Consider the following 57,081-nt stretch of genomic DNA (forward strand, 5'->3'; position numbering starts at 1 on the left):
CTTGACAGTTTCTAGTGGTCGCCCATTCATCGAACCACTATGGTCAAGAATTAAACATAAATTCAACGGTACATTACGGTCTTGAACCTCCGCGATCGCCGAAATCGCAATTGACAACTGACGTTGACTACTCGATTGTCGAGCGTCCAAATTAGCATCATTCAAGGTAGGCTGCAAATTAACCTTCATAAACCAAAGTTCTTAGTTAGGATATCTATATAAATAACTTCAAAATGCCACATCAGCACTACGGAAAAATTAGGGATAAAGGACTGGAGACTGGGGACTGGGGACTAATGAGCAATGACTAATAACTAAATTAGCGAGAAATCCGCACTTGATGTCAACTAGCATCGCGTTAGGATGTATTACAGTTAACGGCATAGTTTCAGGCGATTCAGTTGCTATGGACAATTCCCCCATCAAGGCTGTTCAAGCCCCCTATTACGGTGATAACTTCTACCGGACACCGCCACCAGATTTACCTTCCTTGTTAATGAAGGAACGAATTGTCTATCTGGGAATGCCATTGGTTCCTGCGGTTACAGAATTGATTATCGCCGAATTGCTGTATTTGCAGTCAGACGACCCAGAGAAGCCGATAAAAATTTATATCAACTCGACGGGAACCTCCGGTTACAGTGGCGAACCTATTGGCTTTGAAACCGAAGCCTTCGCCATTTATGACACCATGAAATATATTAAGCCTCCCATTCACACCATTTGTATTGGTTCGGCAATGGGTATGGCAGCAATGTTACTCAGTGCTGGCACAAAAGGCTGTCGCGCTAGTTTGCCCCACTCTTCTATTATCCTGCACCAACCTAAGAGCTACGCCCAAGGTCAAGCAACGGATATTCAAATTCGGGCAAAAGAAGTTCTGGTGAATAAAGTGTCGTTGGTTGATATTTTGTCGCAGACTACCGGACAAGCACCAGAAAAAATTACCAAAGATATGGATCGTCTCTTCTACATGACTCCCTATGAGGCTAAGGAATACGGTTTGATTGACCGAGTATTTGAAAAAGAAGAACTCGCCAATCCCCCATTACCCGCCAGTGTTCTTTAAAAGAATGCTGAGTAAAAAACTAGCCTCTAGTCCCTTTTAAAAGTGCTGAGTTGAGAACTGGCTCATATCCCCATTAAATTACAAGCGGAGTAACGAAAATGCCTATAGGCGTGCCTAAAGTTCCTTACCGGATGCCCGGCGGACAATATACAGATTGGATTAGCATCTACGATCGCCTTTACCGGGAAAGAATTATTTTCTTGGGGCGAGATGTCGATGATGAAATTGCTAACCAAATTATTGCTGTAATGCTGTATCTGGACTCAGATGATCCAGGTAAGGATATTTATTTATACATCAATTCTCCCGGTGGTATGGTTACCTCTGGTATGGCAATTTTTGACACCATGCAACACATCAAATCAGATGTGGTGACAATTTGTGTGGGTTTAGCCGCTTCTATGGGATCATTTCTGTTGGCAGCTGGCACCAAAGGTAAACGCATGGCATTGCCTCATTCCCGGATTATGATTCACCAGCCCTCCGGTGGTACCCGTGGACAAGCCAGTGACATCGAAATTGAAGCCAGAGAAATTTTGCGGATTCGTCACCAACTAAATGGCATTTATGCAGAAAAGACTGGTCAACCTTTAGCCAAGATTGAAAAAGACATGGATCGTGACTTTTTCATGTCTGCGGCTGAAGCCAAAGAATACGGGTTAATTGACCGTGTGATTGAAGAACGACCGTAGGAAGAGGGGAATGGGGAGTAGGGAGTAGGGAATAGGGTCATTTTCTCCCTTCCCTCATCTCCCTTTTGTTCTTTATTCCTAGAAGGAGTCCCTAGTTCCCCAATCCCCAGCCCCAAAAAAAACCGTCACTATTGAACCATCAATTATTCAATTAGTCTTTATAATTAAAACCTTAAGGCTGGAAGCTCATAGCCGAAAGCTAATTATTAGATAGCTGATAGATCAAAATGGATCTTGGAGATTGCTACCGTTTATTAGGTTTAAGGTCGGGCGCTTCGTTTGCTGACATAAAATCGTCGTACAGGCGATTGGCGCAGCAATATCATCCCGATATCAATCCCAGCGATATAAGAGCTAAAGATAAGTTTATTGCTTTGACAGAGGCTTACAGACTCCTTTTAACAGTAGTACCTTCCGAGGAGATAGCCCCACCTTCAAGTCAATCTTATGCGTCTGGGCATGACCAGACAAATGCTACCCGCCCAGAAAAAACACCAGCAGCCACTGTAACCGCTGAAAAACCACCACCACCCAAGCCGCCCAACATTGGAGAAATAGAACAGCGGCTCAAGTGGAAGACTTATGAGCAATTGCAACGGTTTTTAAAAGAAAGAAGATTTCCCCAAGCGATCGCTCTCGCGGAAGCTTTGGCTGCACGTTTACCCACAGATGCAGAAGTGCGCCAATGGCAAGCTGTTGCTTATCAGATTTGGGGACGGGCTTTAATTTCGGAAAATCAACTGTTAAAAGCCAGGATTTACCTCAAAAAAGCCCTCAAGACAGACCCTAACAATAAGGCTTTGTGGCTTGAGGTGCAGCGTGATTTCCAAAAATTAGAGCAGATTTTTTGAGATGCTCTCACCAGATTGGCTAATCTGAATGCCCTACATGGAGGAGTTTGTTACGTATTAAGTAGTTGCCTACTTGAGTTGAAGTATAAGCAGCATTGATTTTGGATTCATAATTCCCCAGACATAGATTTATGTCAATCTAGAAGTAGTCTCTGTTACATTTTTGAGAGCAATGACGCAGGGTGCAGCGCTAGAGGCGATGGCGCAAAGCGCCTACCGGAGGCGATAAGCCCGGAGGGCATGGCTAGAGCCTCCGGCACGCTACCGCGCTTATCGCATAGCATATCATTTGATTGCCCATTAACCTGTAAGGCTTTGAAAAAATGAAACAGCCCAGCTATGCTGAGTACAAAAGCTTTAAGCTATGAGTAATAGATTACAAGTTTCACTCTTGACTCTAGTCTAGGGTGTAAATCCCAGACTATTCTCATTTTTTTTATGTCCCAGTCTACAATTACAGTTACCGTCAAGTTGTTCGCAGCTTATCAAGAAGCCTATGGTGTGCCAGAACTGATACTGGAATTGCCCCAGGATACACCAGTCAGCGCAGTATGCGATCGCCTGATTGCTGAACACCCAGAACTGACTAAATGGCGCGATATCACTCGTTTTGGCATTAATTTAATATTTGTTGCACCAGATAGCCTGCTGCAAGATGGCGATGAAGTTGTACTAATTCCACCTGTGAGTGGGGGCTAATTTTTAATTCGTAATATTTCCTATGGCTCTAAGCGCAGCTATGCCGTTAGGCTTTACGCTACGCTGCGCTATCGGAAACGCTGCGCGTTAGCGAAGCTTTCGCTTTAGCGATACGTAATTAAGAAAGTCCAACTACATCTGAGTTTCTCGTTTGGTTTATTGGTATGGTGTGAGGCTTTTTACTTACAGCTTTACCAAGGCGAGTTAATCCTTGAGAACAATCAAATCTATCGAGGTGAATTTCAATAAAAGAAACACAGTCAGTATTAGCTTTAGCTTGGGATAAAGCTGCTTCTAATTCGCCTTCTGTGGTCACTTCACAACTCCAACTTTCGCCAAAAATTTGCGGCATTTGATGATATTTCCAAGGTTGGATATCATTATAAGGGCCATCTTGAATTACGCGCTCAATGGTATAACCATCATTATTAATGAGGAAAATAATCGGGTTGAGTTGATATCTAATAATCGTGGATAATTCTTGAGCCGTCATTTGAAAAGCTCCATCTCCCACAAAAACCATCGGGCGGCGATAAGGGTCTGCCATCGCTGCACCCAAACAGGCGGGAATAGAATAACCAATGGATAAATAAAAGGCTTGTCCAATAAAATCTGTTTTTTGAGGCATTAATAAATCCATTGTGGAGATAATTGCATCTCCCGTATCAGCAATTACAATAAAACCATCTTCTAGAAAATGATTGATGCGTTCATAAAAGCGCCGATTTGTCAGTTTGTTTTCAGGTTGGGAAATAAAACTTTTAAAAAGTACATCTGAAGCTGGAGTGATTTCCAAATTTACACTGTCTTTTTTCTGAAGCTTGGCAATTAAACCATCAATGAAATCTCCGAGATAAACAGGTTGATAAAAATGATGCTTAATTTTGACTTTCTCTGAATTGGCATTAATTAACTTACGCTCATCCAGGTTAGCTGTATATACTCCCAAATTCATATCAGACATAATCGCGCCTAGACACAATATACAGTCAGCCGTTTCGATACGTTGACTCACATCATCCCGACTTAAAGCTCCTACATAGTTACCAATAAATTGCGGATGCATTTCCGAAATGCAAGATTTACCCAGCATGGTGGTAGCGAGGGGATAACCAGTAGTTGCTAAAAGTTGCAGCAGTTTATTTTGTAACCGAAACCGATTAAATTCAACACCCGCTAAAATTACGGGACGCTGTGCTTTCTCTAATAAGTCAACTGCCTCTTCTACTGCTTCTTCTAAAGCTTCTGGTAATGTTTCAGGATTGTTTAACTTGAATAACGAGGGTGGTTGAGTTTCCGGTAGAGTGCAAGGTTGATGAACTAAATCTAAGGGAATTTCGATATAAACAGGTCGTTTGTAATGAAGACAAGCCGCCAGGGTTTGATCAATTTGACTCGCTGCTTGACTGGCTTTCGTAAGGTTGACGGCAGCAACTGTGATTTTTTCCATAATGGAAAGCTGGAGATTATAGTCTCCCGTGGTGTGATGCAAAAGCAAGTTACTTTTTTTCACTGAACTGTTAGGCGCACCACTAATTACTACCAGGGGAACTCGTTCCGCATAAGCACCAACTACGGCATTAACTAAACTAAAAACACCAACACCGTAGGTAACACAAACTGCACCTAAACCTCTGACTCGTGCATAGGCATCTGCGGCATAGCCAGCATTCAATTCATTACAATTACAAATTAAATTGATGGGAGTTTGATTCAAGACATCCATTAAATCTAGTACATAGTCTCCGGGTACACCAAATATATGTTGGACACCTAAGCTTTCTAATCGATGGAATAAATATTCGCTAACTGTAGTCATGACAGCAAGGGGTAAGTTAAGAAAATTTATCCATAATTTTAGCTACATTAAAAAGCAGTTGGTTCAATATGCCAACCGCTTTTTTACCAATTTACGAACGTCAGCAGAAATCAAAAGTTTAAGCTCGGACTTCTTCAGGCCAGAGTTCTCGCAAAGCCGGCGGCATCATATTAATCACATCTTCAATTTCGCCTTGAGTAACTCGCTCAGAAAGTAGCTGGAATACCGCACGCACAACCCGTTCAGCATCAACTTCGGGGTCAATGTTGCGGAAATAATCACGGATATGCTGTAAAAATGCTTCTTTATTCCTTTCTTTAGTGGGAGTTGCGCCAGGTCGCCAGTTTTCGTAATAAAATCCCCCTAAGAGAATGGGTAATTGCGCTCCTAAATGTGCTGCTTCTGCTACCGTCAGGCGATCGCGCAGAGCGTGTAATGTGGCACGCAACGCCTGAAAGACTTGGTGTTTACTTTCCCAGCCCAACTGATTACACAAGTCATTTACCCAAGGAATTGTCGTCTGAACTGTTGTATCGAAGATATCTAGTCCTGTCATTGTCATAGGGATGGCTCCTGTTTTGTGCCTTGATTACTCAGAGCGATCGCCTAGTCGAGATTAACAAAAATCAGTCTCTACTCTTAGTACTTCAAAGCTTTTGTGTTCTCCCGTCCATCCTAAAAAGTCAGAAGTCCCTTCTCCTCTGACTAATGGTGTGTCATCCCTGTTTGACTGCTCTATCTAAGGGTTTGAGTCAGTGTTACACCTGAGTGTGAGATTAACTACTTAACAATACCCGACTATTTTTGTCGGGTATGTTTGACGGGTATTTTTACTCGTGTTACTATCAGGCGACAGTTGACTGACAAACAGGGAAGGCTTCATTTATGACTCAGGCAATAACTAAAGACACCCAAACAACAAACGCCACTTTAAAAGCTTTGAAGTGTAAGGAATGTGGCGCGGAATACGAACTCCAAGCCAGTCATGTTTGTGAATTATGCTTTGGGCCACTGGAAGTCAAATACGACTACAGTGAGCTACGCCTGACCATCACCCGTGAAAAAATAGCCGCCGGGCCCAATTCAATTTGGCGTTACCGTCCCTTTTTGCCTGTTGCAACTGACAATGTGATTGATGTGGGAACAGGTATGACTCCCCTGGTACGTTCCCACCGTCTTGCTCGTCGCCTGGGTCTAAATAAGCTTTACATCAAAAATGATGCTGTGAATATGCCCACCCTTAGCTTTAAGGATCGGGTGGTGTCAGTGGCTCTGAGCCGCGCACGTGAATTAGGTTTTACTACTGTTTCCTGTGCTAGCACTGGTAACTTGGCAAATTCTACAGCTGCGATCGCCGCCCACGCCGGTTTAGATTGTTGTGTATTTATTCCCGCAGATTTAGAAGCTGGTAAAATCCTGGGGAGCTTAATTTATAGTCCCACACTCATGGCAGTGAAGGGTAATTATGACCAGGTAAATCGTCTGTGTTCGGAAGTTGCCAATACACATGGCTGGGGTTTTGTCAATATTAATCTACGTCCTTATTATTCTGAAGGTTCCAAAACCCTGGGCTTTGAAGTTGCAGAACAATTAGGTTGGGAACTACCAGATCATGTTGTTGCTCCTTTAGCATCTGGTTCACTATTTACCAAAATTTATAAAGGTTTCCAAGAATTTGTAGAAGTGGGTTTAGTAGACGCTAAAGATGTCCGCTTTAGTGGCGCGCAGGCTGAAGGTTGTTCACCCATCGCCCAAGCCTTCAAAGAAGGACGCGACTTTATTAAACCAGTGAAACCGAATACAATTGCTAAATCACTCGCCATTGGCAATCCCGCCGACGGTGTTTATGCTGTTGAGCTTGCCCAAAAAACTGGCGGTAACATTGAATCAGTCAATGATGCAGAAATTATTGAAGGAATCAAGCTGCTAGCAGAAACAGAAGGCATTTTCACAGAAACAGCAGGTGGTACAACTATTGCCGTGCTGAAAAAACTAGTAGAAGCTGGCAAAATTGACCCAGATGAAACTACCGTGGTTTATATCACTGGCAATGGTTTGAAAACCCAAGAAGCTGTCCAAGGCTACGTTGGCGAACCTTTGACAATTGATGCCAAACTCGATAGTTTTGAACGTGCCCTAGAGCGCTCTCGCACACTTGACCGCTTAGAATGGCAACAAGTCCTCGTTTAGTTATAACTTGTGAGTTAAGAGTTTCTTTCCTAACTTTCAACTATTAACTTGACTCTTAACTCCTGACTTTTCACTCCTAAATTTCTACTTCTATGGCTGTTACAGTTTTAGTTCCTACTGCTCTGCAAAAATTTACCAATAACCAAGCTACCCTAACCTGTAGTGGTACCAACATTGGCGAACTATTTGATTCCTTAGAGGAAAACTGCCCTGGTATCAAATCACGCTTGTGCGATGAAAAAGGACAGCCGCGACGCTTTTTAAATTTATATGTTAATAGCGAAGATATTCGCTTTTTAGAAGGGATAGATACACCCCTAAAAGATGGTGATGAAGTGAGTATTGTCCCGGCTGTGGCTGGTGGTTGATCAGTAATCTCAGTTTCGTTGCGCCCAGGCGATCGCATTCTTTGATATGAGGGTGCGATCGCTTAATATTAGTACACGTATTTATCTACCTACCTACCTACCTACCTACCTACCTAGCATTTGCAATCATCAATTGCACATCTTCAGGCATTTACAGCGATTATACAGGTTAGTTCGCCAACCCTTTTTAGACACCACAAGGGTAATTTTTAATCTTCAAAAACACTATCAAAAATTTCCCGTTTTACTCTAAAATTAACATCTATTATTTTTTTATACAGTATATCTAAATCAGGAATCATAATTTTATCTTCAATTTGTAATTTACGAATAACAGCTAGAGTACCTTTAACATTTAAGCCTAATCTTATTGCTTCTTTTCTAGCTGCAAAATCATCCAGAATTATATAATCAGTTTGTAATTCTACCCCTAAAGTAATTGCTTCCGATTCTCCTATTCCTAAACGTTCATGTAATCTATTAGCTAAAGATGCTAACTGTACTTTTTTAACTATTAATTTTTGATTGCTGATTAGGATATTAATAGATTCAGATGATTTATCCTGTTTAGAATTAATTTCTGCTTCAACAGTTTTTGGCAAGAAAAATTCTGATTCTGTGGAAAGAAATAAATGAAGAAAATCTAGCCTAGATAAAAATATCAATGGGGAAGAATTAAATACTATCTTCATTAAGCTTACCAGGTTTGCTCTCTAGAGATATCCTCAACAGTAAGATAAGAGAAATCTATACCCATTAATTCTAAAAGTTTCAAAAACATCTCTGTATCCATTTCCATGATTTCGGCGGCTTTATGCAAACTAATCAACCGAGATGTCAATGCACCAATGACAAAAATAAATCTTTCTTTTTGCTCAATTTTTTGGAATAACTGCACTTCAGATGCAATTTCTTTAAATGTAGCTTCGTAATTCATGATGGTTAGAGCAGGTATTAAGCCTACTTATACAAATATACCAACTAGTAAAGCGATCGCTTAAATTGACCTCTCCAATATGCTGAGTTTTGACAGGATGCGGAAAATACCAACAAAGATTCCTCACCCCGTCAGCACATTGTTTTTTATCTGTATAAACCAGGTTAAATGGACATTACCAAAGAAGCTAAAATCTGAAAAGTTTCTGTATTATTGACTAATTAACTAGTATCAATGATACACTCTCTATGCTAGAGATAATTCAGCATAGCTATCTCGGCAAAAAAATATTTCATAAACAATATTGAGTAGATGCAGCCGCAGTCTACAAAATCAATTGTAAATTACCCCAGATAGGCACGCCTGAAGATGAAAGTAAGACAAGCTAGCTCCAAAGCATTACAAGTTTTACAATCTCTGCCCTGCAAAGATTGATCGCACTTCGCCATTACGACGAACGATCGCTTCACCATTACTCACATCAACTAGCGTCCAACCACTGACACCAATGCTTTCTCCCATATTTACCCGGCGAGTTACACCTTCAATTTGAAATAAAGCCACGGATTTCTCACCTAATTCCATTAACCCCTCTAAGGTATGGTTAGCAACAGTTGCGGCAGAAATGGGTACATATGCCTGTTGCTGAGTAACTGCTGGTGCAGGTTGACTAGGTACTGCTGGACGTAGTGGGGCCACTGGCAATCCAGGTAAAGACGCGGGTTGCTGTCGCACGGTAATTGGTGCAGATTGTACAGTTACAGGTTTCAATTCTGGACGCACGGCCGAGGCTACCATATTCACATCCGCAGGCTTGGCTGGCGGTTGCGCTGTGTTCATGGCAGTTTTCACGGCATCAGATTGATTCTTTGCTACCTGTGACGTTTGTGTTGCCGCACCAGGAGTAGCTGGTGGCGCATAGCGCATGGGCGAAGGCGCTTGATAAACAGGAACGTAAATGCGCTCGACGACACTTGTAGAACGGTTTGTGGGTGATGCATTGTTAGCAGCTAGAGGTGGCGCTAAATCACCAATGGATTGATTGCTAGCTACAGCTAAGTTTGAAGGGTTGGAAATTCCGCGATTGTTGAATCTGGTGTTACCAAATTGGCGATTACTGGCTTCCCCTTGTTTCTCGATAATTGCCAGCGCTCCCAGCATATAGTTAACTAACTCTGCTTGGACATCTACCTTGGTAGTTACCTGTCTTTGGGTCTGCTGTAGATAAAGTTCTGGCTGGGTTAATTTGGAAGTAAACAGAATCAGCAATCCAGAGTTTACCAAGTAAATTGTCCCAGCGATGGCCACACCAATAGTTGTTCCAGCAATCAACAGTTTTTTCCAGGATTGCCTAGTTCTCAGGGGTCTACTAATTACCCCAGGCTTGTCAACTACAACTGTACTCACTTGCTTGTTCCTCACTTGAGGAACCGTTTTGCCTGTGCGAGTTAGGGAATTTGGTAAGACAATCTGCGGCACATTAATAGTTGACAGATGCTCATATTCTGAAGCTACTGCGGTAGCAGATTGACTTGATGGAGAAAACCAATGGCTTGCCGAGGTTTCTTCGATAATGCGTGGTGTACGACTGCCATGCCTTAAAGTTTGGGAAGGCAGATTCCCACTAACATCCAAAATTTCGTCAATATCGGCAAAAAGTTCATCCATCAAACCATCAGCATAGAATTCTATCGACCAAGGTTCGTTGGTGATCAAGTCCTCTGATGGTTCTGGAATAATGAGATGGGTTCTGGCTGCTTGTAACATAAGGCATTTTGGGTTGTGGCTGCCAGGACGGGGCAATGCCGCCCCTATTACCTGGAAATCAGGATTTTTGCAGAAGGTTTCAAGCTCTCTTGCAACTAGAAGAGTTAGTAGCTTGGTGTATTAAATTCAACTTCAATCTGGAGACCGCTGACGATGCCATTACTGAAGTCATGTCATCTATCATACTAACTCCTTCATATCTACTATACTCAACCTTGATGAAGTTTAAGTTAAGCTAACGCCCGAAACTCTGACTGGTTCTTGGTTTTACGCAATTCTAAATATATTAGCAAGGCGTTGATATCAGCCGGATTAACGCCACCAGTGCGTGCTGCTTGACCGAGAGTCAGCGGTTTGACCTTACTGAGTTTTTCCCGTGCTTCTTTAGATAAGGTATCAATTGTTGTGTAGTCTAAATCCGCAGGTAACTGGCGGTGTGCTTGACGGGCAATCTGGTCAATTTGATTTTGTTGTCTAGCTAGATAGCCAGAATATTTAATGTCAATTTCTGCTCCTTCTTTCTCGGCTTGCTGGAGGTGGGGGTTGCCTAATCCATGACTTTCGAGGTCAACATAATGAAATCCTGGACGGCGGAGTAAGTCAGCGAGGGTAATGGAACCTTTAATTGCTTGACCAGATGCAGAAGCGATCGCCTGGCCTATTTCTTCGTGTTCTTTGACTCTGGTAGCATATAAACGGGCTTTTTCTGTAGTAATCTGGGTTTGTTTTTGGGTAAATAAATTCCATCTGCGATCGTCAATTAAGCCAACTTCTCGTCCCAGGGGTGTCATGCGTTGGTCGGCATTGTCAGACCGCAGTAGTAGGCGATATTCAGACCTACTGGTGAGCATCCGGTAAGGTTCACGCAAGTCTTTAGTACACAAATCATCAACCAGTGTCCCTAGATAACTTTGCTCACGGGGGAAAATAATCATTTCTTGACCGCGAACCAACCGCGCAGCATTAATTCCCGCAACAATTCCTTGGGCTGCTGCTTCTTCGTAGCCAGTGGTGCCGTTAATTTGTCCTGCACAAAACAACCCGGAAATTTTCTTGGTCATCAGTGTGGGAAAACATTGAGTTGCTGGTAAATAGTCATACTCCACAGCATAAGCCGGACGAAGCATCGAACAGTTTTCTAAACCAGGGAGACTACGTAACATTTGCAGTTGCAAATTTTCGGGCAATCCTGTGGAAAACCCTTGAATATATAGTTCGGGTATATCCCGTCCTTCTGGTTCAATAAATATTTGGTGGCTTTCTTTATCGGCAAAGCGGACAATCTTATCTTCTATGCTAGGGCAGTAACGAGGCCCTTTTGCTTCCACCCATCCACCATAAACGGGAGATAGATGTAAATTCTCTCGAATCAGGCGATGAGTTTCGGCTGTGGTGCGGGTAATGTAACAAGGTATTTGTTCTCTTTCTACCCAAGCTTGGGGGTCAAAACTAAACCAGCGGACTTCTTCATCCCCTGGCTGGATGGTCATTTTACTGTAGTCAACTGAGCGCTTGTCTACCCTGGCTGGAGTACCAGTTTTTAGTCTGCCGGTTTCAAAACCTAAACGATTTAAAGTTTCAGTCAATCCCTCAGCCGCAAATTCCCCAGCCCGGCCTGCTGGCATGGATTTGTTCCCAACCCAAATTTTTCCGCCTAAGAAGGTGCCGGTTGTCAAGATTACGGCTTGGCATTGGAATGCTACACCAAAGTAAGTCTCAACGCCAATGATTTCATCATTAGCACCCAGCACCAAGTCTGTGGCCATGCCTTCGCGGATGGTTAAGTTTTCTTGGTTTTCGACAATGGTTTTCATGACTGCGGCATATTCGCGCTTGTCTGATTGAGCGCGTAATGCCCACACCGCAGGGCCTCGTGAAGAGTTGAGGATACGTTTTTGTAAATAAGTGCGGTCTGCCACTTTACCAATTTCCCCACCGAGTGCATCTACTTCGTGAGTTAACTGGGATTTAGCTGGGCCCCCTACAGCTGGGTTACAAGGTTGCCAAGCGATTTTATCCAAGTTGAGTGTCAGTAGCAGAGTCCGACAGCCGAGGCGGGCAGATGCCAGGGCGGCTTCGCAACCGGAGTGACCTGCACCGACGACAATGACATCAAAAGCGTCTTGGAATTCAACGGAATTGTGCATGGTCATACTTAACAGGATTAGCAGGCTGAGTGTGTATGAATAATTTTAACCGATCTAGTGGTTTTATTGAGGTATCTTGATGTTAAATAAGCTATCAAAATAGTTGAAAATTATAGACGACCCGCCAAGGTGCCAAGGAAGTTAATTTCAGTTTTTTTAAATATGATTATTTGGTAAATTAATGATATTTTTTTAATTTTAATTCCATCATTTTTTTTATAAAGTAAATTATGGGAACTTTATATTATGAGAATATGAAATATGTCTCAAAAAAAATAAAATTTTTCGTAATTTATATTTTTATTGCTTTGACAATAATTTCTAGTAGCAACATAAAACATGACAAATTTACACCAAGCGATCGCTCAGTCAATACTTGCGTAGTTAATAATTCATTACCCTGTGATCAGACATCAACAAAATCAAGATTTCGGGGATATACACCTAATCTAGAATTGAGCGACAAAGCACGTTTTTTATCTGCGATCGCTCGTAATCTAACAGCTATTCCCCAAGCTGACACTTTTGCATATATTTTACTCCGTGCATACGGTGCAGCATTGGTAAATCAGGAATCAGTAATTACGTTACCATCAACAGTTATTTTTGCAGATGAGCAGGAAACTCTTGATTTTCAAGCTAATCTGAAAATGGCAAAAGTAGATGGCAGTCGAGATTGTTATTTACAAGAGTCGGCAGCTACAGCTTTAAATAAAGCACAAAAATTCACACATATTCCGTTGAAATCTGGTTACGGTGCTAGTGATTGCACTCGCAGTTTTGCCACGAATTTAAGATTTTGGCACAAATATGCTAATAATAAAACTTTAGAAAAAGTCAAACAAGGTAAAGAAACAGCAATTTTGGGCATAGTTGCACCACCGGGAACATCACAACATCTTTGGGGATTAGCGGTAGATTTACGTGTCTCTCATGATGGCCAAAGACAAGCGCTCAATCAATATGGCTGGTTTCAGACTGTAGAAAATGATGTTCCCCATTGGACTTATGTCGGTTTGTCTGAGGAAGAACTATCTCAATTTGGTTTTCAAAATAAAGTGGTTCGGGGAATTACCTATTGGGTAACACCCTTGTAAAACACATAACCCTAACGGATTTGAAACCATAAGTCCCACATCATCGAGACTACCCCATAGAGGGATACTATGACAATTCACTTTCGGCATACCATAATAATTACTACAATAAACTAGTTACACACTCGACCTCTGGAGTTCTGTCCGTGGGCTTATTTGATGATTTGAGTCGGTTTCTAGAAAACCGTTTAGAAGAATTCTTGCGTAATAATCCACATTTGGAGTTAGAAGCGCTGTTAGAACAGCTGCGGCAGCAAGAGGAAGATACTTTAAAATTGATTGCAGATTTACAATTACAAGAGAAGCGATCGCAAGACGAAATTTTGTCCACCGCCCAAGAAATTCAACGTTGGCATATCCGTGTGCAAAAGGCCAAGGATGCTGGTAGACAAGATTTAGCAGCCGCAGCCCAAGATAGGGAAGCCGCCTTATTGCGTGAAGGTAACCAGCGTTGGGGACATATGCAAGGGCTAAAAGAACGCATCGCCCAATCTCAAGAACTGCTGCGGAAAATTCAAGTGCGGCGACAAGAGGTGCAAGCCAAAGCAACTGAAGCCGAAAAAGCCCGCACTCAAGCGCAAACTCAGGAGCGTTTAGAAACCAATGGCTGGTGGAGTCCAACTAGCAGTTATTCTAGTGGATTGGATGATTTAGAAGAAAAGTTTCGTCGTTGGGAAACTCAAGATGAGTTGGAACAAATGAAACGCAATTTGGGGAAATAATTAGTTATTGGTGAACAGTATTAGTTAATTCCATTTTCCCAAAATCTATATAATTAGCCTGCCTATGCAGGCTTTGTTTTTGTAGCCCCAGGCTTCTAGCTTGCGGGTGAATATTATTTTTAATGTGATTTTTACTAACAGTATCCAGAAAATGAATTATTGAGATTTTATTTAATTTATGAATTAAATTTTTATTCTCTGGTAAATTTAATTCAAGAAAACTTTAATCAGGGCTATTTCATTATTTAAGAATACCAATATCAGCGCCTAGTATGTCCCACTACAAAAAACTTTGTTAAGTGAGACTATTATATAGCAAAAGCTTTCTAGCTGGTTAATTAGCATTGCCCAAATGAAACAGCCCTAAACTTTTATAACCCTTTTAATGTTTGTCTATTCGCCATTTTGTGTGATTGCCGCAGTATTCCCTAGACGTTCCAAATGAGAACTGAGGCATGGAACCTAGTATATTTTTAGATGTTTTAGCTAGCTTACAAAAATTATTTGTAGGTTACATTCCAGCCGCTGTTTTAGGTGGTTTTGTCGGTTATTTCATAGGTATAAATGCCGCTGTTTATCAGATATTCAAGCGAGTATTTCAAATACCACATAGTATCCCTCCTATCGCCTTGCTACCCATTGGACTCGTAGTTTTTGGAGATAACAGTGAACCTGCAACTATAGTCATTGTTTTTCTAGGAACTCTCTGGTCGATGATTATTAATACCGCCATAGGTATGCAACATTTTCTGAGACAGAGCAATAACTATCGCGTAGCCATCTTTCATATATTTCACGCTCTAAAAGTGGGTATTTGGGTAGCTTGGTTTACAGTTATTGCCACAGAAATGCTGATAGGCCCCAAAGGACTGGGATTTCTCGCTTGGAATGCTTACAAAGCCGGCAACAGCAATTACATAATCGACTCGGTGCTTTACATTGGTATTATTGGTTTTTTGCTGGATCAGTTGCTAGATTTTGCCGGCAATCTTCTGGCACAGATGGTATCAGATGGTAAAAAACCCTCTTAAATTTTTGGTAGATGTTATCTAGGACTGCGGATAGCACTTTGCCAGTTAATGGTTTGCTGTGCGGAACGTTCCCCTAAGGAGCGCGTTGCTACCACCTCAATGTCAACGTTGACACCAGGACTTAGAGCATGATCAGGAATTTTTAGTTTGCCCAAAGCAAGAATAAAACGGTTATGGTCACGGATGACAAGTTCGTTAGGAATGTCGCCGTCATATTCAGTTTTGTAGCCGCCAAACCTATCATGTGCGCGAAATTTCACCCGAAATTGAGTTTGAATCACTTCTGATTTTGCTGCCAAATCGACAAGATTGAATTTGAGATTTTCCCCTGCATCTGCAAACTTTGCTACTGCTAACCGCGTCACATCCTTTTGGGGAATCGCATGGTTAACAGTAAATGTGGTCAAATTAGCCTCGGTTTTTGTATTGCCTTCCACCCATAAATCTTCAGGAAAAGTAATTTCCACTTGCTTACTGTCAGTTAAATTCACTGTTACAGTTTGATTTTCAAAGCTAGTGATGGGTTGTTTTTCCTGCCACACAAGTTGAAAATTCTCTTCTAAGCGTTGTTCAAATTCCCGGTACTCGTCGGCAATTACCGAACCTGGGGCTAATAAAGAAGTTGCTCCTTGGCGAATATTCCACTTATTTTTTGCTAGGTTGAATTGTTGACTAGTAAGTTCGGAAATTGGTAGCTTGAGAGTGGGATTATCGGCGGCTAAGGGTTCCTTGCTGTTAATAATGCTCAAGGTTCCTAAGCCTCCTTTATTACCATTTCTGCCATTCATACCACTGCTCCCAGAACTGCCGTCATAACATCTGTAATGCCTCTTGGTACATTTATAATTGGGTTGACCAGGAGTTCCGGTGCAGGTTTGCACTTCCCAACTCCGTCGATGACACCTACAACCTAATGCACCGCTACCACCCCGGCCACCACGTCCGCCTTCTCCTGGGGTTGTACGGACGAAAATATTTCGTAAGTCTGCTAAATCAGTGTAATGAACGGTGAGGAAACCCCCATTTCCACCATCTCCCCCTCTACCGCCATTTCCACCTGTACCACCATTTGGTGCGTGAATGTCATCGTGTACGTTGCCCAGTTGCCTATGGCAAGTAGGTCGATAACCACGACTGCCGTCTTCACCATCTTCGCCATCTTGTCCTGAAAGATCGAGGTTTACCGATGAACCATCGACAAAAATAGTTTGATTTTGACCATCGCGTCCATCTCTACCAGAGCGCCCATCAGTACCTCTACTTCCATATCTATCATAATTTCTGCTGACGCTATCAAATTTTTCAGAGGCAACAGCTGAACATAAAACGGAGCCAGAAGCAGGCAAAAAGCTAGTAAATAAACTGAATGTTAGCAATAGTGGCAGCTTACTACTAAAATTTTTGTGCATCAGGGTAAACTCAAGATTTATCAACTATTGTTGACGCTAAGTTAAGGAAATTTGCTCCCTATTGTTTGAGTTAAGTAGGCAATAATAAATCCAACCCCTAAGTAAAAAGACTTAATAAAATTCAAGTTCGTAGTTAGAGGCTCTATCCCTTTAAAACTTCACAAGAAAGCGATAAATCGCTGACTACAAACAAAAATTTATCTGATCCTGAATAAGCCTAACTCTCTAAGATTAATGGATCTGTGGCTAAAGTTTGCGCTGCTATTTGCATCAGTTCGATATCAGATTGCGCCCAAGAATAAGGCTGTTGACAGTGATGTGCTACTAGCAATCCCCATAATCCTTTAGGAGTTAAAATTGGTACAACTAAGTTAGCACGCACCTGGATACTGCGGAGAAAATCTCGGTGACAAGCGTGAATTGCTGCTGATTCGATTTGCATCTTAGGGATGCTTTTTCAAGTGCTGTAATTTACTAAAAAAGTCAAAATTTACTGGATAAATTTTCAGATTCTTTATATAATTCACCATAAAAAATACAAACTTAGTAATTATTAATATTTTGCAACTTAGTCTAAAAAAGAGATACAGCAATCCAAACTTAATCGTGATGCTTTATGTGGATTTAATATCAAATTATGTAGAAAGGCTATATTTTTGTGGCAATATTAAATGTTTTGCATAAAAAAAGTGGCTCTGTTGAACACAGAACCACGAAAGATTTTATAAAAACTTCATAACTTAGCGAACTGCTCCGTGAGTAGAAACAGTATCAATGGGTTTCATCAAGTACAACTTGAGTAACTGCCAGCCATGAGAAACGTAAATGGGTAGCTTTTGGAAGAATTGCAGGAATTTGGGAGTATTGGACTTAGCGATCGCAGCTAACTTTTCGTTATTCTGGATACATACATCCAATCGCTGATAAAATTCTGGGTTTTCTACATCCAGCATTAATGGGAAGACTCTACCTGCATTTTCATTGGTCTTTTTAATTACATGGATGTCGTATTCCCGTGCATCTAACCCAATGGAAGCATAAAAGTCTTTGCGCTGGATGTCATTGAGATACATTGTCGCAAACACTGACAACAGGAAGAAGCGACTCCACAGCTTTGCTTTCCAGTCATTCAACATTTGTGGCTGGGATCTCATGATGGCATCAAAGAAATCTCCATGACGGTTTTCATCTTGACACCAGTTTTCAAAGAAGCGGAAAATCGGATAAATTCTATCTTCCGGATTTGCTTCTAGGTGACGATAAATGGTGATATACCGCCAATAACCAATTTTTTCTGAAAGATAAGTGGCGTAGAAGATAAATTTAGGCTTAAAGAAGGTGTAAGCGCGGCTCTTAGTCAAAAAGCCTAAATCTAGTGACAGATTAAAATCTGACATCGCTTTGTTCAAAAAGCCTGCATGACGAGCTTCATCTCTTGACATGAGGTTGAAGCATTCAGCTAATACAGGGCTTTTCCCCTTCAAACGGCGGCCGAGTTCTTTATACAGTAAAAATCCCGAAAATTCCGCTGTACAAGACCGTTCTAGGAATTCCACAAACAATTGGCGAGTTTCCCCGTCAATATGATCCCAGGATTGTTCAAATTCGGCATCCCGAACGAAGTGATGACGGTTGTAGTCAGCACGGAACTCTTCGAGGATGGCTTGTAACTCGTCTTCATTGACGGATATGTCCATCCGTGCCATTTCATCAAAATCGGTGGTATAAAACCGGGGTGTTAATAGAGTTTCTTTTGCCGGGATTTTAACCCCTGGGCGCATTTCTTCAAAGCCTGGTTTTTGGAGGGAATCTACCATGTCTTGATTGCTCTTTTCTCTTTATTATCTTGAGTACACCAGTCAGCCAAGGATAATGCTCTCACAAGGCGCAGGAGACGACAATAATTTATTTGTATAAATTTCAGTCTACCAAGGTGCAGCCGTTAAAAAGGTATATAAAAGGTTAAGAGTTGCAACAATATTTCAACATTTACGGAACTAAAAATCAAGAATTGGTAGTCATATCAAGGGTATTCACACTTGTGCCGTGCTGTACTAGAGGTTAGAGGCTAGATGGTTAGAAACATTTTCATGCCCTTATTGTCGGCTTTTATCCGTGAGGGACTAGCTTGACAGCAGATTGGCGCACTCTCATAGTCATGTATAAATAACTCCTCAAACAAAACAGCATCAACAATCCATCTGAGATCACAAAAAAAATCCAAAGGGTTGAAAACAAGATGAATCTGGAAAATAATCAGCATAAAGACCGTCTTCTTGTCTCTTATATTTTGAGTGCAGCGTTGTTTTTTGGACTAGGAGGGCTGCATCGTTTATACAATGGCAAAATAGGGACGGGTCTTTTGTGGCTGTTTACCGGTGGGATTTTTGGGATAGGACAATTCGTGGATCTGTTGCTTATCCCTAATATGGTTAATGAGTACGAAGAGAACCTCAGAGCTAAAGCAGGGTTATCTTCTTTAGGTGTACCTGTGAATCAACCTGCGATCGCCTCTCAAATTTACCGTCCCACGGGCAATCAACTTGTGGTAGCACTGATTCAAGCCGCAGAAAAAAAGGGCGGTGCTTTAACTGTGACTCAAGGAGTCAGTGCCACAGGAGCCAGCTTCGCGGAAGTAGAATCTACTCTCAAAGAAATGTTGAAATCAGGTTATGTGAGAATAGACAACGACCCCATTACTGGAGCCGTCACCTACAATTTTGATGAACTTAACTAATTTCTACCTAACCACTTTTGACCGTTTAAACGTTGTAATAAGCCAAATACTAAAAGGTCAAGTGTAATTCTCCGTTCATCAATTAAGAATGACTCAAGGGTACTAGGTTTTTTCCCTTCATTACAAGAAAATCCCTTTTTCCCGCTAATATCTTCGTCAGGGAAATACAAGTTAAACTGGCGCTGACCATTTTGCCAACTACCAATAACTTGCCAGCATTCTTCAGCTGATTGAAAGCCAGAGATAGGGAGCTTCTGTTTGGCAAAAGACAGATTTAAGTCTTGTACACCTTGTTCGGCGATCGCTTTCTGTAAAGATGGTAAGTAGTGTTGCTCCATGAACTCTACAAACGGCTTATCTTCTACAGCGGGAGGTTTTTCCTTTTTCGCGGCTTTGGCTGCTACGGGGGGTTTATCTCCCTTGGGGGGTGCAGCTTTTGGCTTGGCGGTGTTGGGGTTAGTTTCTGGGTTCGCTGCTTTGGGATCTGGCGTGTTGGCAGTAGGGATATCTGTTGCTGCTGGTTCGTCAGTGCTGGGAGCATTTTTTTCAGTGACAGTGGGAGCCTGTTTGTCAACAGTGCTGGGAGCCACCTCTCCCGCTTGATTGTGATTTTTTTCTTCTGCCATTGCTCAGGTCAATCCTTTGTCTTGCTTTGGGAGCATTCACCAAGGGCGGGGCGTAGCCCTTCGCTTCAGTTATTCTCATTTTGACATAGGAGAGCTGGGCTAATTAACTTTTCACGATATCTGGAAAACCTCTTTCTAAATCTCTCTCCTGCGAGGAGGAGCCACTGCGTTGGGCGGGTTTCCCGACTTGTAGACGCGCTCTGCGCGGCTTCTTGCAGAGTAGGAAGTGCCGCCGCGTTGTAGCAAGTGGCGTTAGAGACTTTGAAGTCCTGAGAGCGGAAGTTATATTGTCCGTAGACCTTTCCACATGATGTGAAAAGTCAGGAATAATGTCCAGGCTGAAACCCTTTTAATAATGGCTACCCGATTTGCGCTGCTGGATGGCGGTAATACCGATAGGTTCTAATACTTCCCCGTTGTTCACAGTTGCATAAATTAACCAGCGATCGCCACATGTCATTTGCTGTTGCACAGTACATTCTAGATAAGCGAGGGCATTATTGAGAATCAAGCAACCGTTGTTAGCAGTTTTAATTCCTAATTCGGCAAAAGAGTTTTCAGTGCTACTGCGAGAGGAGAAGTATCGCCGCAGATTGCGTCCTTCCTTGAGAATATTCAGGACGAATTGATTACCTGGATGAATGAGCAGATCAGCATTTTGATCTTCTGCGATCGCAATCATCAAACCAGGGGGATTAAAGGTAGCCTGGGATACCCAAGATGTCAAGATACCACTATGGCTATTGTCTTGTTGGTGTGTGAGGACACATAGAGAACCAGCGATCCGCCCCACAGCTTGTTCTGTGCGATCAATATGCGTTTCTGTCAAAATTTGCCGAGGAACACGAAATTTTTTATTTTGTTTTAAAACTTGGGCAAATTCTGCTCCTGCATCTTGACACTGCTGCAACGTGAATTCAGTGGGACTGAAGCGAACACGGATAGTTTCAAACCCCAAACGGAAACTAGCATCTAGTAATTTGCTTTCAATTAAATCAACAGCCTCACCACTCCAACCATAAGAACCAAAAACTCCCGCTAATTTAGTTTTAGTTGCTGTAGATAAGATAATTCCCAAGGCAGTTTGAATTTGAGTAGGTGCATGACCACCTAAGGTCGGAGAACCGATGATAAAGCCATCGCTAGCTTCTACTGCACGAGTAATTTCGGTGGAATCTGTAAGTTCACAGTTGATTGATTCTACAGCAACTCCATTTTCAATTAAACCTTGAGCGATCGCCTGGGCTAATATCGCCGTGTTACCGTAAGCAGAAGCATAAAGCAAAGCAACTCGCAATTCTTGGGTTTTCTGTTCCTGACACCATTGACGGTAATCATAAGTAAAGCGGCTGAGACTATAGCGCACAATGGGGCCATGACCGGGAGCGTAGAATTTAGTTTTGAAGGGGGCTAATTTTTCTAAAGCTGTTTCCACTTGTTTAGACTGGGTAGCGTGGAGACAGTCAAAATAGTAGCGGCGATCCTCATCTAGTTGCTTCCAGTTTTCATCAAGTAGGATATCGTTACAGACATGAACCCCGAAGAACTTGTCTGTATAGAGAATTTGGGTAGCAGCATCGTAAGTAATTAGTCCATCAGGCCAACGCGGAGTGGGTACAGTCAAAAATTGCAGTTGATGTTCTCCTCCCAAGTCAAGTGTATCTTCACGCACAGACTGAATGTTCGACATCCATTCGGGAAAAGTTGTTTTCAAGGCATTAGCACCGGGTTTAGAACAAACTATTTTGGCTTGGGGTGCTTGTGCAAGGAGAACTTTTAAAGTTGCCATCCGGTTAGGATTGACGTGATTGAGAATGATGTAATTTAACTGAGTTAAATCTAGATGTTTTGCTAATTCTTGCAGAAAAATTTCGGTAAAAGATTCGCCGGGAGGATCTATTAAAGCAGTTCGTTCAGCTTGGATGAGATAAGAATTAGCTGTTGTTCCTTTTTGGCGGGCGTATTCAACTTCAAACTTGAGGCGTTCCCAAGTCCGCGATCGCAAAACTAAGGTGTTTGTACTAATTTCGGCAACTTGAACGTCACGGGGGCGTGTGTTTGTAGGGGTAGAAGATAAAACAGACATAAATTTAGTTGGTGGGGAAGGGTGATATCAATTCACAATTCAGAAATTAGCAATGAATTATTAGTTATTAATCGGCATGATGATTGACATCAGCCATTTCTTGGGTAAAACGCTTTTTGTACCGCTTAGAGACTTGATGTTCTGGATCGATACCTTCAAAGGTTGGAGGTAACCAAACTCTAATAACCATCAACACGCCTAAAACCAGTAAAAAAGCACAAGCAGCTAGAACTTGCATAAATGTGGTTTCTAGTACTCCACGCACAATCATTTCTCGCAATACAGAAACAATGGAAACTTCTACAGCCACACCAATTGAAACTCGTTGCTCTTGTAGATAAATGATTAACAAGCGGAATAACTCTACTAAAATCAGCAATGACAGAATATCTGCCATGACAACATGGAACTGAACTGGAGGGATAAGAGAGAGAAACATCGTGCGGATTTGCAGCACCATAAAGCTAAATAGCCCCATGCACAGCGAAATCACAATCAAGTCTTGAATCAGTTCCAGTGCTTGCACAATTCGACCCAGATTTAACCAGCTTTCCCGCTTTATGGGTTTGACTGGCACATTTTTAAGTAGTTGCATTGTTTCAATACCCTGATGAATGGAAAGTGGGGAGATGAGGGAGATGTAAGTAGGACGGCGTAAATAATTAAAGGTTTGTAGTGAGTTAGCGCGATCTACAGCCCTTCGGGCATCCTTCGGCGGGGGTCTCCCCCATGAGCGACTAACGAACTCGAAGAGTGAGGACTTTAGTCCTCAAATAAGGGCTGAAGCCCTTACTACGAAAGTCTTTCCCCCTTGCCCCCTGCTTCTTCTGTTCTCTTTCTTAATAATGATTTCCGACTTTGCGGTGATGAATGGCGGTGAAGGCGTCCAATTTAGAGACTCTGCCGGTTTGGACGTTGCTATAAATAATCCAGTGATCACTACATTCCATGCGACTTGTGACTTCGCATTCCATATATGCGAGTGTATCTACCAGAATCGGACAGCCATTGCTAGCGGCATAGGTTTTGATACCTGCAAAGCGATCTGCACCAGGGGGAAAACGCTTGAGGAAGTGTTTCATCAAACTTTGGTAATTATCTTCTTCTAAGACGTTGAGGACAAAGCGATCGCCTACGTGGAGTAATGATTCAATGGCTCTGTCTTTGGCAACTGCAATAGCAACTCCTAAAGGGTTTATGCTTGCTTGGGTCACCCAAGAGGCTAACATGGCACTCTTGATGTCTCCTTTACGGACGGTAATAATATAAAGTCCACTACTCAATCTTCCCAATGCTCGCTCTAAATTATTATCTAGGGCTTTCATTTGTTTGATGGTGCGATCGCGTGTTAACCACTGTCCGATATCTGTTCCTGCTTCATCACACATCTGTTCGGTAGTCTGCGTTGGTGGTTCTTTGATCAGAATCGGCGGGAAAGCTTCAGTTAGTCCAATTTCTTGAAATTTATTGCGTAAAGGATAAATTGGTTCATCTTCACCGCCGCCAGTTTCAAATAATCCTATGGCTTGCTTGTGATGTACAGCTGCAAGAATGGTACTTAAAACTGCATGGGCATTTTGATCAGATTGGGATGGCATTCCCATCACTAAGCCTGCGGCTTGATTCACTAATTCTCGTACTTCATGAGTTTCAGCAGAACTTAAATCTACCAATTCCACCGCTATCCCATTCCTCTGGATACCGTGGGCGATCGCTCTGGCTAATTGATCGCTCCAACCGTAATCTTCTGAGTAAAACAGAGCAACGAAAGTCTCTATTTTTGTCTGTTCCTGGCTCCACTGTTGATAGTGATTTACCCAGTCTGACAAGTAATTGTGCAATAAAGGCCCGTGTCCTGTGGCGATCATGCCCACATCTAATTTTTCCATCCGCTTGATGGCAGACAGAACAGAACGAGCATTTGGAGCCATGAGGCAGTCATAGTAATATTTAAAATCTGCGGCAATTAGTTCTGCATCTTCATCAAAGGTATGGTCGTCACAGTAGTGCATCCCAAATGCATCACAGGTAAAGAGGATGCGAGTTTTCATATCGTAGGTGAAAATAGTGTCTGGCCAATGCAGATTCGGGGCAGAAACAAATTCCAACTCATGCCCATTACCTAAATTTAGGCGCTCGCCATTTTTCACAATCAAAGATGAAAATGGTTGATGCACCATATTTTGCAGAAACTGGATGGCAACTTTCGCGCCAACTACCGTTACTTGGGGAGCTAACTGCAACACCTCTTTCACCAAACCGCTGTGATCTGGTTCGGTATGGCTAATAATTAAATAATCGAGGGTTGAGAAGTCAATTAACCCTGTCAATATCTCCAAATACAACTGCTCGAACTTGCGATGAGACGTGTCAATCAGAGCTTTTTTTTCACCTTGAATAAGAAACGAGTTATAGGTTGTGCCGTTGTGTAACTCGAACTCAATATCAAAGCGATCGCGATCCCAGTCAAGAGAGCGAATAGCCGTAGTTTGAGCGCCAATCTCGACTGTTTGCATGGTCAGGCGAGCTTGCTTTTTGGTATTTTCTAACTGAGTAGTAACTGCAACCATACGCTGCTGCCTCCAAACCTTAAGTGTTTCTTACTCCTATGGTTATCCAATTACACTAGTTTTGTAAAATGTCAATTCTTGAAGAGATTGATTAGTTATTTAAAACTCAGCTTCTATAAGCTTTGCCTATTCTTATCATTGAGACTTGCATTAAATTTCTGACACAAGTCCAAAAAATTTGTAATTACTTCGTTCCACCATGGCTCTAAGCGTAAGACAACATGCAATAGGAGGAAAACTTTAAACTACTAACAAAATCCATCTCCCCCTACTCCCTACTCCTTATTTTTTTAAGGATTGCAATACATACATTGTCCTGGATCAGCATATTGACTTGCATGGGGAAATGGTTTTTCTTGACTAAAACCACATTTTTGACATTGATAAATCACACTCAGCGTTAAAAGAGTTGGGGAATGGCATATTGCACATGGTAAACCCGGAATTTTTTTTGTAATTGCAAAACCTGGCGTAGAACATTTTGGACAAAGACTGTTAATTTTTCTGACTAAATCTTCAGTAGCTTTGGCAATATTATTCATGCGTGTAGGATTATACATTGCCCGCATATCTGTTTCTAGATGTGCTTTCCCTGTAGGCGAATTTTCGAGAACGAATTGTACCGCTTCTACAAGTTGTTCTTCAGTAATAATCCCTTTAATAACTTGCTGACTACATTGAGGAGATTCACTAAACATAACTACCAAACCATGTGAGGGAAAGCCTATTTTATTGGCAAACTGAAATGCCTGTTCTACACTTTCCACAACTATATGGTTATGATTAGTTTCTAGAGAAAACTCCTCTCCAATAATTTCTAAATTATGTTTTTTATCTAAAATAATGACAATTTCTCGATTACTAGAAATCAAAGGTATGCTGGGGTGAGGTGCAAAACTACCTTCACTAGCTATTACCAAATTTTCATCGGTCAATTCTAATGCTTTTTCAGCTTTTAATCTAGCAGCTGCAATTTGAGTACCAGGGCGTTGAATTTCTCGAGTAAATGTACCGAAGACATCAGTATTAAAATTTTCAAGCACGATAACTTGAATGCCTAAGTCTGCTTCTAAAATCGGAGCGATCGCTCTTTCTTTTTGGTGCATCGTTGCCAGCACTGCTATGCGGTTAGTAAATAATGAATTGTGTTTCATTGTTTACCTGCTCAAATTCGTATAAATAAGTTATCCAATTAGTGAATCTAACATATACAGCTATGAGGCCCATTATATTTGCATACTATCAGAGCAAAAATACTGTAACATCGGATGATCGAGCCATTGGTCTTCACAATTGCCCATGCGATCGCTTAGTATGCAAAAAATTATTTAATCAGAGTCTCAACTTTTGATGAAAAAAGCATCATCGCCACTCAATGCCATTTGGCTGTTCCTGATTGTTTCCGCCACTGTAGTTGCAGCTTATAACGGCAATATGGGGGCATTAACTGAAGCGTCGTTTACAGCAGCTGAAAGTGCAGTCACGCTGGCCATTGGACTGATTGGGGCGATGGCGTTGTGGTTGGGAATTATGAAGGTTGCCGAAACCGCAGGTATGATGCGATTCATTGCCCGTTTGATTCGTCCGGTGATGAGCCGACTGTTTCCCGAAATCCCCGCCAATCACCCTGCCATGTCAGCTATGGTGATGAATATGGCAGCCAATGCCCTGGGATTGGGAAATGCCGCCACCCCAATGGGTTTGAAAGCTATGGCAGAACTGAATAAGCTCAATCCTCATCCAGGCACAGCAACACCTGCAATGTGTTTGTTTTTAGCCATTAATACCTCATCGGTGACACTGTTACCCTTAGGCGTAATTACTGTCAGAGCCAGTGCTGGGGCTAGCAATCCTGCGGGAATTATCTTGCCTTCAATTATTGCTACTATCGTCTCTACATCTGTTGCCATTATTGCTAGTAAAATTCTCGCCCGTAAACAATCATCTGATCTGACACCGTTGGCGTATGAGTCAGAAACTGCCAACCTAGATGCCAAAACTGCATCTGATGAAATTCCTGAGTCTGAATTAATTCCTCCGGGGATGATGGGCAATATTGTTTTCGGCGGGCTAATTGTGGCATTTTTCGCCGCTGTCTTTTACCGCCTCTCAATCCGAGGATTTCCTTATCTCTTCAGTATGGCTTTTGTCAGTAACCTTTCCAACTGGCTACTACCGATTCTCATTTGTCTGTTCCTATTGTTTGGTTATTTCCGAGGTGTGAAAGTTTACGAAATCCTCACCGAGGGGGCAAAAGAAGGCTTTGAAATTGCCATTCGGATTATTCCTTTTTTAGTCGCAATTTTTGTAGCTATTGGCATGTTTCGTGCTAGTGGCGCTCTCGATATTCTGACAGCGATAGTTTCTCCCATTACCTCTCTCATCACCCTGCCACCAGAAGCCTTGCCAATGGCATTAATTCGTCCTCTGTCAGGTAGTGGCTCATTTGGGTTGATGTCAGAAATTGTGAAAAATGACCCCAATAGTTTTCTGTCTTTTCTCGTTTCCACCATGCAAGGGTCAACAGAAACGACTTTTTACGTGATGGCAGTTTATTTTGGTAGCATTGGCATTATTCGCACAAGTTACACACTTCCAGCGGCTCTCTGTGCTGATGCTGCGGGAATTTTGGCATCTTTAGCTGTTTGTCGGCTGATGTTTTAAGGTGTGAGCGCCCCAGGAGGGGAAGTCAAAAGTCAAAAGTCAAAAGTCAAAAGTATTAAATTCCCTCGCAACGAATGAAACAAACGCATTTGTGTTCGTTAGGAGATTTTATATAGTAGCCCGCTTTGATTTTTGAGAGTTTGGGTAGTGTAGGCAGGTAAGAGGCAATCAGGCTATTGGAGTTGTACTGAGTTTTTCAGCGCCTAGTGCAGCCCATAGCAACAAAAATCAAGGTAGCAACTGTAGCCAGAGCAAAATAACTTTTTCATTATTTTTTCTGTGTTTTAATATACAATAATCATTAGGTTTAGATGAAAATTTTATTGACTAAGCTCATGAACATTTAACTTGTATATTTTTAATGGTGGAAAAAGCACATTAATCCTTCTCCCTTACTCTTCATTTATTTTATTATTCAACAATTCGAGAGTCGAGAATTTGAGGCGAATGGGCATAGTTAGAGTCAAGCCATTCAAACAGGTGGTAAAAATATAGTTTATTTTATCAGTAGATTAAAGCCTATGTAAGTCAAATAAATCACTAGTAATGGCAATTTGTCTCGAATAATCATACGGATATGAGCATGAAAACAAAAATTCCGGGACATAAGCCGAAAATTTGATTAAAAAATCTTAATGTTTTGGCAAACTAGTATTTATATGCCCAATCATCTTTATACACAAGCTTTGTCTACTCAAACATCTAGCTCGATATTGACACTGACTGTTGCTCCAGGCAAAATAATTCGTGGGTCTGGCGTGTTACAGGCAGCACCAGCAGAGATTGCCCGGTTGGGAAGTCGTCCTTTAATTGTGGCGGGTAATTCTACGCTCGCCATGTGCGAAAAGAGTTTGCAACCAATTTTAACCAAGCAAAAGTTACCAACTGCCTCAGCTTCCTATGGTGCAGATTGCTGTGAAGCTAGCTTAAAAGCTTTAACAAAAGCAGCGAAAGAACATCAAGCTGATGTAATTATTGGTGTTGGTGGCGGTAAAGCGTTAGATACAGCTAAATTAGTAGCTCATCAGTTACAGTTGCCAGTGGTGACAATTCCCACATCGGCAGCTACCTGTGCCGCTTGGACTGCCCTTTCCAATGTTTATTCTGAGACAGGTGCTTTTCTCTACGATGTAGCGCTGTCTCACTGTCCTGATTTATTGATACTTGATTATGATTTAATTCAAACTGCACCACCACATACATTAGTAGCCGGAATTGGGGATGCGATCGCCAAATGGTATGAAGCTTCTGTTAGTAGTGGTAATTCTCAACAAACCTTAATTATTTCCGCCGTGCAACAAGCGCGAGTTTTGCGAGATATTTTATTGCAAAAGGCAGCTATGGCCCTGCAAGAACCAGGTAGTGAGGTTTGGCGAGAAGTCGTCGATGCTACCGTATTATTGGCTGGGGTAATTGGTGGACTAGGGGGGGCCCAATGTCGCACCGTAGCTGCCCATGCCGTACATAACGGGTTAACTCACATCGCCGGACATAGTAGTATACATGGTGAAAAGGTTGCCTACGGTATTTTGGTACAACTGCGTCTAGAAGAAATGATTCAGGGTAACCAACTAGCAACCTCCGCACGACAACAGCTATTAAAGTTTTACGCAGAGATTGGACTGCCGCAAAAATTAGAGCATTTGGGATTAGGCAACATGACACTAGGCGAGTTGCAAACAGCCGCCGAAATCGCCTTAGATCCTAATTCAGATATCCATCGACTACCTTTTAAAGTGGCATTAGAACAGTTGATGGCAGCGATGATTTCTACAACTGCACCAACAGATAGTAGAGAGGTGACAAATCGTGTCTCCACTAGGGGAATGAGTGAAGAGGTTTCAGAATGAGCTTGAATTGGATTACCCCCGCAGAACGTGTACAACAATTGCCTCCTTATGTGTTTGCCCGTCTGGACGAACTCAAGGCTAAAGCGCGAGAACAAGGGCTAGATTTAATCGATTTGGGCATGGGTAACCCCGATGGTGCTACACCACAACCAGTGGTAGAAGCGGCGATGGCTGCCTTGCAAAATCCCGCCAATCACGGTTATCCACCCTTTGAAGGTACTGCGAGTTTCCGTCGTGCCATTACTAATTGGTACAAGCGCCGCTATGGTGTGGTACTTGATCCCGACAGTGAAGCCTTACCTCTATTGGGTTCTAAAGAAGGATTAACCCATCTAGCGATCGCCTACATTAATCCTGGTGATTTAGTACTAGTTCCTTCTCCCGCCTATCCTGCCCATTTTCGCGGCCCCTTAATTGCTGGGGGGAAAATTCATAGTTTAATTCTCAAACCAGAAAACAACTGGTTAATAGATTTAGCAGCCATTCCCGACGCAGTAGCCGAACAAGCCAAAATTCTTTATTTCAACTATCCCAGTAATCCTACAGCTGCTACAGCCCCCCGCGAATTTTTTGAAGAAATCGTGGCTTTTGCGCGGAGATATGAAATTCTGCTGGTGCATGATTTATGTTACGCCGAGTTAGCTTTCGATGGATATCAACCTACAAGCTTATTAGAAATTCCCGGTGCTAAAGAAATTGGCGTAGAATTTCACACCTTATCCAAAACCTATAACATGGCTGGTTGGCGCGTGGGTTTTGTGGTGGGGAACCGCCATGTAATTCAAGGTTTACGGACTTTAAAAACCAACTTAGATTATGGGATTTTTGCCGCCTTACAAACCGCAGCCGAAACCGCCTTGCAACTACCAGATGTATATTTACATGAAGTCCAGCAACGTTACCGTACCCGGCGCGATTTCTTAATTCAAGGTTTAGGAAAGTTAGGTTGGGATATTCCCACAACCAAAGCCACCATGTATTTGTGGGTGAAATGTCCTGTGGGTATGGGTTCCACTGATTTTGCCTTAGACGTATTGCAGCAAACTGGTGTTGTTGTCACCCCCGGTAACGCCTTTGGGGTTGCAGGTGAAGGCTATGTGCGGATAAGTTTAATTGCAGACTGCGATCGCTTAAGCGAAGTTTTGCACAGATTTAAACAAGCTGGCATCCGCTATCAAAGCGAAGCCGTAGTCTCTGGTTCAGAATAAATATAGATAGCATATCCTGAAACAATGTCACTGATGCCCACCCCCTCTGCTACCAATTCTCAGTTAATTGCTGCTGGCTTTCATGCCCTTTCTGATCCCATTAGGATCAATGTGTTGGAACTACTAAAGCAGCAAGAACAGTGTGTGTGCGATTTATGCGATGCTTTGGGGGTGAGTCAGTCCAAACTGTCTTTTCACCTCAAAACCCTCAAAGAAGCCAGATTAGTTAACGCCCGCCAAGCAGGACGCTGGATTTATTACAGTCTGCATGTGTCTCAATTTGCCGTTTTAGAAGAATATTTAGCCGATTACCGCCGCATTAGCCAAATATCTCCCGCCCGGTGTTGTGATATGAAAGGGAACAAGGAAGCAGATTAGAGATAATTCAATGTGAGGATATTATGCAAGAATCAGTAATTTATCAAGATATTTTGCGGAAGGGACAACAGGAAGTTAGGGCAAAATTTGGGCTACCAGAGTGAAACTTTTTTGGACAGAAACAGCCGTAGAAAACCTATCTGCAATTTATACTTACATCGCCCAAAATTTATCTCAGTATACAACCAGGATTATTGACCATATAGCCAAAATATCCGATCGCAAAAAGCTAAGATAAAAAAGTCAATCCCTAAATTCAATGTAAAAGTATGCTGCCTATTAACAAAAAAATTGTAACTGATGAATCTATGCGTCCAGTTGCAGTTTTAATTGATTATCAAGATTGGCAAAAAATAGAGAAGATATTACAAACTTATCAATCTGAACAACAAGCGAATATTGATTTAAATCGATTTGCAGGTACAATAACTCTGACTCAAGATCCTTTAGAATATCAGCAGCAAATTAGGAATGAATGGAGATGATCTGCCTTTAATTTTACTGGATACAAATATCATCCTATATTTATTGGGTTGTAAGTTAGCCAATCCTCTCCCATTAGGGAAATATTTTGCTTCAATAATTACTGAGATTGAATTGCTCTCTTATTCTAGTCTCAGTTTAGAAGAAGAAAAACAAATTATGAACTTTTTAAATTGTATTACAGTCATGGGTATTGATAATAATATCAAATTTTTAACTATCTCACTCCGAAAACAATATAGACTCAAACTTCCTGATGCAATTGTTGCTGCAACTGCACAATCTTTGAATGCAATTTTGTTTACAAACGATACTAGATTAACCAATCTAACAGAAATTAATACTCAATCAGTGGAAATTTTATAATGATCACACTCCACTTGTAATCAACCACAATCGCACCTCCAAAAAATTACAAAATGCGTAGACGCAACGCGTCTTGTCGTTAGACATCGCATTTATAATTAACCTACATATTTGTATTCAGTTATGGATATCTATGAAATTTTGGGGGCCAAACGGGAAGAAATTTTGCAAATTGCGGCAAAATACGGAGCATATAATATCAGGATTTTTGGCTCAGTAGCCCGTGGTGAAGCTGATGTTAACAGTGATGTCGATTTTTTAGTTGAAATGGAGACAGGACGTAGTCTTTTTGATTTGGGTGGATTATTGATGGAGTTACAAGAAATACTTGGTTGTGAAGTCGATATCGTCACAGAGAAGGGATTGCGATCGCGCATTCGAGAGCGGGTATTAAATGAGGCAGTTCCGCTGTGAGGGATAATAGTGAAAAGTTGCACGATATCTTAGAGGCTATCGAACGTATCGACAAGTATGCAGTTCAAGGTCGAAAAGCGTTTGAAAACAACGAACTAATTCAAACTTGGTTTATTCAACACCTACAAATTATTGGAGAAGCATCACGTGTATTATCTGCCGATATTCGTGAGGCAAATCCAGATGTTCCTTGGTCGCAAATGATTGGGATGCGAAATATTTTAACTCATAACTATTTTGAAATCGATTTAGATGTTGTTTGGTTGGTGATTGAACGGGAATTACCAAACCTCAAACCTCAAATTGAAGCAATTTTACAAACATTATCTTGAGTATTAGATTGGCGATCGCACTCCACAAACCCAAACCCAATCACATCTCCACAAAAGCTAGGCATTGCATAAATGCGGGATGAATTGGGATGATTTGCCAAAAATGAACTTAGATTCCTTGCGCCTTTGCGCCTTTGCGTGAAACAAACCCACAAACCCAAACCCCGATCACACCTCCAGAAAACCCAAATCCCGATAATTATTCCTCACTATTGATTATTGCCTCCTTCAATTCCTCCACCGTTGTCTTGAATATCTTCGCTACCTCCCTCAATAAATCCTCATCCTGGGTAGTTTGATAAAAACAGGCAAGATTACGCAGCGAAACACCCAAACCATGCTTGTCATTAGACTCAGCTGTAATTACCAAATCTTGTAGGTAATTGATTTTTGCTTCCTCCAACTCTCCTAGTTCTTCTGCTACTTTCCCAAGCTGATAGTAAGTGCTTGCACACTAATACCTAGCACCAAATTCGATGTTGATTTCCAGGGCTTGTTGATAATAATCCCGTGCCTGCTCGTATTCCCGCAAATCTTCGGCAACCATTCCCAACTGGTGGTAAGTCCCAGCACACTCATAGCGATCGCCTATCAAATTTAGCAAAGATGATCAGCCTTGAAACCCTCCGTTGATCATCAACCAACGTTGGCTGCTATGACAAATTATATAAGCCTGACTGATACATCAATTTTTTTTGATGAATTTTTATGTATAGTCGCCTCATACTGATTGACATATCAATTTTTTTTGAAATGATATAAACATAACTTTTTCACATCACCCCAAAAAGTCAATGACAGTTCGTGTAGGAATCAATGGATTCGGTCGCATTGGACGACTAGCCTTGCGCGCTGCGTGGGGTTGGCCAGAATTAGAGTTTGTTCACATCAACGAAATCAAAGGTGGGGCTGTTACCGCTGCACACTTGCTCAAGTTTGATTCTGTGCATGGACGTTGGACACCAGAAGTAGAAGCAGAAGGGGAACGTGTCTTAATTGACGGTACACCTCTGAGCTTTAGTGAACATAGTAAACCTGGTGACGTGCCTTGGGAAGAATTTGGTGTTGACTTAGTACTAGAATGCTCCGGTAAATTCCGTACTCCCGCCACCCTCGATCCTTATTTCAAAAGAGGGGTACAGAAGGTAATTGTGGCGGCCCCTGTGAAGGAAGAAGCTTTAAATATAGTGATGGGGGTAAATGACCATTTATATGAACCAGAAAAGCATCATCTTCTAACTTCCGCCTCATGTACAACCAACTGTTTAGCCCCCGTAGTCAAGGTAATTCATGAAGGTTTGGGTATTAAACATGGAATTATTACCACCATCCATGACAACACCAATACTCAAACTATTGTTGATGCACCTCATAAAGACTTACGTCGGGCGCGGGCTACCAGCTTATCTTTAATTCCCACTACCACCGGTTCAGCCACAGCCATCGGTTTAATTTATCCCGAACTCAACGGCAAACTCAACGGCATAGCTGTCAGAGTCCCATTACTCAACGCTTCTTTAACAGATTGTGTATTTGAAGTTGTACGTCCGACGACAGTAGAAGAAATCAATAGTTTATTAAAAACCGCTTCAGAACAAGCACCCCTCAAAAACATCTTAGGTTACGAAGAACGTCCCTTAGTATCCATAGATTACAAAGATGACCCACGTTCTTCCATCATTGATGCCCTCTCCACAATGGTGGTAGACGAAACCCAAGTCAAAATACTCGCCTGGTACGACAACGAATGGGGCTACGCCAACCGCATGGTTGAACTCGCCCAAAAAGTAGCTTTAAGTCATTAGTCATTGGTCATTAGGCGGTTTCTTCTCCCCACTCCCTACTCCCTACTCCCCAATTTTTCATGACTTCTACAGCGTCAAAAGGCAATCTTAAAAACTATATCCTCGTTACCCTAGCCTACTGGGGTTTCACCATTACCGATGGTGCTTTACGAATGCTGGTACTGCTGTATTTCGACAGTATTGGCTACACACCATTACAAATCGCTTCTTTATTTCTGTTCTATGAAATTTTTGGCGTTGTTACTAACTTTTTAGGTGGTTGGATTGGTTCGCAATTTGGATTAAAGATAACTCTTTACACTGGTATCGGGTTACAAGTGTTCTCGATGGTAATGCTGTCATGGCTGAATCCAGATTGGGCCGAATGGATGGCTGTTGGTTATGTGATGGTAGCACAGGCCTTTTCTGGGGTTGCCAAAGATTTAACTAAAATGAGTTCTAAAAGTGCCATTCGCTTGGTTGTTCCCCAAGAAGCCCAATCATCTTTATTTAAATGGGTGGCAATATTAACCGGTTCCAAAAATGCCCTCAAAGGTGTGGGCTTCTTTGTCGGTAGTGTCTTGTTAACTTCTGTTGGGTTTAACAATGCTCTATGGATGATGGCCGGGGGACTGTTTTTGATTTTGTTCACTGGGTTCATGTTGCCCAGAGGCATGGGTAAAATCAAAACGAAAGTCAAGTTTAGCCAACTCTTTTCTAAAAGCAGAGAAATTAATATTCTCTCAGCAGCCAGATTCTTTCTATTTGGTTCACGGGACGTTTGGTTTGTTGTCGGTTTACCTGTTTTCTTGCGGGGAACTTTAGGCTGGTCATTCTATCAAGTCGGTGGATTCTTGGCTTGTTGGGTAATTGGCTATGGCATTATTCAGTTCTTAGCGCCAGTGTTAATTCAGCGATTTGGTTCTGGTCAGCCACCCCAATCAAAGACTATCCAGTTTTGGACATTTACCCTCACCATTGTGCCAGCTGCGATCGCCTTAGCATTACAATTGGGTGTCCCTGGTAATATTGCGATCGTAGGGGGACTACTGCTATTTGGTATAATATTCGCCTTCAACTCAGCCGTTCACTCTTATTTAGTATTAGCCTTCACCGACGACGATAAAGTAGCGCTGAACGTCGGTTTCTACTACATGGCTAACTCCGGTGGACGATTAGCCGGCACAGTCTTATCAGGGTTAGTCTTTCAATATTTCGACCTAGTAGGTTGTCTGTGGACATCCACATTGTTAGTACTAGCAGCCGGACTGGTGACGATGAAGCTACCCGACCCCAAACCCGCCACAGCAATTGCTTGGAAAGGCGGAGGAGGGGAGTAGGGAAGCTAGGGACTAGAGGCTAGGGTAGTTAAATAGTCGCGCAAAATTAATTATACATTTGTCATTGCGAGGCACGAAGCAATCCCAGAGGTTATATAAATGTTTTTGCATAGGTACTTATAATTCTCTCCCGTCCCCAATCCCCATTACCCCTTATCCCCACTCTCCCCAGCTACCAATCAAAGGTGATATCGATGAATACAAAAGCTAATGCAGCCCCAGTGCAGGCCGGGAGTAATCTGACTTTTTTTGAAAAATACCTCACCGTTTGGGTGTTTTTGTGCATTTTGGCGGGTATTGCACTAGGGAGACTATTTCCTGGCGTAGCTGTGGCGCTGGATGCAATGAGTATTTATCAAGTGTCAATTCCCATTGCGGTATGTCTTTTCTTTATGATGTACCCCATAATGGTAAAAATTGACTTTACCCAAGCTATCAATGCTGTCCGCGCCCCCAAACCTGTAATTCTCACCTTGGTGGTCAACTGGTTAATTAAACCATTCACAATGGTGGCATTTGCTCAGTTTTTCTTGGGTTGGTTATTTCGTCCATTAATTACAGGTACAGAATTAATTCGTGGTAACGAAGTAGAAATAGTAAATTCCTACATTGCTGGGACAATTTTATTGGGAATAGCTCCTTGTACGGCAATGGTCTTGATGTGGGGATATCTTTCCTATGCTAATCAAGGACACACTTTGGTGATGGTGGCAGTTAATTCGCTGTTGATGTTGTTTTTATATGCACCTTTGGGCAGATGGTTACTAGCAGCTAATGATTTAATAGTGCCGTGGCAAACCATAGTTTTATCAGTGATAATTTATGTTGGTTTGCCATTAGCAGCAGGAATGTACAGCCGTTACTGGATTTTCAAACACAAAGGTAGAGAGTGGTTTGAAAGGCGGTTTTTAAAGTATCTCACTCCAATTTCAATTATTGCTCTGCTCATTACTTTGGTCTTGTTATTTGCTTTTAAGGGTGAAATTATTGTTGATAATCCCTTACACATTGTGTTAATTGCCGTACCACTTTTTATCCAAACTAACTTCATTTTCTTAATTAGTTATGTGGCAGCATTAAAATTGAATATATCTTATGAAGATGCCGCCCCCGCAGCATTAATTGGAGCCAGCAATCACTTTGAAGTTGCCATTGCTACGGCTGTGATGTTGTTTGGGTTAAATTCAGGTGCAGCACTGGCTACAGTGGTAGGTGTTTTAATTGAAGTACCAGTAATGTTAATGCTGGTTGAAGTTTGTAAACGCACAGCAAATTGGTTTCCACGGGAACCGCAAAAAGCTACATTGCGAGATCCACGCTGTATTAGTAGTTTGTAATATCAAGGAGCCGAAATTATGGCAGTTTTAAAAACTCATGTGGCTTTGAATGTCAATGATATTGAAAAGTCTGTAGCCTTTTATCGTGCAATGTTTGATGTGGAACCTGTCAAATATAAAGCGGACTACGCTAAGTTTGATGTTTCTCATCCTGCATTAAACCTCACTCTCAACCGAGGAAGTAATGTCCAGTCTGGTGGTGCATTGTCTCATTTGGGTGTACAAGTTGAAAGTACTCAAGAAGTGCAATCTGCCATACAACGATTTACAGAGGCAGGGCTAGCATTGTTTACTGAAGAGAATACGGACTGTTGTTATGCTGTGCAAGACAAGGTGTGGGTAACAGACCCAGATGGTAACCGTTGGGAAGTTTTTGTAGTAAAAGTTGCGGATACAACACCAAGCCAGAATTTGAAGAAGCCATGTTGTGCTTAACAATATTTAGAGGGGCGGCGCCATACCAGCTGTGACTCCTCACCACTCCCTAACAAAAATTAGTAACAAACTACTACCTCAAGCGCTACATTTGTAAGAAATCTATGTTGCTCCATCAACTTGGAGCAAAGTGTTCTCATGAATACTTCCGCTTCTATGCAAGGTAGCTCGTCGCCCTTCGATTTTTTGAGTTTTGATTTTACAGCACCTCAACCCACACAAGATGCTGATTTACTCAAGCAGCTAGCATTCATCCCTGGGTTGAAAGAAATGATCATGTTGCGACAGGTTCACGCCTTAGAACATGCTACAGTTTGGGTTCTGAGTGAATCTAACAGTGTCCGTACCTCCAAATATCAACCCATTAAGGTTCAAGTAGATAACGAATTACTAGGTGGTTTGTCTACAGAACAAGGATTTTACCTTTATGGAGAAGTGAATATTAGTGATTTGCGACGTGCGGTCATACTAGGCTTAAATCGGCTGGTTAATGGTGAATGGGATTTGGCTGTACATCCCCGTTGTGGCACAAATGTATCAGTGGCTATGCTGTTGACAGCAGGATTAGCTGTGGGCGTAAATTTATTGCTACCATTCCGACCAGTGGAGCAATTGATAGGTTTGGGATTAGCTGCTACCACAGCCGCGGAAATCGCACCAGATTTAGGTTTTATGGCGCAGCGATACTTGACAACTGCCATTCCGTTTAACCTGGCAATTGAAAATATTACATTGACTCGTGACGTTTGGGGACGACAAGGGCATTTTGTCAAGGTAAGCTGGCAAGAGTAAATATTATCAAGAGTGATTGCATGAGAAAGCTTTATTTTTTAGTTCCAGGCACAGATGGTAAATTTGCTTGCGGGGGTCTTTGGGCAGAGTTAAAAACAGTTCATCTAGCTAGGCAGATTTGTAGTGCTGAGGTTGTCACTTACCGTCAAAGAGAAACAGGCAAACTGTTTATCAATGATTTGCTTGCGGAAAAAAATTTAGATGATGTAATTTTTGTAATTAGCTGGGGATTTGATATAGCTCAACTAGCTAAAAAGCTTAAGCAATACAACGTCGTTTACCATGCCCATAGTGCAGGTTACAACTTCCAGCTACCTGCGAGTATTCCCATTATTACTGTTAGCCGTAACACAATGGGATATTGGGGGCAAAAGTCTCTTAATTCTCTGATTTATTATTTGCCCAACGAAATTAGTAACGAATTTCAAAATTTGCATCTTCAGCGAAATATTGATGTTTTAGTTCAGGCTCGCAAATCTTCTGAATATTTACTTCAAGAATTGATTCCTGCTTTGCAACAAAAATGTGCTGTGAAATTAGTAGATTCTTATGTAGAGGATTTGCCAGGTTTATTTAATCAAGCCAAAGTTTACCTTTATGACTCTGGTGAATATTGGGCACAACAGCGCGTGAGTGAAGGTTTCGGTCTTCAACCAATGGAAGCTCTTGCTTGTGGTTGCCAAGTATTTTCTAGTATTAATGGTGGTTTGTCAGATTACTTAGATCCAGGATTTAATTGTCATAAAATTGCCTGTTATTCTCAAGAATATGATGTTCAACGTATTCTGAATGTGCTGAAATACTCAGGAAACACTAACACTACTTTATCAGAAAACTTTTTTGCCGAGTACCGATCTGAAAATATTATCAAGCGGTTCCAAGTAATTCTGGGTGAATTAAATACATTTTTTGATCACAAAAAAGACTTTCCTCCTAATATCAAGGATTTGACAGCAATTCGGGTGACAAAATTACGTTTGCAGAACATATCCAAAAAAATAAAACAAAAACTTTTCTAGGAAGTATAATAGAGAATTAGCTATAATTTTGAGACTATGTTCACTAAAAATAAGCAAAAATACTTAAAAAAATATTATACAATCCGGTAATCTTGCCTTAATTAAAAAGTTGCTATCTATCTGATTTAATGTAAAATGTATAGTAGTTATCATTGTGCAGTGAGTTCCCAAATTTTATTTAATTGATTAGGTTTACTTATAATTACAAATTAAATAAAATAGATATTTTTATTAATTGGTACTTTAAAATACATTTAGGTAGAAAAAATTTCTTTTAAAGCATCAAGTTATTGCCAACTTAATTAATCTAGCTGTCCCAATTATTAGATGCTATAAGTTATATTTAATTGTCCCTGCTAACTCACTGTTACCAAAACTGTAACCGCTTAATGTTTGTGTTGTTGTAAATGCAATAGTAAGCAAATGAAACATGATTTAGCTAGCGTCAATTTTGCGAGACAGCTAAATATATTTGGTAAGAGAGGTGGCAGAATGAATAGGCAGAAATTGAGTGGTGTGAAAAACGATTTTCTGCAAAGACGTTATGGTGTTAGTCTAGGAAGACGTTACGTTTTAGCAGCTGCTAGTGTGGTTCTTTTTGGTGTATTAGGGTGTTCCCCGGTCAATAGTAGTGCCAATACCCTGACAGAATCTGGATTAGCTCAGTCAGTAACTCCATTGCCTAAAAAAAAACTAATTTCTGATACAAAATTAGTGAATGCTAATAATAAATTTGGCTTCAAACTTTTTTCAGAAATTTTAAAACAGCCTAGTAAAAACAACAACGTTTTTGTTTCACCTTCAAGTGTAGCGATCGCCTTGGCTATGACCTACAATGGTGCGAGTGGTTCCACTCAACAAGCAATGGCTAAAGCGCTGGAATTACAGGGTATGAGTCTACCAGAAATTAACTCTGCTTACACCACATTAAGAGAATTACTGGAAAATCCTGATCCAAATGTGCAACTAACTATTGCTAACTCGCTATGGGCAAATGAAGATGCTACCTTGCAGCCAGGTTTTATCAAACGCACTCAAGATGTCTACAACGCCAAGGTAACGAATTTAGACTTTCAAGATGCGACATCTCTCAATACTATTAATAATTGGGTGCAAGAGAATACTCGCGGCAAAATCAACAAAATAGTTGAACAAATTGAACCAGATCAGGTGTTGTTTTTGATTAACGCCATATATTTTAAAGGGCAATGGACTAATCAGTTTGATAAGTCACAAACTGCCGAACAGCCCTTTTTCACTTCATCTGGCGTACAGAAACAACACCCGATGATGTCGCAAACCGGGGAATATCGCTACTACGAAAATGACAAGTTTCAGGCGGTAAGTTTACCTTATGGAGAGGATGGTAAAGTCAGCTTTTATATCTTCTTGCCTAAACAGGAATCTAACCTCAATACCTTTTATCAAAACTTGAATTTTGAGAACTGGGAAAAATGGATGACTCAGTTCCGCAACCGAGATGGATTTATTCGCGTACCCCGATTCAAAACCGACTATGATGTCACACTCAACGATGCGCTGACAGCTTTAGGGATGGCAGAAGCTTTTAGTAATCAAGCTAATTTTTCTGGCATGGGTACAAATCTCAAAATTAGCCAAGTTAAGCATAAAACATTTTTGGAAGTCAATGAAGAAGGTACAGAAGCCGCAGCCTCTACATCAGTGGGAATGGTACCCACGGCTTTTAGAGAAAAACCCGAACCTTTCCGCATGATTGTTGACCGTCCCTTTTTCTGTGTTATTCGTGATCATCAAACAGGGAGCATTTTGTTTATGGGTGCAATTACAGATCCACAATGAGAGGAGTTTGTAATTCGTAATTAATAGGGAACATGAAAGTTTTTTGACTTTTGACTTCCCGATAGGGGTTAGGGTAAGGTTGGTTCGGAAATACTTAAGGGATTGTTGACTTCGGGTGGCGATGATTTTTCTGGTGCGGTTGTCTCTTCAGTTTCGCCATTTAACCCATGAGGACGTAGGGCAGTTAAAGCAGTCTTAATAATCACAGCCGTAGGTACTGCCACAATCACTCCTAAAAGTCCCCCAATTCTCGCTCCTGTAAGTACAGAAATCAGAATCCAAACTGGGTTTAATCCAGTAAAACTACCTAAAATCCGGGGTGCAATCAAGTTTTCTAAAATTTGTTGAACGATGACTGCGGCAATTAAAACTCTGATTCCCATGCCGAAATCTTGCAGTGCTACCAAGGAAGTCGTCAGGGCGATACCCACCGAACCACCAAAGGGCACAAGGGCCATGATGCCGATAGTTAAGCCAAATAACAACCCAAATGGCACCTTCAGCCACAGAAACGTCGGAATCAAGGCTGATGCCATACAGGTAGATAAAATCAGTTGGGTGATAAAAAAGTTTTGAAAGCTGAGGCGGACTGTTTGAGAAAAAGGTTTACGAAATCTAGTCGGTAGCCATTCCACTAAGCTTTGCCAAAGTTCACCACCGTGCTGCAAAAGATAAAAAGTCAAAACCATCGTTAACAGAAAATCGAGCAGGCTAGTGAAAGTCACCACGGCCAGATTGAGAACTTGTCCGGCGATCGCTTGTAGTTGTCCCTTGACGCGATCGTTAATTTGGACTACAAGAGCATCAAGGTTAATTGGTAAATTCAGGGTTTCGGCTTTCTCATTTAACATCATTAACTGAGAACGTCCAGAGTCGATTAACTCTGGTAATCGAGCCACCAATTGTTGGGCTTGAGTCAGAGCTAGGGGAAACAAAGTCACGCCCAAAGCCAATAGCACCGATAAGGCTAACAAAAAGACTAAAATAGCAACTTGTTCTCGCCTGGCACCTTGACGCTCCATCCAACTCACAGGATAGTTAAGCAGAAATGCTAGCACTGAAGCTCCAACTAAAATAACTATCAGAGAGTGGAAATAATGGAAAATTGCCGAAATAGCCCAACCATTGAGAACTAAAAGTGGAGCGAATAAGGCGATCGCCCCAATTCGCGCTATGGGTGTAAGTGTCTGCCACCAGTTGAGTAGCTTGCGTGTCTGCATCTTTAGCCGATTGCGGGATAGAACTGAATAAAAACTTTCTCTACAGCCTATTATCTCTAACTACATCACCGTATTTCATCCCTCTAGTTTAGGATTAGACTCACCCTCATGGACAATCTTGAACCAATGGACGATTCCCAGTACACTCAAGACGCGGCTACTTCCAAAAAACAATTGTTTTTGTATTTAATTCCAGTAATTGGTTTTTTTCCATCCTTGTGGACTCTCTATCGCCGTCAAGGAACACGGGAACAACTGGCTGTGAGTCGTCTGTCTATTACTTTGGCATTTACTTGGCTGTTGGGATATTCTCTGTTGGCAACAGGGGCAGCAACTTCAGAATTTTTCACATTGCGTATCTTAATCCTCAATAGCTTTCTGACATCTGGTTACTTTTTGGTTAGTGTCTGGCTAATTATTCGACTCATTCAAGGTAAATCTCACCGTGTATCGGGTTTCAGTCAACTTGCTGAACGGGTATTGGGCAAGTATTTGTCTTAATTTATGTCAGCTAAAAAAATGTATTTACGGGTATTTTTACTTAAATTTCACCAAATTACAAATTATCTTCTATTCAGATCTGGTCAAACTGACTTATTGTTGTCATACTGCAATAAATCATTTCCGGATTTGCTTCAAAGCTAGGAGAAATCCTGCTATAAGTGTTGTGGTTAACACCACAGTGAAACAGTTGGCACAGTTAATTAAGAGTTAACTTTTATAGGTTAATTTTTTTGCATATTAATTAGTCAGAAAATTTACCGAGTTTGATTCAGTAAGTGTGAGGAAGTCTGTGACCAGTCAAAGAACTTCGGCGGAAGAAAACCAGTCAACAAAAGCCCTCAAATTGAAGAAAAAAGCCCATAATCCTCAATCTGGACGTTGGCTATTGTTCTGGGTAGGAATGGGCGGTATAGCAATGGTGTCAGCAACGGCAGGGGCACTGTTGGCGGTTTCTTTGACCAGTACGCCGTTGCAGCAAGCACAGTTAAGTCCCCAGGATGAGGCAGTTTTTGATGGCGATCGCATCTCTGGAGGTGGGTTGCGATTTTCTGAATTAACTCGCCCTGTCAATCTTTTAGTCATGGGGATGAGTGTACTCCCATCCGATATTCAAAATGCTCCCCCGGAATTGCAGAATTTGGGCTATGAGCCACAGGTAAATTCTTTTGAAGGGCTATCTGATGTCATGCTGTTGATCAAGTTTGATCCAGCAAACAAAAAAGTAGCCATGCTCTCGATTCCTAGAGATACACGTACAGAGGTAACTGGCTACGGCGTGAAAAAGCTGAACCATGCCAATATTGATGGCGGGCCAGCTTTAACTGCCAAAAGTGTGAGTAATCTCCTGGGTGGTGTAGGAATTGATCGCTATATCCGCATTAACGTTCTCGGAGTTGGTAAGCTGATTGATGCCTTGGGTGGGGTGACAGTCAATGTACCCAAAGATATGAAATATCAAGATGATTCCCAGCGCTTGTATATTAATTTAAAGGCAGGTAAACAGCATCTTGACGGTGATAAAGCTCTGCAACTATTGCGCTTTCGTCAGGATGAACTAGGGGACATTGGTCGGGTGCAACGGCAACAAATGGTGATCCGTGCTTTGATTGATCAGACCTTAAACCCGGTAACGGTAGCTCAATTACCCAAAGTTCTCAATGTAGTTAAGGAAAATATCGACACTAACTTAACAGTTGAAGAATTAGTTGCGTTAGTGGGTTTTGGTGTGCGAACCAATCGTGCCAATATGCACATGTTTATGCTACCAGGTCGCTTTAGCCAAAAGGATGAATATGTTGCTAGCTATTGGCTACCCAGTAAAACTGGTATTGCCAGGATGATGTCGCAACATTTTGGTTTGGAATTAACTAGTGAACTTAGAGAAATTAATACCCGCTCTTTACGAGTATACATTCAAGACAGCACAGGTAGCGATCGCTCTGACCTCAGACCTTTAATCCGAAGTTTAAACGAATTTGGCTATCGCAATGTCCAAATCTCTACATCTTGGTATGAACCTTTAGAGGTAACTAATATTATCGCCCAGCAAGGCGATAGTGATAACGCCGATGCAGTTCGTAATATTTTAGGATTTGGCGAAGTGCGCGTGGAAAGCACTGGTATTCTTGATTCTGATATCACTATCCAGATAGGTAAGGATTGGTTACAGCAACAACAAAATTCTGTCTTTGAGCCGACTTACTGATGAAAAACCGAAAGGCGTGAGGTTTTTCCCACGCCTTGATATTCGATTTAATATGAGATTTTTCGGCAAAAATGTCATGATTTACCAACTATGGGCTGTGCCTCGTTTATAAGGTTTACCTGTAAATGGTTGTACCCCAATTATCGGATACGCATCATCGGTAGGGCCGAAAATCCGCATTACTGCTTCAGAAATATATTGGGTGATCCTATCAAGCATTCTGGAAATAGCCATATCTAGGACTCCTATTTTTGAGTCGAGTGATTGTTAATTTATCTACTCTAGTGCTGATATTTTCGTTTGGGATTAATTCGCAATATATCGAAAATATCTGCAATCAAGTGTCAACTATCTTTGCAATACTTTAGTTTAATTCAAGTATAACTTGTATCTTTACATCTAAATTATCACAAAATAATAGCTGTTGATTCCTGAGTCAATAATACTTTGATATTTATTTTTCTCTCCCCAGCAAGAGTTTTTTGTCCTCTAATATTATTAAAATCAACTATTAATATATATTAATTAATGTGTTTTTTTAGGATTAAAATCTGTTTTTTGGGCTGTATAATCCCATTAACAGACTTCGCTGGTTTCATAGTTGACATTATTTATGGTAAATATTACCATAATAAAAAGAAGCATTCTTGTAAGGAAGCTCTTGCATGACAACTTTTCTAGACTTGGACAGCACAGAGAAACAAGAACTTACCCTGTGTGCAGCTGATTACAGCCTGCTCACTGACCTTTACCAGCTGACAATGGCAGCTTGTTATACAGGTGAAGGTGTGGAACAACGACGGGCCTGCTTTGAATTATTTGTGAGAAAGTTGCCAAAGAATTTTGGCTACCTAATAGCTATGGGGTTGGCGCAGGTACTAGAATATTTACAAAATTTTCGCTTTAGTTCCTCTCAGATAAAAGCTTTACAGGCTACGGGAATTTTTACTCATGCAAGGGAAAGCTTTTGGTCATTGTTAGCTGAGGGATGTTTCACGGGCGATGTTTGGGCAGTACCGGAAGGAACAGCCATATTTGCCCATGAACCATTGTTACGGGTAGAAGCACCTCTGTGGCAAGCACAGTTAGTGGAAACTTATTTACTCAATACCATTAACTATCAAACTTTAATTGCCACCAGGGCCGCACGTCTGCGGGATATTGCGGGGGAAGAAGCACAACTTTTGGAATTTGGCACTAGGCGGGCATTTAGTCCCCAAGCATCTTTATGGGCGGCGCGGGCTGCTTTGGCTGGGGGTTTAGATTCCACATCCAATGTGTTAGCGGCGTTACAACTGGGTGAACAGCCAAGTGGTACGATGGCTCACGCTTTAGTTATGGCACTGTCAGCAATGGCAGGTAGTGAAGAGCAGGCTTTTAGTGCTTTTCATCGCTATTTTCCGGGTGCGCCATTGTTAATTGATACTTACGATACCATCGCTGCTGCCCAGCAGTTAGCGGCAAAAGTCAAGGCTGGAGAAATGGAATTAACTGGTGTGAGGTTAGATTCTGGAGATTTGGTTACTTTATCAAAACAAGTGCGATCGCTCCTACCTGGTGTGTCGATTTTTGCTAGTGGCGATTTAGATGAGTGGGAAATTGCCAGACTCAAGGCTGCGGGTGCAGAAATTGATGGTTATGGGTTGGGAACACGATTAGTTACAGGTGCGCCTGTCAATGGAGTCTATAAACTCGTGGAAATTGATGGTATCCCGGTGATGAAAAAGTCTAGTGGTAAGGCGACTTATCCCGGACGCAAGCAAATTGTGCGATCGCTTGTAGGAGGTAAGGTATCAAAGGACACTTTAGCGTTGGTGGATGAAGGTAATATCTCAGGAGAACCTTTGTTGCAGTTAGTGGTGAAGGCGGGTGAACGGGTGCAGGCAACTGCAAGTTTACAGGAGATTCGCCAACGGACTGCGGCATCTGTGGCTAGTTTGCCTGCGGAGGTACGGCGTTTGCAGAATCCCGGGGTAATGTCGGTGGAGATTTCGGCTGGGTTGCAAAGGTTGACGGAAGAGACGGAGAAACAAACCGCAAAGGACGCAAAGGGCGCAAAGTAAGATGATGAGAATTGCTTTGTTTGGGACTAGTGCTGATCCACCAACGGCTGGACATCAAAAGATTCTGAGGTGGTTGTCTGAGTGTTATGATTGGGTGGCTGTTTGGGCGGCTGATAATCCGTTTAAGTCGCATCAAACGCCTTTGGCACATCGGGCAACTATGCTGCGATTGTTGATTACGGATATCGATACGCCACGGCAGAATATTGCTTTAGAACAGGATTTGAGTAGCTTCAGAACACTGGAAACGGTGGCAAAAGCAAAATCTCGTTGGGGTGAGGATACTGAATTTACCTTGGTGATTGGTTCTGATTTGTTGAATCAATTGCCGCGCTGGTATCGTATTGAAGATTTGTTACAGCAGGTGCAGCTGTTAATTGTGCCACGACCGGGACATGCCATAGAAGATTCTAGTTTGCAAGCAGTGCAAAATCTGGGTGGTCAAGTTGCGATCGCTAGCTTAATAGGTATAGACGTGTCCTCCACAGCATATCGTGAACATGGAGATACTGAAGCTCTTACTCCCCCCATTGTCGCTTATATTCATCAAGAGCATTTGTACAAATGCCAGGACGCAACCACAAAAAGATACCAACTCCGCTAAATCAACAACCTTGTTTCGATTCCGCTCAACAACCTTTGGCCGATTTCAAGGTTGGTGTTGATAATGTAATTTTTTCTGTAGATACTGCCCAAAATCGGCTGCTAGTGCTTTTAGTCATGCGACAGCAGGAACCATTTGTCAATTCTTGGAGCCTTCCCGGTACTTTGGTACGTCAAGGGGAGTCTTTAGAAGATGCTGCCTATCGCATTATGGCGGAGAAAATCAGGGTTAATAACCTTTATTTAGAGCAGTTATATACCTTTGGAGGCCCTCATCGTGACCCACGGGAAGCTACTGATAGTTATGGTGTACGTTATCTATCAGTTAGTTATTTTGCCCTGGTGAGGTTTGAAGAAGCAGAATTAATTGCTGATAAAGTCGCTGGGATTGCTTGGTACCCAGTCAAGCAAGTGCCCCAATTAGCCTTTGATCATAATGAAGTTTTGGCTTATGGACACAGGCGGTTACGAAATAAATTGGAATATAGCCCAGTAGCTTTTGATGTTTTGCCGGCCATGTTTACGTTGAATGATTTGTATCAGTTATACACCACAATTTTAGGGGATAATTTTGCCGATTATTCTAACTTTCGGGCCCGATTACTCAAATTAGGTTTTTTATCTGATACCGGAATTAAAGTATCCCGGGGTGCTGGTCGTCCAGCTAGTTTATATAAGTTTGATGCTGAGGCTTTTGCACCCTTCAAAGACAAACCTTTAGTTTTTATTTAACTACCAAAATTTCAGGCAATACATTTATGAAAGCAGCAAAAGAATGTGCGAACATCCAGGAAATTCGTACAGAAATTGATACAATTGATCATCAGATTATCACTGCTTTTGGTAACCGTTTTGAATACGTGAAAGCAGCAGCAAAATTCAAAAATAATGAAGAAAGTGTAAAAGCCCCAGAAAGGTTTAATGCTATGTTACAGCAAAGAAGACTTTGGGCTGAAGCAGCGGGTTTAAATCCCGACGTAATTGAAAATTTATATCGATATTTGGTCAGTTATTTTATTGATGAAGAATTGAAAAATTGGCATTCTCGTTAAATAACATAGAAACTAATAAATAGCAACAGGGAAACCGTTACTTGCATCAGTTAGCGGTCAATTTATTGACTGCTATTGACCACTAAAAGCTCAATTAATTTCTTTTGTACAATCTAACATCCTACATCCACAATGAAAATTGCCATCGCTCAACTAAATCCCACAATTGGTGATTTGCCTGGAAATGCTCAAAAAATTCTGGAAGCCGCACAACAAGCAGCAGCAATAGGTGCGCGTTTATTATTAACACCAGAACTATCTTTGTGTGGCTATCCCCCAAGGGATTTATTACTAAATCCCAGTTTTGTGGTGGCGATGGGCAAGACATTACAACAACTAGCCCAAGATTTACCGCCTAATTTAGCTGTGTTGGTAGGAACTGTTTCTCAAAATTTAAAAGCCCATACTACAGGCGGCAAAAGTTTATTTAATAGCATCGCTTTGTTAGAACAAGGCAAAATCAAGCAAGTCTTTCATAAGCGCCTGTTACCTACTTATGATGTCTTTGATGAAAATCGCTATTTTGAACCTGGGTTACAAGCTAGTTATTTCACTCTAGATGAAATTGATATTGGTGTTACTATTTGCGAAGATTTGTGGAATGATGAAGAGTTTTTAGGTAAACGCAGTTATGCGGTAAATCCCATTGCTGATTTAGCAATTCTCCGGGTGGATGTAATTGTCAATTTGTCTGCCTCGCCTTACAGCGTGGGTAAGCAGGACTATCGGGAATCGATGCTTAAGCATAGCGCGGTACGTTTTCAACAACCGATGATTTATGCTAACCAAGTAGGAGGCAATGACGATTTAATTTTTGATGGGCGGAGTTTTGCCTTGAATCGTCAAGGTGAAATTATGTGTCGGGCCCGTGGTTTTGTCAGCGATTTAGTCACAGTTGAATTTGACGCAGCGCAGCGAGATTTACAGTTAAGTTCTGTCGCTCCTGTATATGAGTCAGCAGCAGAGGAAATTTGGCAAGCTTTAGTTTTGGGAGTCCAAGACTATGCCCGCAAATGTCGGTTTTCTCAAGTTGTCCTGGGTTTAAGTGGAGGAATTGATTCGGCATTGGTAGCGGCGATCGCAACTGCTGCTCTCGGTAAAGAAAATGTCCTCGGTGTGTTGATGCCTTCTCCTTATAGTTCAGAACATTCTGTTAGTGATGCTTTGGCATTAGCCGAAAATTTGGGTATCGAAACCAAGATATTGAAGATTGGGGAATTAATGCAAGGCTTCGATCACACCTTAGCCGAAATGTTTGCTAGTACTGAGTTTGGCATTGCCGAAGAAAATATCCAGTCCCGGATTCGCGGTAACTTATTGATGGCGATCGCAAATAAATTTGGATATCTATTGTTATCTACAGGTAACAAGTCAGAAATGGCAGTGGGTTACTGCACCCTTTACGGCGATATGAATGGTGGATTGGCTGTAATTGCCGATGTGCCGAAAACCCGCGTTTATTCGCTGTGTCAGTGGTTAAATCGCCACAACGAAATTATCCCCCAAAATATCCTAACTAAAGCACCCAGTGCTGAACTCAAACCAGGTCAAGTAGATCAAGATTCTCTACCCTCCTACGATATTTTAGATGATATCTTGCAACGCTTAATTCACAACCACCAATCAGCAGCACAAATTGTCGCCGCAGGACATGATCCGGTAATTGTCAACCGAGTAATCCAAATGGTGGCCAGGGCAGAATTTAAGCGGCGACAAGCACCCCCAGGATTAAAAATTACCGATCGTGCCTTTGGTACTGGTTGGCGAATGCCAATTGCTAGTAACTGGGCTGGTGTAACAAATGCTTTCCCAAGTAAAAATCTTTCTACTCCCAGTTTAGGAACTGCCAAATAAAAAACATCCCTAGTTTTCTTGTGGGATGGGTGTCTCCACCCGTCCCATGATTAATTAATAGTGTTGACGTCTAATTGACATCAATGGCAAATTTTCATTATTATGTGCAACTCCTTGATCTGTATGGAAAAAACTGCATTCTGTTCACGGTGAAGATTTAGTGATGAAGCAATTAGATGTTACAAAAGCAGGAGATGATCGCGCACGGGACTGAGAATATGAGTTTTTCCCCGCTTCTAAACCAGTAAATACAATCCAAAATGCTAGAAACAGATGCTAAATAAATATCAACCTCCTAATTCTCGCAACATACCTTCTACTCTATTGACACCATTGTAGTCATTCCGCCGTTGGTACAAGTTACGCGCTTGTCTTAGCAAGTCGCTAGCTCTTGAAGTTTGTTGTCGCTGTTTATACATTGCAGCCATAAACTCATAGGTCTGGGCATTATTTGGATCAAGTTTAATAGCTTCTTCATATGCCCAATTAGCTGCTGTAAAGTCTCCCATCCGTGCTTGGGTAATACCTAATCCCAAATAGGCATTCAAGTTATTGCGGTTGAGTTGGATGGCACGACGGTAAGCTTCTTTGGCCCCATTGGTATCACCCAAATTACCTTTGACATAACCCACAGCATAGTAAAAATCACTGTTATTACCGTCAATAGCGATCGCCCGACGATAAGCGGCTAGTGCTGGTTGGAAATTTCCTTGTTGGGCGTGGAGGTAGCCAATACCCGAATGGACTCTAGCATTCTTTGGCTCGATGCTAGCTGCTCGCTCATAAATAGCGATCGCCCCATTATAGTCGTTAGCTTCTACAAGCCTCTTGCCTTCCTCGAAAAGCCGTTTCAGTTCTGGGTTAGTCGTTTGTGCCATGAGTACCTGAGCTTGAACCACTGAGGGGATGGTAATGGTACAAAATCCTAACCAGAGAAGGCCAACTATAAGTGATATGCGTTTGTACACCGTAAATTTCCTGAAATTCTAGAGGACTTTTTTTTGTACATTAAAACAAAAATATTCACTTTTGAAAACTGTATTTATTCACCTTCATAAAATGTTAATAAATTGTCAAGCTAGATACTTTTTTTCAGCACAAAACGTCCTGAGTTTATACTGAATCAGGAATTGGCTATCATTTATAAGTACTCAGTATATTACACAGACCAGTTGGGGAGGTGGGGATATGAGGAAGATGAGGGCATCAAGAAGAAATTTCCCTGTTCCCTTTTAATCATGACTAATGACTAAATTTGCCATTTACGGGACTAATTAATGATTGTAACTACAACTGATGTGATTCAAGGTGCTGTAATTGAATCATATTTAGGTATTGTGACAGCGGAAGTTGTCTACGGCAGTAATTTTATCCGAGATTTTTTTGCCAGCATTCGTGATGTTATCGGTGGACGGACTGCTAGCTATGAGCGTTTATTTGAGGAGGGTCAACAGAAGGCCATCGAAGAATTAAAACAACGGGCGCAGCGTTTAGGTGCAGATGCTGTCATTGGAATTGAATTTGATACGGGTACCATCAATGTTGATCAGTCGGGAGTTTTGTTACTGATTACTGCCACGGGTACCGCTGTAAAAATGCGTTAAATTGTGGGTTTTGTCTGGCTTGTGGCTAATGGGTATACTCATTAGCCATGAATAAAAGTTTCTCTAGAAAGTCTGCAAAATAATTGAGATGTAATGAAAGACGTTTTTAAATATATCTAAAATAGATATTAAAATCAAATAGTCACTCAAAAAAATCAGACATAAAGAATCAATAAAGTATATTAAAAAATATAAACAAATTTCGCTTTATTCTTACTGAAGATAGACTAGATAATTCCTTCTATTGATAGATATTAAAAATGATTTATCGCCGTTTAATGTTTTTAAAGAGAAGTATTAAGTATACCTAAGCAAAACTTTGCTGAAGCAGCAATGGAGAACATAGTCTATGTCATACGTAAATCGCGTAAATGATGATGTTATTAATGAGCCTGGAGTAGCAGGTAGAGTAGCTGAATATCATGATCGTGTTCGTTGGGGTCCAATAATTTCTGGTGTGTTAGTTGCTTTAGCTACACAGTTGATCTTGAGTTCTTTGTTTGGTGCTATTGGGGCAGGTCGAATTGCCGATTCAGGAGCGCCTAGAACCATAACTCCTGATGTTGCTGGTAATGTAGGCATTTGGTCAACTGTCGCTTTGTTGATTTCTTTATTCATTGGCGGTTGGATAACAGCCCGTGCTTGTGGCCCCATGAATCGTAATACAGCACTTCTCAATGGCGCAATTCTTTGGGCTACTACTTTAGCAATTAGTGCTTGGCTATTAGCCAGTGGCGTGACTGGCACATTTGGTGTTGCTGCGGCTAATGCCGGAGAAATTATTAATCAAATACAACAACAACCTGGTGTAACTCCTGGAACACAAACGGAAGTAACTGCACAGCAAGCTCGTGATATTGCTGCTGCAACTTCTAGAGCTTTGTGGTCTTTTGTTATTGGTTCATTGTTGGGTTTAGCGGCTTCGCTAATAGGTGCAGTTGTCGGTACTCGTAGCCCTAGAGCTAATGCTTACAGAGCATAAAAAGTAATAGTTAAGAACTAATAATTAATCAAGCACCTATTTTCCAGGTGCTTTTTATTTACGAATTACAAATCACCATTTGAGATAAGAAGCTTCAATTCCTTGTTCACGCTTGGTTTTGGCATCTTTTTCAAACCAAGTAATTAGTTGCTGTGTGGTTAAATCTTCCATAGCAACACCATACTCTTGAGCAATATACTTGAGTAGCTTGAGGGATGAAATTGTTAATCTTGTTAAAAACTTTTCTGAGGATGACAACAAAGCAGCATCTACTTTGGCTGACTCTTCTAGGGTGAGAAACTGTGTTGAAGGTTGCTGTGGTTGTATCTCCATAAATCTATTTTTTAAAAAAATTAGTTATTAAATGTTGAGTCATGAACAATAGGTAATTACCAATTAGTAAAAACTTTTACTACTAAGTTATGACCCATGATCTACACTGGATGTGAAAACAAAATTTATTCATCAGCCTGTACTTTACGCGCTTGCACCAAATAGCCGCAACGATGTTCACCATTGATAATCCAATGAGTACGTTCTACCTGACAATCGGGGAGAACTGCGGCAAACATTTCTAATTCATGACCACAAATGCTGGGGAAAGACTCAGCAACGTTGGAAATCGCACAGTTATGTTCCATAAAGATGAAGCTATCCTGTGGGGAAGATGTATCTGATTCGACAGAGTGATACTCTGCCATGAAACCTTCAGATTTTCTCAGTTCCACTAAGTTAGCTACACGCTCTTGCAGTGAACCATGACCCAGGCGATCGCGGTATTCTTGAGCTTTCCTTTCCCATTGTTTTTGTAAAATAGTACTGACTTGTTCGCGTCCTACGGTTTCCGCTAGGGTATCTAGCAGCGAAACAGCAAATTCGCCGTAGCGATCGCTTTGATGATTATTTATTTTTCTGTACAGGCGATCGCGTCCTTGACGACTTAATTGATATATATGCTGGGGTCGTCCCATCCCCGTTTGTACAGATGAATATACAACTAGCTCTTCCGTCTCCAAATCTTTGAGATGACGACGAATCGCTTGGGGACTAACATCTAAAACTTCGGCCAACTCCAAAGCAGTTGCTTGTGAGCGTTTCAGCAGATACTCCAAAATATCTTGCTTTGTTGAGGACTGGTGGGTAATCGCCATCTTCTTGACAAGACGCTTCGCGAACGTCCCAAAATTTTTTGAGAAAATTTGACTTTAACAACATTGTTGTTGTTAATTTAGCGTAAAATGAAAATAAATTAAACAACAGTCGTGTTGTTTTACTCTTAACTTATATATTAACAGCCATTCAACCACTCGTAACGCGAGCAGGGAATTGGCTAGGCCCCAGCCCGTCTTCCATCCTTAAAGAGATTTCAAGATTTCAGTTCTGAACACGAGAGACTAATACCGATGAGTGCCACTGTCAAAACCTTAGTCAACCAACCCTACAAGTACGGCTTTATCACCGATATCGAAGCCGACACTATTCCGCGTGGACTAAACGAGGACGTGATCCGCTTGATCTCCGCCAAGAAGAACGAGCCGCAGTTCATGTTGGATTTCCGCCTCAGGGCTTATCGCCAGTGGCAAAAAATGACGGAACCAACTTGGCCCAGTGTCAAGTATCCGCCCATAGATTATCAGAATATCATCTACTATTCCGCGCCCAAGAAAAAGAAAGCAAAACTCAACAGTTTGGATGAAGTAGATCCCACTCTCTTGGAAACCTTCGAGAAGCTAGGCATTTCCCTGTCTGAACAAAAGCGACTAGCCAACGTCGCCGTCGACGCAATTTTCGATAGCGTTTCCGTGGCTACGACATTTAAGGAAAAGCTAGCCGAAGATGGAGTTATCTTCTGTTCAATTTCCGAAGCATTGCAAGAACATCCAGAACTTGTCAAGAAATACCTGGGTAGCGTCGTTCCCGCAGCCGATAATTACTTTGCGGCTTTAAATGCGGCTGTCTTCAGCGATGGTTCTTTCGTTTATATTCCCAAGGGTGTGAAATGCCCAATGGAATTATCTACCTACTTCCGCATCAACTCCGGTGATACAGGACAGTTTGAGCGGACTTTGATTGTCGCTGAAGAAGGTAGCTATGTTTCTTATCTAGAAGGTTGCACCGCGCCGATGTATGACAGCAACCAACTACACGCTGCTGTGGTAGAACTTGTGGCCCTAGACAACGCAGAAATTAAATATTCCACCGTGCAGAACTGGTACGCCGGCGATGAAAAAGGCAAAGGCGGGATTTACAACTTTGTTACCAAGCGTGGTTTGTGTCAGGGTGTGAATTCCAAAATCTCCTGGACTCAAGTAGAAACTGGTTCAGCCATTACTTGGAAATATCCTAGTTGTGTGTTAGTGGGTGATAACTCTGTAGGTGAATTCTACTCGGTGGCGCTGACAAACAATATGCAGCAAGCTGATACGGGTACGAAAATGATTCACGTAGGTAATAACACTCGTAGCACCATTATTTCTAAGGGAATCTCGGCGGGTAACTCTAGCAATAGCTATCGGGGTTTAGTGAAGGTGCATCCCAAGGCTAAAGGCGCGAGAAATTATTCTCAATGTGACTCGATGCTGATTGGGGATAATGCCCATGCTAATACTTTCCCTTATATTCAGGTGCAGAATAATACTGCAAGAGTGGAGCATGAAGCTTCTACTTCTAAGATTGGAGAAGATCAGCTATTCTTCTTTGCTCAACGGGGTATTTCGTCGGAAGATGCTATTTCTATGATGATTAGCGGTTTCTGCAAAGATGTGTTTAATCAGCTACCGATGGAATTTGCGGTAGAAGCTGATAAATTATTGAGTCTGAAGTTAGAAGGTAGCGTTGGGTAATGCTTGTAGTAAGCACTTCAGTGCTTTCAAAAAGGCACTGAAGCACCTACTACAAACCAAATAGAGAAGAGAAGAAAAGAGAGAACATGATTATTGAAAATAGTGAAGTTGTGCTGTCAGTAAAGGATTTGACAGCTACTGTTGATGGGACTCCAATTCTCAAGGGTTTGAATCTGGAGATACGCGCTGGTGAAATTCATGCCATTATGGGGCCAAATGGTTCTGGTAAGAGTACTTTTTCTAAGGTATTAACAGGACATCCCGCCTATGAAGTGACTGGTGGTGAAGTAACTTTCCAAGGACAGAATCTGTTAGAAATGGAGCCGGAGGAACGCGCAAGATTAGGTGTGTTTTTGGCTTTTCAATATCCTCTGGAAATTCCAGGTGTAAGTAATTTGGATTTCTTACGAGTGGCTTACAATTCTCGCCGTAAAGCGCAGGGTTTGGAGGAATTAGACGCGTTTGATTTTGATGATTTAATTGAAGAAAAGTTGGATGTGGTAAAAATGAATCCAGCTTTTCTCAATAGAAGTTTGAATGAAGGTTTTTCTGGTGGTGAGAAGAAGCGGAATGAAATTCTGCAAATGGCTTTGTTAGAGCCAAAGTTGGCAATTCTGGATGAAACTGATTCGGGTTTGGATATTGATGCGCTGAAGATTGTGGCTAATGGCGTTAATCAATTAACTAGTCCGGAAAATGCCACGATTATGATTACTCACTACCAACGGTTACTTAATTATATTGTGCCGGATTTTGTCCATGTGATGGCCAATGGTCGCATTCTCACCAGTGGCGGTAAGGAATTAGCGCTGGAATTAGAGTCTCGCGGTTATGACTGGGTGCTGGAAGCTGCTGAGGTGGGTGTGTAATGACGATGCAAGTTTCTCCTTCAGTTGCTAGTTTGGTGGATAGAGATGCTTTTTTGGCTGGGTTGTTACAGGAAGTGACTCCAGCCACAGGCGAGGATTGGTTGCAGGAATTACGCCAAGGTGCTGCTCATTGGGTACGTCATGCAGTTATCCCCAATACTCGTGATGAGGAATGGCGGTTTACTGATTTGTCGGCGCTGCGTCAGGTGCAGTTTCGGGTTGATAGGAAATTAACTGCTGTTGATATTTCAGGGTTGATTTTACCTGAGGCTGTTAACCGTTTGGTGTTTGTGAATGGTGTTTATGCGCCAGAGTTATCGGCTGTTGCAGGTTTACCGACTGGGGTGAGTGTCAGTAATTTGGCTGGGTTGTCTGAGTCGGAGAATATTAGGAAGTATTTGGCTCAGTCTGAGGGTTCTCAGGAGGTTTTTACTGCTCTGAATACTGCTGGAATGAATGATGCAGCGGTGATTTTGGTGGCGAAAAATGTGGTTGTTGAGTCACCAATTCAGTTGCTGTTTGTGGCGGTGGTGGGTGAGGATGCTGTGATTTCCCAGCCGAGGTGTTTGGTGGTGGCGGAAACTGGTAGCAGTGTGAGTTTAATTGAAGAATTTACGAACCGCCGAGGCGCCAAGGACGCAGAGAAGGTTTATTTTACTAATGCGGTGACTGAGGTTTGGGTTGGTGAAAATGCTGAGGTGATTCACACTCGGGTTGAGCGTGATGGAACTGAGGCTTTTCA

Annotated in this window: 58 protein-coding genes and 1 pseudogene (2 of these 59 running past the window's edge); 38 read left to right on the top strand and 21 right to left on the bottom strand. The window is 41.7% G+C overall.

What is annotated here, in order from left to right; genetic code table 11:
* Window positions 1-189, bottom strand: the 5' portion of a protein-coding gene (locus tag ACM0OT_RS18095; RefSeq protein WP_414565809.1) for a vWA domain-containing protein. It extends 1,068 nt beyond the left edge of the window; the window shows 189 of its 1,257 coding nt (coding positions 1-189); its start codon is at window positions 187-189; its stop codon lies beyond the left edge, outside the window.
* A 217-nt stretch (window positions 190-406) separates the two neighbouring features.
* Here ACM0OT_RS18095 and ACM0OT_RS18100 point away from each other — a divergent pair, with 217 nt between their 5' ends.
* The 4 genes from ACM0OT_RS18100 to ACM0OT_RS18115 all read left to right on the top strand — a co-directional run bounded on the left by ACM0OT_RS18100 (window position 407) and on the right by ACM0OT_RS18115 (window position 3,311).
* Entirely contained in the window at window positions 407-1,069 is a 663-nt protein-coding gene (locus tag ACM0OT_RS18100; protein ID WP_414565870.1) for an ATP-dependent Clp protease proteolytic subunit, read from the top strand.
* A gap of 98 nt (window positions 1,070-1,167) precedes the next feature.
* Window positions 1,168-1,761, top strand: a complete 594-nt coding sequence (locus ACM0OT_RS18105; RefSeq protein ID WP_414542542.1) for an ATP-dependent Clp protease proteolytic subunit — start codon at window positions 1,168-1,170, stop codon at window positions 1,759-1,761.
* A 227-nt stretch (window positions 1,762-1,988) separates the two neighbouring features.
* The gene (locus ACM0OT_RS18110; RefSeq protein WP_414565810.1) at window positions 1,989-2,612 is read left to right on the top strand and encodes a J domain-containing protein; all 624 of its coding nucleotides are present in this window, start codon (window positions 1,989-1,991) and stop codon (window positions 2,610-2,612) included.
* Window positions 2,613-3,050: 438 nt separating this feature from the next.
* A complete protein-coding gene (locus tag ACM0OT_RS18115) occupies window positions 3,051-3,311 on the top strand; it encodes a MoaD/ThiS family protein (protein WP_414565811.1) in 261 nt (86 codons plus the stop codon).
* Between the two features lie 118 nt (window positions 3,312-3,429).
* On the opposite strand, the gene ACM0OT_RS18120 is transcribed toward ACM0OT_RS18115, so the two are convergent.
* Window positions 3,430-5,130 (bottom strand): alpha-keto acid decarboxylase family protein, encoded by a 1,701-nt coding sequence (locus tag ACM0OT_RS18120; protein ID WP_414565812.1) that lies wholly within the window; start codon window positions 5,128-5,130, stop codon window positions 3,430-3,432.
* A gap of 118 nt (window positions 5,131-5,248) precedes the next feature.
* Window positions 5,249-5,692, bottom strand: a complete 444-nt coding sequence (locus ACM0OT_RS18125; RefSeq protein ID WP_414565813.1) for a DUF2267 domain-containing protein — start codon at window positions 5,690-5,692, stop codon at window positions 5,249-5,251.
* Between the two features lie 323 nt (window positions 5,693-6,015).
* Here ACM0OT_RS18125 and thrC point away from each other — a divergent pair, with 323 nt between their 5' ends.
* Window positions 6,016-7,320 carry a threonine synthase gene (gene thrC / locus ACM0OT_RS18130; protein ID WP_414565814.1) on the top strand — a complete coding sequence of 435 codons (1,305 nt, stop codon included), beginning with the start codon at window positions 6,016-6,018 and terminating at the stop codon, window positions 7,318-7,320.
* Between the two features lie 92 nt (window positions 7,321-7,412).
* The gene (locus ACM0OT_RS18135) at window positions 7,413-7,688 is read left to right on the top strand and encodes a MoaD/ThiS family protein (RefSeq protein ID WP_414565815.1); all 276 of its coding nucleotides are present in this window, start codon (window positions 7,413-7,415) and stop codon (window positions 7,686-7,688) included.
* Window positions 7,689-7,897: 209 nt separating this feature from the next.
* Here the strand turns inward: ACM0OT_RS18135 and ACM0OT_RS18140 are convergent, their stop codons facing one another.
* From ACM0OT_RS18140 to mnmG, 4 genes are all read right to left on the bottom strand, one after another.
* A complete protein-coding gene (locus ACM0OT_RS18140; RefSeq protein ID WP_414565816.1) occupies window positions 7,898-8,380 on the bottom strand; it encodes a DUF3368 domain-containing protein in 483 nt (160 codons plus the stop codon).
* Between the two features lie 5 nt (window positions 8,381-8,385).
* Window positions 8,386-8,625 carry a UPF0175 family protein gene (locus tag ACM0OT_RS18145; RefSeq protein ID WP_414565817.1) on the bottom strand — a complete coding sequence of 80 codons (240 nt, stop codon included), beginning with the start codon at window positions 8,623-8,625 and terminating at the stop codon, window positions 8,386-8,388.
* A gap of 408 nt (window positions 8,626-9,033) precedes the next feature.
* The gene (locus tag ACM0OT_RS18150; RefSeq protein WP_414565818.1) at window positions 9,034-10,392 is read right to left on the bottom strand and encodes a hypothetical protein; all 1,359 of its coding nucleotides are present in this window, start codon (window positions 10,390-10,392) and stop codon (window positions 9,034-9,036) included.
* 230 nt (window positions 10,393-10,622) lie between these two features.
* The gene (mnmG, locus tag ACM0OT_RS18155; protein ID WP_414565819.1) at window positions 10,623-12,545 is read right to left on the bottom strand and encodes a tRNA uridine-5-carboxymethylaminomethyl(34) synthesis enzyme MnmG; all 1,923 of its coding nucleotides are present in this window, start codon (window positions 12,543-12,545) and stop codon (window positions 10,623-10,625) included.
* Window positions 12,546-12,793: 248 nt separating this feature from the next.
* On the opposite strand from mnmG, the gene ACM0OT_RS18160 reads away from it, so the two are divergent.
* The 3 genes from ACM0OT_RS18160 to ACM0OT_RS18170 all read left to right on the top strand — a co-directional run bounded on the left by ACM0OT_RS18160 (window position 12,794) and on the right by ACM0OT_RS18170 (window position 15,389).
* A complete protein-coding gene (locus tag ACM0OT_RS18160; protein WP_414565820.1) occupies window positions 12,794-13,636 on the top strand; it encodes a M15 family metallopeptidase in 843 nt (280 codons plus the stop codon).
* 146 nt (window positions 13,637-13,782) lie between these two features.
* Entirely contained in the window at window positions 13,783-14,358 is a 576-nt protein-coding gene (locus tag ACM0OT_RS18165) for a TIGR04376 family protein (protein WP_414565821.1), read from the top strand.
* Between the two features lie 455 nt (window positions 14,359-14,813).
* Window positions 14,814-15,389: an ABC transporter permease gene (locus ACM0OT_RS18170; RefSeq protein WP_414565822.1), complete on the top strand. Its 576-nt coding sequence runs from the start codon at window positions 14,814-14,816 to the stop codon at window positions 15,387-15,389.
* Between the two features lie 14 nt (window positions 15,390-15,403).
* On the opposite strand, the gene ACM0OT_RS18175 is transcribed toward ACM0OT_RS18170, so the two are convergent.
* The 3 genes and pseudogenes from ACM0OT_RS18175 to acsF form a co-directional block, all read right to left on the bottom strand.
* Window positions 15,404-16,798: a collagen-like protein gene (locus ACM0OT_RS18175; RefSeq protein WP_414565823.1), complete on the bottom strand. Its 1,395-nt coding sequence runs from the start codon at window positions 16,796-16,798 to the stop codon at window positions 15,404-15,406.
* A gap of 217 nt (window positions 16,799-17,015) precedes the next feature.
* A pseudogene (locus ACM0OT_RS18180) lies at window positions 17,016-17,234 on the bottom strand (GAF domain-containing protein); the annotation flags it as partial.
* Window positions 17,235-17,538: 304 nt separating this feature from the next.
* The gene (gene acsF / locus ACM0OT_RS18185) at window positions 17,539-18,615 is read right to left on the bottom strand and encodes a magnesium-protoporphyrin IX monomethyl ester (oxidative) cyclase (RefSeq protein WP_414565824.1); all 1,077 of its coding nucleotides are present in this window, start codon (window positions 18,613-18,615) and stop codon (window positions 17,539-17,541) included.
* 422 nt (window positions 18,616-19,037) lie between these two features.
* Here acsF and ACM0OT_RS18190 point away from each other — a divergent pair, with 422 nt between their 5' ends.
* Window positions 19,038-19,535 carry a TM2 domain-containing protein gene (locus ACM0OT_RS18190; RefSeq protein ID WP_414565825.1) on the top strand — a complete coding sequence of 166 codons (498 nt, stop codon included), beginning with the start codon at window positions 19,038-19,040 and terminating at the stop codon, window positions 19,533-19,535.
* On the opposite strand, the gene ACM0OT_RS18195 is transcribed toward ACM0OT_RS18190, so the two are convergent.
* The 5 genes from ACM0OT_RS18195 to ACM0OT_RS18215 form a co-directional block, all read right to left on the bottom strand.
* Complete coding sequence (locus ACM0OT_RS18195; protein WP_414565826.1) at window positions 19,532-20,161, bottom strand: DUF2996 domain-containing protein; 630 nt, start codon at window positions 20,159-20,161, stop codon at window positions 19,532-19,534. The genes ACM0OT_RS18190 and ACM0OT_RS18195 overlap by 4 nt on opposite strands.
* 349 nt (window positions 20,162-20,510) lie before the next feature.
* The gene (locus tag ACM0OT_RS18200) at window positions 20,511-22,247 is read right to left on the bottom strand and encodes a diflavin flavoprotein (RefSeq protein ID WP_414565827.1); all 1,737 of its coding nucleotides are present in this window, start codon (window positions 22,245-22,247) and stop codon (window positions 20,511-20,513) included.
* 67 nt (window positions 22,248-22,314) lie between these two features.
* On the bottom strand, window positions 22,315-22,842 hold the full coding sequence (locus ACM0OT_RS18205; RefSeq protein ID WP_414565828.1) for a phosphate-starvation-inducible PsiE family protein: 528 nt from the start codon (window positions 22,840-22,842) through the stop codon (window positions 22,315-22,317).
* A gap of 244 nt (window positions 22,843-23,086) precedes the next feature.
* Window positions 23,087-24,817: a diflavin flavoprotein gene (locus tag ACM0OT_RS18210; protein WP_414565829.1), complete on the bottom strand. Its 1,731-nt coding sequence runs from the start codon at window positions 24,815-24,817 to the stop codon at window positions 23,087-23,089.
* A 290-nt stretch (window positions 24,818-25,107) separates the two neighbouring features.
* The gene (locus tag ACM0OT_RS18215) at window positions 25,108-25,971 is read right to left on the bottom strand and encodes a DUF6671 family protein (RefSeq protein ID WP_414565830.1); all 864 of its coding nucleotides are present in this window, start codon (window positions 25,969-25,971) and stop codon (window positions 25,108-25,110) included.
* A 196-nt stretch (window positions 25,972-26,167) separates the two neighbouring features.
* On the opposite strand from ACM0OT_RS18215, the gene ACM0OT_RS18220 reads away from it, so the two are divergent.
* From ACM0OT_RS18220 to ACM0OT_RS18260, 9 genes are all read left to right on the top strand, one after another.
* Window positions 26,168-27,481, top strand: coding sequence for a nucleoside recognition domain-containing protein (locus tag ACM0OT_RS18220; protein WP_414565831.1), 1,314 nt, complete (start codon window positions 26,168-26,170; stop codon window positions 27,479-27,481).
* Between the two features lie 659 nt (window positions 27,482-28,140).
* Complete coding sequence (locus ACM0OT_RS18225; protein WP_414565871.1) at window positions 28,141-29,331, top strand: iron-containing alcohol dehydrogenase family protein; 1,191 nt, start codon at window positions 28,141-28,143, stop codon at window positions 29,329-29,331.
* A complete protein-coding gene (locus ACM0OT_RS18230) occupies window positions 29,328-30,539 on the top strand; it encodes an aspartate aminotransferase (protein ID WP_414565832.1) in 1,212 nt (403 codons plus the stop codon). The genes ACM0OT_RS18225 and ACM0OT_RS18230 overlap by 4 nt, the downstream gene beginning before the upstream one ends.
* Before the next feature lie 33 nt (window positions 30,540-30,572).
* Window positions 30,573-30,917, top strand: coding sequence for an ArsR/SmtB family transcription factor (locus ACM0OT_RS18235; protein WP_414565872.1), 345 nt, complete (start codon window positions 30,573-30,575; stop codon window positions 30,915-30,917).
* A gap of 100 nt (window positions 30,918-31,017) precedes the next feature.
* Window positions 31,018-31,155: a hypothetical protein gene (locus ACM0OT_RS18240; RefSeq protein ID WP_414542568.1), complete on the top strand. Its 138-nt coding sequence runs from the start codon at window positions 31,018-31,020 to the stop codon at window positions 31,153-31,155.
* A 31-nt stretch (window positions 31,156-31,186) separates the two neighbouring features.
* On the top strand, window positions 31,187-31,402 hold the full coding sequence (locus tag ACM0OT_RS18245) for a hypothetical protein (RefSeq protein ID WP_414542569.1): 216 nt from the start codon (window positions 31,187-31,189) through the stop codon (window positions 31,400-31,402).
* Window positions 31,389-31,766, top strand: a complete 378-nt coding sequence (locus ACM0OT_RS18250) for a PIN domain-containing protein (RefSeq protein WP_414565833.1) — start codon at window positions 31,389-31,391, stop codon at window positions 31,764-31,766. Before ACM0OT_RS18245 ends, ACM0OT_RS18250 begins: the two co-directional genes overlap by 14 nt.
* Window positions 31,767-31,889: 123 nt before the next feature.
* Window positions 31,890-32,180 (top strand): nucleotidyltransferase family protein, encoded by a 291-nt coding sequence (locus tag ACM0OT_RS18255; RefSeq protein WP_414565834.1) that lies wholly within the window; start codon window positions 31,890-31,892, stop codon window positions 32,178-32,180.
* Entirely contained in the window at window positions 32,177-32,512 is a 336-nt protein-coding gene (locus tag ACM0OT_RS18260) for a DUF86 domain-containing protein (RefSeq protein WP_414565835.1), read from the top strand. Before ACM0OT_RS18255 ends, ACM0OT_RS18260 begins: the two co-directional genes overlap by 4 nt.
* Before the next feature lie 454 nt (window positions 32,513-32,966).
* Here the strand turns inward: ACM0OT_RS18260 and ACM0OT_RS18265 are convergent, their stop codons facing one another.
* Entirely contained in the window at window positions 32,967-33,116 is a 150-nt protein-coding gene (locus ACM0OT_RS18265; protein WP_414565836.1) for a tetratricopeptide repeat protein, read from the bottom strand.
* A gap of 190 nt (window positions 33,117-33,306) precedes the next feature.
* On the opposite strand from ACM0OT_RS18265, the gene ACM0OT_RS18270 reads away from it, so the two are divergent.
* The 7 genes from ACM0OT_RS18270 (at window position 33,307) to ACM0OT_RS18300 (ending at window position 41,040) form a co-directional block, all read left to right on the top strand.
* Window positions 33,307-34,317 carry an ArsJ-associated glyceraldehyde-3-phosphate dehydrogenase gene (locus ACM0OT_RS18270; RefSeq protein WP_414565837.1) on the top strand — a complete coding sequence of 337 codons (1,011 nt, stop codon included), beginning with the start codon at window positions 33,307-33,309 and terminating at the stop codon, window positions 34,315-34,317.
* Between the two features lie 59 nt (window positions 34,318-34,376).
* Complete coding sequence (gene arsJ / locus ACM0OT_RS18275) at window positions 34,377-35,636, top strand: organoarsenical effux MFS transporter ArsJ (RefSeq protein WP_414565838.1); 1,260 nt, start codon at window positions 34,377-34,379, stop codon at window positions 35,634-35,636.
* A 194-nt stretch (window positions 35,637-35,830) separates the two neighbouring features.
* On the top strand, window positions 35,831-36,973 hold the full coding sequence (gene arsB, locus ACM0OT_RS18280) for an ACR3 family arsenite efflux transporter (RefSeq protein ID WP_414565839.1): 1,143 nt from the start codon (window positions 35,831-35,833) through the stop codon (window positions 36,971-36,973).
* Between the two features lie 18 nt (window positions 36,974-36,991).
* Window positions 36,992-37,408, top strand: coding sequence for an ArsI/CadI family heavy metal resistance metalloenzyme (locus ACM0OT_RS18285; protein ID WP_414565840.1), 417 nt, complete (start codon window positions 36,992-36,994; stop codon window positions 37,406-37,408).
* Between the two features lie 138 nt (window positions 37,409-37,546).
* A complete protein-coding gene (locus tag ACM0OT_RS18290) occupies window positions 37,547-38,200 on the top strand; it encodes a DUF6391 domain-containing protein (RefSeq protein WP_414565841.1) in 654 nt (217 codons plus the stop codon).
* A gap of 20 nt (window positions 38,201-38,220) precedes the next feature.
* Complete coding sequence (locus ACM0OT_RS18295; protein WP_414565842.1) at window positions 38,221-39,219, top strand: glycosyltransferase; 999 nt, start codon at window positions 38,221-38,223, stop codon at window positions 39,217-39,219.
* Window positions 39,220-39,711: 492 nt separating this feature from the next.
* Window positions 39,712-41,040 carry a serpin family protein gene (locus ACM0OT_RS18300; protein WP_414565843.1) on the top strand — a complete coding sequence of 443 codons (1,329 nt, stop codon included), beginning with the start codon at window positions 39,712-39,714 and terminating at the stop codon, window positions 41,038-41,040.
* 68 nt (window positions 41,041-41,108) lie between these two features.
* Here the strand turns inward: ACM0OT_RS18300 and ACM0OT_RS18305 are convergent, their stop codons facing one another.
* Window positions 41,109-42,260, bottom strand: coding sequence for an AI-2E family transporter (locus ACM0OT_RS18305; protein WP_414565844.1), 1,152 nt, complete (start codon window positions 42,258-42,260; stop codon window positions 41,109-41,111).
* Window positions 42,261-42,368: 108 nt separating this feature from the next.
* Between ACM0OT_RS18305 and ACM0OT_RS18310 the strand changes: the two genes are divergently transcribed.
* Complete coding sequence (locus tag ACM0OT_RS18310; RefSeq protein WP_414565845.1) at window positions 42,369-42,761, top strand: hypothetical protein; 393 nt, start codon at window positions 42,369-42,371, stop codon at window positions 42,759-42,761.
* A 292-nt stretch (window positions 42,762-43,053) separates the two neighbouring features.
* On the top strand, window positions 43,054-44,469 hold the full coding sequence (locus ACM0OT_RS18315) for an LCP family protein (protein ID WP_414565846.1): 1,416 nt from the start codon (window positions 43,054-43,056) through the stop codon (window positions 44,467-44,469).
* Window positions 44,470-44,550: 81 nt separating this feature from the next.
* Here the strand turns inward: ACM0OT_RS18315 and ACM0OT_RS18320 are convergent, their stop codons facing one another.
* On the bottom strand, window positions 44,551-44,703 hold the full coding sequence (locus ACM0OT_RS18320) for a nicotinate phosphoribosyltransferase (RefSeq protein ID WP_414542585.1): 153 nt from the start codon (window positions 44,701-44,703) through the stop codon (window positions 44,551-44,553).
* Between the two features lie 431 nt (window positions 44,704-45,134).
* Between ACM0OT_RS18320 and ACM0OT_RS18325 the strand changes: the two genes are divergently transcribed.
* From ACM0OT_RS18325 to ACM0OT_RS18345, 5 genes are all read left to right on the top strand, one after another.
* On the top strand, window positions 45,135-46,532 hold the full coding sequence (locus tag ACM0OT_RS18325) for a nicotinate phosphoribosyltransferase (RefSeq protein ID WP_414565847.1): 1,398 nt from the start codon (window positions 45,135-45,137) through the stop codon (window positions 46,530-46,532).
* A gap of 4 nt (window positions 46,533-46,536) precedes the next feature.
* Complete coding sequence (locus tag ACM0OT_RS18330; RefSeq protein WP_414565873.1) at window positions 46,537-47,136, top strand: nicotinate-nucleotide adenylyltransferase; 600 nt, start codon at window positions 46,537-46,539, stop codon at window positions 47,134-47,136.
* Entirely contained in the window at window positions 47,097-47,867 is a 771-nt protein-coding gene (locus ACM0OT_RS18335; RefSeq protein WP_414565848.1) for an NUDIX hydrolase, read from the top strand. Before ACM0OT_RS18330 ends, ACM0OT_RS18335 begins: the two co-directional genes overlap by 40 nt.
* A 26-nt stretch (window positions 47,868-47,893) precedes the next feature.
* A complete protein-coding gene (locus tag ACM0OT_RS18340) occupies window positions 47,894-48,187 on the top strand; it encodes an isochorismate lyase (protein WP_414565849.1) in 294 nt (97 codons plus the stop codon).
* A 132-nt stretch (window positions 48,188-48,319) separates the two neighbouring features.
* Complete coding sequence (locus ACM0OT_RS18345) at window positions 48,320-50,041, top strand: NAD+ synthase (protein ID WP_414565850.1); 1,722 nt, start codon at window positions 48,320-48,322, stop codon at window positions 50,039-50,041.
* Between the two features lie 287 nt (window positions 50,042-50,328).
* On the opposite strand, the gene ACM0OT_RS18350 is transcribed toward ACM0OT_RS18345, so the two are convergent.
* On the bottom strand, window positions 50,329-51,009 hold the full coding sequence (locus ACM0OT_RS18350) for a tetratricopeptide repeat protein (RefSeq protein WP_414565851.1): 681 nt from the start codon (window positions 51,007-51,009) through the stop codon (window positions 50,329-50,331).
* A 309-nt stretch (window positions 51,010-51,318) separates the two neighbouring features.
* Between ACM0OT_RS18350 and ACM0OT_RS18355 the strand changes: the two genes are divergently transcribed.
* Both ACM0OT_RS18355 and ACM0OT_RS18360 read left to right on the top strand, forming a co-directional pair.
* Window positions 51,319-51,645, top strand: a complete 327-nt coding sequence (locus tag ACM0OT_RS18355; RefSeq protein ID WP_414542592.1) for a YbjQ family protein — start codon at window positions 51,319-51,321, stop codon at window positions 51,643-51,645.
* A 349-nt stretch (window positions 51,646-51,994) separates the two neighbouring features.
* A complete protein-coding gene (locus tag ACM0OT_RS18360) occupies window positions 51,995-52,627 on the top strand; it encodes a hypothetical protein (protein ID WP_414565852.1) in 633 nt (210 codons plus the stop codon).
* Between the two features lie 72 nt (window positions 52,628-52,699).
* Here the strand turns inward: ACM0OT_RS18360 and ACM0OT_RS18365 are convergent, their stop codons facing one another.
* Together ACM0OT_RS18365 and sufR are read right to left on the bottom strand one after the other, a co-directional pair.
* Window positions 52,700-52,960 carry a hypothetical protein gene (locus tag ACM0OT_RS18365; protein WP_414565853.1) on the bottom strand — a complete coding sequence of 87 codons (261 nt, stop codon included), beginning with the start codon at window positions 52,958-52,960 and terminating at the stop codon, window positions 52,700-52,702.
* A 125-nt stretch (window positions 52,961-53,085) separates the two neighbouring features.
* On the bottom strand, window positions 53,086-53,778 hold the full coding sequence (gene sufR, locus ACM0OT_RS18370; protein ID WP_414542595.1) for an iron-sulfur cluster biosynthesis transcriptional regulator SufR: 693 nt from the start codon (window positions 53,776-53,778) through the stop codon (window positions 53,086-53,088).
* Between the two features lie 252 nt (window positions 53,779-54,030).
* Between sufR and sufB the strand changes: the two genes are divergently transcribed.
* The 3 genes from sufB to sufD form a co-directional block, all read left to right on the top strand.
* Window positions 54,031-55,470, top strand: a complete 1,440-nt coding sequence (sufB, locus tag ACM0OT_RS18375; RefSeq protein ID WP_414565854.1) for a Fe-S cluster assembly protein SufB — start codon at window positions 54,031-54,033, stop codon at window positions 55,468-55,470.
* Window positions 55,471-55,556: 86 nt separating this feature from the next.
* A complete protein-coding gene (sufC, locus tag ACM0OT_RS18380; protein ID WP_414565855.1) occupies window positions 55,557-56,339 on the top strand; it encodes a Fe-S cluster assembly ATPase SufC in 783 nt (260 codons plus the stop codon).
* Window positions 56,339-57,081 carry the 5' portion of a Fe-S cluster assembly protein SufD gene (gene sufD / locus ACM0OT_RS18385; protein WP_414565856.1) on the top strand. Its footprint extends 592 nt past the window's final position, so 743 of the gene's 1,335 nt are visible here — the first part of the coding sequence; it begins with the start codon at window positions 56,339-56,341; the stop codon falls past the right edge of the window. Before sufC ends, sufD begins: the two co-directional genes overlap by 1 nt.

Source organism: Anabaena sp. CCY 9613 (assembly GCF_963920895.1).
Taxonomy (GTDB): Bacteria; Cyanobacteriota; Cyanobacteriia; order Cyanobacteriales; family Nostocaceae; genus Cyanocohniella.

Bases quoted from the DNA above. Each gene is read 5' to 3' on its own strand.
- ACM0OT_RS18100 (WP_414565870.1), top strand. From the start codon at position 407: ATGGACAATTCCCCCATCAAGGCTGTTCAAGCCCCCTATTACGGTGAT.
- ACM0OT_RS18105 (WP_414542542.1), top strand. From the start codon at position 1,168: ATGCCTATAGGCGTGCCTAAAGTTCCTTACCGGATGCCCGGCGGACAA.
- ACM0OT_RS18110 (WP_414565810.1), top strand. From the start codon at position 1,989: ATGGATCTTGGAGATTGCTACCGTTTATTAGGTTTAAGGTCGGGCGCT.
- ACM0OT_RS18115 (WP_414565811.1), top strand. From the start codon at position 3,051: ATGTCCCAGTCTACAATTACAGTTACCGTCAAGTTGTTCGCAGCTTAT.
- ACM0OT_RS18120 (WP_414565812.1), bottom strand. From the start codon at position 5,130: ATGACTACAGTTAGCGAATATTTATTCCATCGATTAGAAAGCTTAGGT.
- ACM0OT_RS18125 (WP_414565813.1), bottom strand. From the start codon at position 5,692: ATGACAATGACAGGACTAGATATCTTCGATACAACAGTTCAGACGACA.
- thrC (WP_414565814.1), top strand. From the start codon at position 6,016: ATGACTCAGGCAATAACTAAAGACACCCAAACAACAAACGCCACTTTA.
- ACM0OT_RS18135 (WP_414565815.1), top strand. From the start codon at position 7,413: ATGGCTGTTACAGTTTTAGTTCCTACTGCTCTGCAAAAATTTACCAAT.
- ACM0OT_RS18140 (WP_414565816.1), bottom strand. From the start codon at position 8,380: ATGAAGATAGTATTTAATTCTTCCCCATTGATATTTTTATCTAGGCTA.
- ACM0OT_RS18145 (WP_414565817.1), bottom strand. From the start codon at position 8,625: ATGAATTACGAAGCTACATTTAAAGAAATTGCATCTGAAGTGCAGTTA.
- ACM0OT_RS18150 (WP_414565818.1), bottom strand. From the start codon at position 10,392: ATGTTACAAGCAGCCAGAACCCATCTCATTATTCCAGAACCATCAGAG.
- mnmG (WP_414565819.1), bottom strand. From the start codon at position 12,545: ATGACCATGCACAATTCCGTTGAATTCCAAGACGCTTTTGATGTCATT.
- ACM0OT_RS18160 (WP_414565820.1), top strand. From the start codon at position 12,794: ATGAAATATGTCTCAAAAAAAATAAAATTTTTCGTAATTTATATTTTT.
- ACM0OT_RS18170 (WP_414565822.1), top strand. From the start codon at position 14,814: ATGGAACCTAGTATATTTTTAGATGTTTTAGCTAGCTTACAAAAATTA.
- ACM0OT_RS18175 (WP_414565823.1), bottom strand. From the start codon at position 16,798: ATGCACAAAAATTTTAGTAGTAAGCTGCCACTATTGCTAACATTCAGT.
- acsF (WP_414565824.1), bottom strand. From the start codon at position 18,615: ATGGTAGATTCCCTCCAAAAACCAGGCTTTGAAGAAATGCGCCCAGGG.
- ACM0OT_RS18190 (WP_414565825.1), top strand. From the start codon at position 19,038: ATGAATCTGGAAAATAATCAGCATAAAGACCGTCTTCTTGTCTCTTAT.
- ACM0OT_RS18195 (WP_414565826.1), bottom strand. From the start codon at position 20,161: ATGGCAGAAGAAAAAAATCACAATCAAGCGGGAGAGGTGGCTCCCAGC.
- ACM0OT_RS18200 (WP_414565827.1), bottom strand. From the start codon at position 22,247: ATGTCTGTTTTATCTTCTACCCCTACAAACACACGCCCCCGTGACGTT.
- ACM0OT_RS18205 (WP_414565828.1), bottom strand. From the start codon at position 22,842: ATGCAACTACTTAAAAATGTGCCAGTCAAACCCATAAAGCGGGAAAGC.
- ACM0OT_RS18210 (WP_414565829.1), bottom strand. From the start codon at position 24,817: ATGGTTGCAGTTACTACTCAGTTAGAAAATACCAAAAAGCAAGCTCGC.
- ACM0OT_RS18215 (WP_414565830.1), bottom strand. From the start codon at position 25,971: ATGAAACACAATTCATTATTTACTAACCGCATAGCAGTGCTGGCAACG.
- ACM0OT_RS18220 (WP_414565831.1), top strand. From the start codon at position 26,168: ATGAAAAAAGCATCATCGCCACTCAATGCCATTTGGCTGTTCCTGATT.
- ACM0OT_RS18225 (WP_414565871.1), top strand. From the start codon at position 28,141: ATGCCCAATCATCTTTATACACAAGCTTTGTCTACTCAAACATCTAGC.
- ACM0OT_RS18230 (WP_414565832.1), top strand. From the start codon at position 29,328: ATGAGCTTGAATTGGATTACCCCCGCAGAACGTGTACAACAATTGCCT.
- ACM0OT_RS18235 (WP_414565872.1), top strand. From the start codon at position 30,573: ATGCCCACCCCCTCTGCTACCAATTCTCAGTTAATTGCTGCTGGCTTT.
- ACM0OT_RS18245 (WP_414542569.1), top strand. From the start codon at position 31,187: ATGCTGCCTATTAACAAAAAAATTGTAACTGATGAATCTATGCGTCCA.
- ACM0OT_RS18250 (WP_414565833.1), top strand. From the start codon at position 31,389: ATGAATGGAGATGATCTGCCTTTAATTTTACTGGATACAAATATCATC.
- ACM0OT_RS18255 (WP_414565834.1), top strand. From the start codon at position 31,890: ATGGATATCTATGAAATTTTGGGGGCCAAACGGGAAGAAATTTTGCAA.
- ACM0OT_RS18270 (WP_414565837.1), top strand. From the start codon at position 33,307: ATGACAGTTCGTGTAGGAATCAATGGATTCGGTCGCATTGGACGACTA.
- arsJ (WP_414565838.1), top strand. From the start codon at position 34,377: ATGACTTCTACAGCGTCAAAAGGCAATCTTAAAAACTATATCCTCGTT.
- arsB (WP_414565839.1), top strand. From the start codon at position 35,831: ATGAATACAAAAGCTAATGCAGCCCCAGTGCAGGCCGGGAGTAATCTG.
- ACM0OT_RS18285 (WP_414565840.1), top strand. From the start codon at position 36,992: ATGGCAGTTTTAAAAACTCATGTGGCTTTGAATGTCAATGATATTGAA.
- ACM0OT_RS18290 (WP_414565841.1), top strand. From the start codon at position 37,547: ATGAATACTTCCGCTTCTATGCAAGGTAGCTCGTCGCCCTTCGATTTT.
- ACM0OT_RS18295 (WP_414565842.1), top strand. From the start codon at position 38,221: ATGAGAAAGCTTTATTTTTTAGTTCCAGGCACAGATGGTAAATTTGCT.
- ACM0OT_RS18300 (WP_414565843.1), top strand. From the start codon at position 39,712: ATGAATAGGCAGAAATTGAGTGGTGTGAAAAACGATTTTCTGCAAAGA.
- ACM0OT_RS18305 (WP_414565844.1), bottom strand. From the start codon at position 42,260: ATGCAGACACGCAAGCTACTCAACTGGTGGCAGACACTTACACCCATA.
- ACM0OT_RS18310 (WP_414565845.1), top strand. From the start codon at position 42,369: ATGGACAATCTTGAACCAATGGACGATTCCCAGTACACTCAAGACGCG.
- ACM0OT_RS18320 (WP_414542585.1), bottom strand. From the start codon at position 44,703: ATGGCTATTTCCAGAATGCTTGATAGGATCACCCAATATATTTCTGAA.
- ACM0OT_RS18325 (WP_414565847.1), top strand. From the start codon at position 45,135: ATGACAACTTTTCTAGACTTGGACAGCACAGAGAAACAAGAACTTACC.
- ACM0OT_RS18330 (WP_414565873.1), top strand. From the start codon at position 46,537: ATGAGAATTGCTTTGTTTGGGACTAGTGCTGATCCACCAACGGCTGGA.
- ACM0OT_RS18335 (WP_414565848.1), top strand. From the start codon at position 47,097: ATGCCAGGACGCAACCACAAAAAGATACCAACTCCGCTAAATCAACAA.
- ACM0OT_RS18340 (WP_414565849.1), top strand. From the start codon at position 47,894: ATGAAAGCAGCAAAAGAATGTGCGAACATCCAGGAAATTCGTACAGAA.
- ACM0OT_RS18345 (WP_414565850.1), top strand. From the start codon at position 48,320: ATGAAAATTGCCATCGCTCAACTAAATCCCACAATTGGTGATTTGCCT.
- ACM0OT_RS18355 (WP_414542592.1), top strand. From the start codon at position 51,319: ATGATTGTAACTACAACTGATGTGATTCAAGGTGCTGTAATTGAATCA.
- ACM0OT_RS18360 (WP_414565852.1), top strand. From the start codon at position 51,995: ATGTCATACGTAAATCGCGTAAATGATGATGTTATTAATGAGCCTGGA.
- ACM0OT_RS18365 (WP_414565853.1), bottom strand. From the start codon at position 52,960: ATGGAGATACAACCACAGCAACCTTCAACACAGTTTCTCACCCTAGAA.
- sufR (WP_414542595.1), bottom strand. From the start codon at position 53,778: ATGGCGATTACCCACCAGTCCTCAACAAAGCAAGATATTTTGGAGTAT.
- sufB (WP_414565854.1), top strand. From the start codon at position 54,031: ATGAGTGCCACTGTCAAAACCTTAGTCAACCAACCCTACAAGTACGGC.
- sufC (WP_414565855.1), top strand. From the start codon at position 55,557: ATGATTATTGAAAATAGTGAAGTTGTGCTGTCAGTAAAGGATTTGACA.